Source organism: Streptomyces sp. NPDC104367 (assembly GCF_055583825.1).
In genome coordinates this window covers 54,837-110,530 of sequence record NZ_JBVJND010000002.1, presented here as the reverse complement: position 1 = coordinate 110,530, position 55,694 = coordinate 54,837, and the positions used below count along the sequence as shown (strand labels likewise).

At 73.2% G+C, this 55,694-nt stretch carries 56 protein-coding genes and 1 riboswitch (2 of these 57 cut by a window edge); of the genes, 25 read left to right on the top strand and 31 right to left on the bottom strand.

The window, feature by feature from the left end:
* Positions 1-126 carry the 5' end (the start) of a SigE family RNA polymerase sigma factor gene (locus tag ACZ619_RS03310; protein ID WP_469593494.1) on the bottom strand. 447 nt of this gene lie to the left of the window's left edge, so only the first 126 of its 573 coding nucleotides appear in the window; its start codon is at positions 124-126; the stop codon falls past the left edge of the window.
* A 186-nt stretch (positions 127-312) separates the two neighbouring features.
* On the opposite strand from ACZ619_RS03310, the gene ACZ619_RS03305 reads away from it, so the two are divergent.
* Complete coding sequence (locus ACZ619_RS03305; RefSeq protein ID WP_469593492.1) at positions 313-1,764, top strand: NCS2 family permease; 1,452 nt, start codon at positions 313-315, stop codon at positions 1,762-1,764.
* 58 nt (positions 1,765-1,822) lie between these two features.
* Here the strand turns inward: ACZ619_RS03305 and ACZ619_RS03300 are convergent, their stop codons facing one another.
* Together ACZ619_RS03300 and ACZ619_RS03295 are read right to left on the bottom strand one after the other, a co-directional pair.
* A complete protein-coding gene (locus ACZ619_RS03300; RefSeq protein WP_469593490.1) occupies positions 1,823-3,283 on the bottom strand; it encodes a peptidoglycan D,D-transpeptidase FtsI family protein in 1,461 nt (486 codons plus the stop codon).
* Positions 3,284-3,384: 101 nt separating this feature from the next.
* Entirely contained in the window at positions 3,385-4,158 is a 774-nt protein-coding gene (locus ACZ619_RS03295; RefSeq protein ID WP_469593488.1) for an IclR family transcriptional regulator, read from the bottom strand.
* 147 nt (positions 4,159-4,305) lie between these two features.
* Between ACZ619_RS03295 and ACZ619_RS03290 the strand changes: the two genes are divergently transcribed.
* From ACZ619_RS03290 to ACZ619_RS03270, 5 genes are all read left to right on the top strand, one after another.
* Positions 4,306-5,835, top strand: coding sequence for an aldehyde dehydrogenase (NADP(+)) (locus ACZ619_RS03290; RefSeq protein WP_469593486.1), 1,530 nt, complete (start codon positions 4,306-4,308; stop codon positions 5,833-5,835).
* A gap of 148 nt (positions 5,836-5,983) precedes the next feature.
* Positions 5,984-6,592: a DUF1349 domain-containing protein gene (locus ACZ619_RS03285; protein WP_469593484.1), complete on the top strand. Its 609-nt coding sequence runs from the start codon at positions 5,984-5,986 to the stop codon at positions 6,590-6,592.
* A 44-nt stretch (positions 6,593-6,636) separates the two neighbouring features.
* Positions 6,637-7,143: a GNAT family N-acetyltransferase gene (locus ACZ619_RS03280; RefSeq protein WP_469593482.1), complete on the top strand. Its 507-nt coding sequence runs from the start codon at positions 6,637-6,639 to the stop codon at positions 7,141-7,143.
* A 76-nt stretch (positions 7,144-7,219) separates the two neighbouring features.
* Positions 7,220-7,936, top strand: a complete 717-nt coding sequence (locus ACZ619_RS03275; protein WP_469593480.1) for a DsbA family oxidoreductase — start codon at positions 7,220-7,222, stop codon at positions 7,934-7,936.
* 97 nt (positions 7,937-8,033) lie between these two features.
* Positions 8,034-9,095 carry an aminotransferase class V-fold PLP-dependent enzyme gene (locus ACZ619_RS03270; RefSeq protein WP_469593478.1) on the top strand — a complete coding sequence of 354 codons (1,062 nt, stop codon included), beginning with the start codon at positions 8,034-8,036 and terminating at the stop codon, positions 9,093-9,095.
* Positions 9,096-9,162: 67 nt separating this feature from the next.
* On the opposite strand, the gene thpD is transcribed toward ACZ619_RS03270, so the two are convergent.
* The 5 genes from thpD to ACZ619_RS03245 form a co-directional block, all read right to left on the bottom strand.
* Positions 9,163-10,050 carry an ectoine hydroxylase gene (gene thpD / locus ACZ619_RS03265; protein WP_469593477.1) on the bottom strand — a complete coding sequence of 296 codons (888 nt, stop codon included), beginning with the start codon at positions 10,048-10,050 and terminating at the stop codon, positions 9,163-9,165.
* Between the two features lie 3 nt (positions 10,051-10,053).
* On the bottom strand, positions 10,054-10,452 hold the full coding sequence (locus ACZ619_RS03260) for an ectoine synthase (protein WP_384484205.1): 399 nt from the start codon (positions 10,450-10,452) through the stop codon (positions 10,054-10,056).
* Positions 10,453-10,483: 31 nt separating this feature from the next.
* Positions 10,484-11,755, bottom strand: a complete 1,272-nt coding sequence (ectB, locus tag ACZ619_RS03255; protein ID WP_469593475.1) for a diaminobutyrate--2-oxoglutarate transaminase — start codon at positions 11,753-11,755, stop codon at positions 10,484-10,486.
* Positions 11,756-11,767: 12 nt separating this feature from the next.
* Entirely contained in the window at positions 11,768-12,283 is a 516-nt protein-coding gene (gene ectA / locus ACZ619_RS03250) for a diaminobutyrate acetyltransferase (protein ID WP_469593473.1), read from the bottom strand.
* 239 nt (positions 12,284-12,522) lie between these two features.
* A complete protein-coding gene (locus ACZ619_RS03245; protein ID WP_469593471.1) occupies positions 12,523-13,629 on the bottom strand; it encodes a pyridoxal-phosphate-dependent aminotransferase family protein in 1,107 nt (368 codons plus the stop codon).
* A gap of 198 nt (positions 13,630-13,827) precedes the next feature.
* On the opposite strand from ACZ619_RS03245, the gene ACZ619_RS03240 reads away from it, so the two are divergent.
* From ACZ619_RS03240 to ACZ619_RS03215, 6 genes are all read left to right on the top strand, one after another.
* Positions 13,828-14,682, top strand: coding sequence for an ABC transporter substrate-binding protein (locus tag ACZ619_RS03240; protein ID WP_469593469.1), 855 nt, complete (start codon positions 13,828-13,830; stop codon positions 14,680-14,682).
* Complete coding sequence (locus tag ACZ619_RS03235) at positions 14,679-15,512, top strand: amino acid ABC transporter permease (protein ID WP_469593467.1); 834 nt, start codon at positions 14,679-14,681, stop codon at positions 15,510-15,512. The genes ACZ619_RS03240 and ACZ619_RS03235 overlap by 4 nt, the downstream gene beginning before the upstream one ends.
* Positions 15,509-16,297, top strand: a complete 789-nt coding sequence (locus tag ACZ619_RS03230; RefSeq protein WP_469593465.1) for an amino acid ABC transporter ATP-binding protein — start codon at positions 15,509-15,511, stop codon at positions 16,295-16,297. The genes ACZ619_RS03235 and ACZ619_RS03230 overlap by 4 nt, the downstream gene beginning before the upstream one ends.
* 46 nt (positions 16,298-16,343) lie before the next feature.
* A complete protein-coding gene (locus tag ACZ619_RS03225; protein WP_469593463.1) occupies positions 16,344-16,970 on the top strand; it encodes a hypothetical protein in 627 nt (208 codons plus the stop codon).
* 5 nt (positions 16,971-16,975) lie between these two features.
* The gene (locus tag ACZ619_RS03220; RefSeq protein ID WP_469593461.1) at positions 16,976-18,067 is read left to right on the top strand and encodes an amidohydrolase family protein; all 1,092 of its coding nucleotides are present in this window, start codon (positions 16,976-16,978) and stop codon (positions 18,065-18,067) included.
* A 142-nt stretch (positions 18,068-18,209) separates the two neighbouring features.
* Positions 18,210-19,142 (top strand): SCO1860 family LAETG-anchored protein, encoded by a 933-nt coding sequence (locus tag ACZ619_RS03215; RefSeq protein ID WP_469593459.1) that lies wholly within the window; start codon positions 18,210-18,212, stop codon positions 19,140-19,142.
* A 57-nt stretch (positions 19,143-19,199) separates the two neighbouring features.
* Here ACZ619_RS03215 and cobC read toward each other — a convergent pair whose 3' ends face one another.
* Genes cobC through cobM form a run of 6 tightly spaced genes read right to left on the bottom strand, consistent with a single transcriptional unit; the run spans position 19,200 to position 25,547 of the window.
* The gene (gene cobC / locus ACZ619_RS03210; protein WP_469593457.1) at positions 19,200-20,276 is read right to left on the bottom strand and encodes an Rv2231c family pyridoxal phosphate-dependent protein CobC; all 1,077 of its coding nucleotides are present in this window, start codon (positions 20,274-20,276) and stop codon (positions 19,200-19,202) included.
* Positions 20,266-21,192 (bottom strand): sirohydrochlorin chelatase, encoded by a 927-nt coding sequence (locus ACZ619_RS03205; RefSeq protein ID WP_469593455.1) that lies wholly within the window; start codon positions 21,190-21,192, stop codon positions 20,266-20,268. Before ACZ619_RS03205 ends, cobC begins: the two co-directional genes overlap by 11 nt.
* Positions 21,189-21,779: a precorrin-8X methylmutase gene (locus ACZ619_RS03200; RefSeq protein ID WP_469593453.1), complete on the bottom strand. Its 591-nt coding sequence runs from the start codon at positions 21,777-21,779 to the stop codon at positions 21,189-21,191. The genes ACZ619_RS03205 and ACZ619_RS03200 overlap by 4 nt, the downstream gene beginning before the upstream one ends.
* Positions 21,776-23,479, bottom strand: a complete 1,704-nt coding sequence (gene cobJ, locus ACZ619_RS03195; protein WP_469593451.1) for a precorrin-3B C(17)-methyltransferase — start codon at positions 23,477-23,479, stop codon at positions 21,776-21,778. The genes ACZ619_RS03200 and cobJ overlap by 4 nt, the downstream gene beginning before the upstream one ends.
* Positions 23,476-24,720, bottom strand: a complete 1,245-nt coding sequence (gene cbiE, locus ACZ619_RS03190) for a precorrin-6y C5,15-methyltransferase (decarboxylating) subunit CbiE (RefSeq protein WP_469593449.1) — start codon at positions 24,718-24,720, stop codon at positions 23,476-23,478. Before cbiE ends, cobJ begins: the two co-directional genes overlap by 4 nt.
* Positions 24,717-25,547 carry a precorrin-4 C(11)-methyltransferase gene (gene cobM / locus ACZ619_RS03185; RefSeq protein WP_469593447.1) on the bottom strand — a complete coding sequence of 277 codons (831 nt, stop codon included), beginning with the start codon at positions 25,545-25,547 and terminating at the stop codon, positions 24,717-24,719. Before cobM ends, cbiE begins: the two co-directional genes overlap by 4 nt.
* An 84-nt stretch (positions 25,548-25,631) precedes the next feature.
* Between cobM and ACZ619_RS03180 the strand changes: the two genes are divergently transcribed.
* Positions 25,632-26,360, top strand: a complete 729-nt coding sequence (locus tag ACZ619_RS03180; RefSeq protein ID WP_469593445.1) for a ZIP family metal transporter — start codon at positions 25,632-25,634, stop codon at positions 26,358-26,360.
* A gap of 11 nt (positions 26,361-26,371) precedes the next feature.
* On the opposite strand, the gene cobI is transcribed toward ACZ619_RS03180, so the two are convergent.
* The 9 genes from cobI to ACZ619_RS03135 form a co-directional block, all read right to left on the bottom strand.
* On the bottom strand, positions 26,372-27,118 hold the full coding sequence (gene cobI, locus ACZ619_RS03175) for a precorrin-2 C(20)-methyltransferase (protein ID WP_469593444.1): 747 nt from the start codon (positions 27,116-27,118) through the stop codon (positions 26,372-26,374).
* Complete coding sequence (locus tag ACZ619_RS03170; protein ID WP_469593442.1) at positions 27,103-28,551, bottom strand: cobyrinate a,c-diamide synthase; 1,449 nt, start codon at positions 28,549-28,551, stop codon at positions 27,103-27,105. The genes cobI and ACZ619_RS03170 overlap by 16 nt, the downstream gene beginning before the upstream one ends.
* Complete coding sequence (gene cobO, locus ACZ619_RS03165) at positions 28,551-29,150, bottom strand: cob(I)yrinic acid a,c-diamide adenosyltransferase (RefSeq protein ID WP_469593440.1); 600 nt, start codon at positions 29,148-29,150, stop codon at positions 28,551-28,553. Before cobO ends, ACZ619_RS03170 begins: the two co-directional genes overlap by 1 nt.
* The gene (locus ACZ619_RS03160; RefSeq protein WP_469593438.1) at positions 29,150-31,168 is read right to left on the bottom strand and encodes a putative cobaltochelatase; all 2,019 of its coding nucleotides are present in this window, start codon (positions 31,166-31,168) and stop codon (positions 29,150-29,152) included. Before ACZ619_RS03160 ends, cobO begins: the two co-directional genes overlap by 1 nt.
* On the bottom strand, positions 31,165-34,821 hold the full coding sequence (cobN, locus tag ACZ619_RS03155; protein ID WP_469593437.1) for a cobaltochelatase subunit CobN: 3,657 nt from the start codon (positions 34,819-34,821) through the stop codon (positions 31,165-31,167). Before cobN ends, ACZ619_RS03160 begins: the two co-directional genes overlap by 4 nt.
* Positions 34,818-36,329 (bottom strand): cobyric acid synthase, encoded by a 1,512-nt coding sequence (locus ACZ619_RS03150; RefSeq protein ID WP_469593435.1) that lies wholly within the window; start codon positions 36,327-36,329, stop codon positions 34,818-34,820. Before ACZ619_RS03150 ends, cobN begins: the two co-directional genes overlap by 4 nt.
* Positions 36,326-37,267 carry a cobalamin biosynthesis protein gene (locus tag ACZ619_RS03145; RefSeq protein WP_469593433.1) on the bottom strand — a complete coding sequence of 314 codons (942 nt, stop codon included), beginning with the start codon at positions 37,265-37,267 and terminating at the stop codon, positions 36,326-36,328. Before ACZ619_RS03145 ends, ACZ619_RS03150 begins: the two co-directional genes overlap by 4 nt.
* Positions 37,268-37,368: 101 nt before the next feature.
* A riboswitch (cobalamin riboswitch) is annotated at positions 37,369-37,508 on the bottom strand.
* Positions 37,509-37,662: 154 nt separating this feature from the next.
* Positions 37,663-37,890 carry a hypothetical protein gene (locus tag ACZ619_RS03140; RefSeq protein WP_469593431.1) on the bottom strand — a complete coding sequence of 76 codons (228 nt, stop codon included), beginning with the start codon at positions 37,888-37,890 and terminating at the stop codon, positions 37,663-37,665.
* Between the two features lie 18 nt (positions 37,891-37,908).
* Positions 37,909-39,153 carry an inorganic phosphate transporter gene (locus ACZ619_RS03135; protein ID WP_469593429.1) on the bottom strand — a complete coding sequence of 415 codons (1,245 nt, stop codon included), beginning with the start codon at positions 39,151-39,153 and terminating at the stop codon, positions 37,909-37,911.
* Positions 39,154-39,429: 276 nt separating this feature from the next.
* Here ACZ619_RS03135 and ACZ619_RS03130 point away from each other — a divergent pair, with 276 nt between their 5' ends.
* From ACZ619_RS03130 to ACZ619_RS03120, 3 genes are all read left to right on the top strand, one after another.
* Complete coding sequence (locus ACZ619_RS03130) at positions 39,430-40,101, top strand: class II aldolase/adducin family protein (protein ID WP_469593427.1); 672 nt, start codon at positions 39,430-39,432, stop codon at positions 40,099-40,101.
* Positions 40,102-40,353: 252 nt separating this feature from the next.
* The gene (locus tag ACZ619_RS03125; protein ID WP_469593425.1) at positions 40,354-41,481 is read left to right on the top strand and encodes an alpha/beta hydrolase; all 1,128 of its coding nucleotides are present in this window, start codon (positions 40,354-40,356) and stop codon (positions 41,479-41,481) included.
* A 335-nt stretch (positions 41,482-41,816) separates the two neighbouring features.
* The gene (locus tag ACZ619_RS03120) at positions 41,817-43,202 is read left to right on the top strand and encodes a hypothetical protein (protein ID WP_469593423.1); all 1,386 of its coding nucleotides are present in this window, start codon (positions 41,817-41,819) and stop codon (positions 43,200-43,202) included.
* A gap of 43 nt (positions 43,203-43,245) precedes the next feature.
* On the opposite strand, the gene ACZ619_RS03115 is transcribed toward ACZ619_RS03120, so the two are convergent.
* On the bottom strand, positions 43,246-43,659 hold the full coding sequence (locus ACZ619_RS03115; protein WP_469593421.1) for a VOC family protein: 414 nt from the start codon (positions 43,657-43,659) through the stop codon (positions 43,246-43,248).
* Positions 43,660-43,858: 199 nt separating this feature from the next.
* Positions 43,859-44,749, bottom strand: a complete 891-nt coding sequence (ypfJ, locus tag ACZ619_RS03110; RefSeq protein ID WP_469593419.1) for a KPN_02809 family neutral zinc metallopeptidase — start codon at positions 44,747-44,749, stop codon at positions 43,859-43,861.
* 69 nt (positions 44,750-44,818) lie between these two features.
* Between ypfJ and ACZ619_RS03105 the strand changes: the two genes are divergently transcribed.
* The 4 genes from ACZ619_RS03105 (at position 44,819) to ACZ619_RS03090 (ending at position 48,358) form a co-directional block, all read left to right on the top strand.
* The gene (locus tag ACZ619_RS03105; protein WP_469593417.1) at positions 44,819-45,154 is read left to right on the top strand and encodes a hypothetical protein; all 336 of its coding nucleotides are present in this window, start codon (positions 44,819-44,821) and stop codon (positions 45,152-45,154) included.
* 92 nt (positions 45,155-45,246) lie between these two features.
* Positions 45,247-46,845 (top strand): ABC-F family ATP-binding cassette domain-containing protein, encoded by a 1,599-nt coding sequence (locus ACZ619_RS03100; RefSeq protein ID WP_469593416.1) that lies wholly within the window; start codon positions 45,247-45,249, stop codon positions 46,843-46,845.
* A gap of 361 nt (positions 46,846-47,206) precedes the next feature.
* Entirely contained in the window at positions 47,207-47,425 is a 219-nt protein-coding gene (locus tag ACZ619_RS03095; protein ID WP_046727957.1) for a helix-turn-helix domain-containing protein, read from the top strand.
* A gap of 129 nt (positions 47,426-47,554) precedes the next feature.
* Positions 47,555-48,358 (top strand): enoyl-CoA hydratase/isomerase family protein, encoded by an 804-nt coding sequence (locus ACZ619_RS03090; protein ID WP_469593413.1) that lies wholly within the window; start codon positions 47,555-47,557, stop codon positions 48,356-48,358.
* A gap of 56 nt (positions 48,359-48,414) precedes the next feature.
* Here ACZ619_RS03090 and ACZ619_RS03085 read toward each other — a convergent pair whose 3' ends face one another.
* Positions 48,415-49,113 (bottom strand): nucleopolyhedrovirus P10 family protein, encoded by a 699-nt coding sequence (locus ACZ619_RS03085; RefSeq protein ID WP_469593411.1) that lies wholly within the window; start codon positions 49,111-49,113, stop codon positions 48,415-48,417.
* Between the two features lie 86 nt (positions 49,114-49,199).
* On the opposite strand from ACZ619_RS03085, the gene ACZ619_RS03080 reads away from it, so the two are divergent.
* The 5 genes from ACZ619_RS03080 to amaP all read left to right on the top strand — a co-directional run bounded on the left by ACZ619_RS03080 (position 49,200) and on the right by amaP (position 51,542).
* Complete coding sequence (locus ACZ619_RS03080; RefSeq protein WP_469593410.1) at positions 49,200-49,664, top strand: Asp23/Gls24 family envelope stress response protein; 465 nt, start codon at positions 49,200-49,202, stop codon at positions 49,662-49,664.
* 127 nt (positions 49,665-49,791) lie between these two features.
* Positions 49,792-49,986: a hypothetical protein gene (locus ACZ619_RS03075; RefSeq protein WP_469593408.1), complete on the top strand. Its 195-nt coding sequence runs from the start codon at positions 49,792-49,794 to the stop codon at positions 49,984-49,986.
* Positions 49,983-50,354, top strand: coding sequence for an Asp23/Gls24 family envelope stress response protein (locus ACZ619_RS03070; protein ID WP_469593406.1), 372 nt, complete (start codon positions 49,983-49,985; stop codon positions 50,352-50,354). Before ACZ619_RS03075 ends, ACZ619_RS03070 begins: the two co-directional genes overlap by 4 nt.
* Entirely contained in the window at positions 50,354-50,959 is a 606-nt protein-coding gene (locus tag ACZ619_RS03065; RefSeq protein WP_469593404.1) for a DUF6286 domain-containing protein, read from the top strand. The genes ACZ619_RS03070 and ACZ619_RS03065 overlap by 1 nt, the downstream gene beginning before the upstream one ends.
* A gap of 4 nt (positions 50,960-50,963) precedes the next feature.
* Positions 50,964-51,542, top strand: coding sequence for an alkaline shock response membrane anchor protein AmaP (amaP, locus tag ACZ619_RS03060; RefSeq protein ID WP_469593402.1), 579 nt, complete (start codon positions 50,964-50,966; stop codon positions 51,540-51,542).
* 67 nt (positions 51,543-51,609) lie between these two features.
* Here amaP and ACZ619_RS03055 read toward each other — a convergent pair whose 3' ends face one another.
* The 5 genes from ACZ619_RS03055 to ACZ619_RS03035 all read right to left on the bottom strand — a co-directional run.
* Entirely contained in the window at positions 51,610-52,365 is a 756-nt protein-coding gene (locus tag ACZ619_RS03055) for an SDR family oxidoreductase (protein WP_469593400.1), read from the bottom strand.
* Positions 52,366-52,370: 5 nt separating this feature from the next.
* Positions 52,371-54,155, bottom strand: a complete 1,785-nt coding sequence (locus ACZ619_RS03050) for a glycoside hydrolase family 15 protein (protein WP_469593398.1) — start codon at positions 54,153-54,155, stop codon at positions 52,371-52,373.
* A gap of 111 nt (positions 54,156-54,266) precedes the next feature.
* A complete protein-coding gene (locus ACZ619_RS03045; protein ID WP_469593396.1) occupies positions 54,267-55,064 on the bottom strand; it encodes an SURF1 family cytochrome oxidase biogenesis protein in 798 nt (265 codons plus the stop codon).
* A gap of 49 nt (positions 55,065-55,113) precedes the next feature.
* Positions 55,114-55,347, bottom strand: coding sequence for a hypothetical protein (locus ACZ619_RS03040; protein WP_469593395.1), 234 nt, complete (start codon positions 55,345-55,347; stop codon positions 55,114-55,116).
* Positions 55,348-55,439: 92 nt separating this feature from the next.
* Positions 55,440-55,694: the end of a DEDDh family exonuclease gene (locus tag ACZ619_RS03035; protein ID WP_469593393.1), read on the bottom strand. The gene runs 726 nt beyond the window's last position; 255 of the gene's 981 nt are visible here — the last part of the coding sequence; the start codon falls outside the window, past its right edge; the stop codon is at positions 55,440-55,442.

Here is a 55,694-nt window from a genome sequence, read left to right as displayed (position 1 = left end):
GGCCAGGTCGTCGGCGGCGTCGGGCTCGCCGGTCAACAGGTGGGCGAGACGCGAGAGTTCGGCGTAGTGGCGTTCGAAGAAGGCATGGAACTCCACGGAGGCGTCGTCATCGACGACTGTGCCCACGGGTGACCTCCGAAGGAACGTTTTGGCGAGATTCGGAGCGTAGCAGTGGTCGTTTCGTGTGCCCGGTACGGGGGTTCGGTGACCGAGTTCGATTCCGTAACACGGGGAAAACCTGAAACAGGTTCAACGCGGGAACAATCCAGCCAGCATCCGCACACGAACGTACAGGCGACGAGGAGTTCGAGCATGTCCGAAACCCAGAAGGCGGACCCGCCGCCGACCGCGGCGCCACCCGCCGGGAACGGCGTCGACCGGTTCTTCAGGATCTCCGAGCGGGGATCCACCTTCGGCCAGGAGATACGCGGCGGCTTCGCCACGTTCTTCACCATGGCCTACATCCTTGTCCTGAATCCCATCATCCTCGGCAGCGCCAAGGACAAGTTCGGGCACACCCTCGACACCGGCCAACTCGTCACCGCCACCGCGCTGGTGGCCTGTGTGATGACGATCATCATGGGTGTCGGCGGGAACCTGCCGCTGGCGATCGCGGCCGGCCTCGGCCTCAACGCCGTCGTCGCCTTCCAGCTGGCGCCGCTGATGAGCTGGTCCGACGCGATGGGCCTGGTCGTCCTCGAAGGCCTGCTGATCTGCGTGCTGGTCGTGACCGGTCTGCGCGAGGCGATCATGAACGCCATCCCGCAGCAGATGAAGCAGGCGATCGGCGTCGGCATCGGCCTGTTCATCGCGTTCATCGGCTTCGTCGACGCGGGCTTCGTCAGCCGGATCCCGGACGCCGCGGACACCACCGTGCCGGTGCAGCTGGGCGCGGTCGGCCGGCTGACGGGCTGGCCCGTACTCGTCTTCTGTCTTGGCGTGCTCCTGACCATCGCGCTGGTCGCCCGCAAGGTGAAGGGCGCGATCCTCATCAGCATCGTCACGATGACCCTGGTGGCGATCGTCATCGACTCGGTCGCCGACATCAAGAGCTGGGGCCTGACCACGCCCAAGATCCCCGACAAGATCGTGGCCGCGCCCGACTTCGGGCTCGTCGGTCACTTCAGCCTGTTCGGCGGCTTCGCCAAGGCCGGTGTCCTCACCGCGGTGCTGCTGGTCTTCACCCTGATCCTGTCCGACTTCTTCGACGCCATGGGCACGATCGTCGGCGTCAGCGCCGAGGCCGGGCTGCTCGACGACAAGGGGCAGGTGCCCGGCATCGGGCGGGTGCTGTTCATCGACGGCGCGGCGGCCGTGGCCGGCGGCATCGGCTCGGCCTCCTCCAACACGGCGTACATCGAGTCGGCGGCCGGCGTGGGGGAGGGGGCCCGCACCGGCTTCGCCAACCTGGTCACCGGCGGGCTCTTCGGACTGGCGCTCTTCCTCACGCCGCTGCTGACCATCGTCCCGCTCCAGGCGGCGGCGCCCGCGCTGATCGCCGTGGGCTTCCTGATGATGACCCACGTCAAGCACATCGACTGGGACAGGTACGAGATCGCCGTCCCGGCGTTCCTGACCATCGCCGCGATGCCGTTCACCTACTCGATCACGGACGGCATCGGGGCGGGCTTCCTCGCGTACGTCGTGATCAAGGCGGTGCTGGGGAAGGCGAAGGAGGTCAACTGGCTGCTGTGGGTCGTGTCCGCGCTGTTCCTGGTGTACTTCGCGATCGATCCGGTGGAGCAGGTGCTGGGCGTGAAGTAGGACGCCCCACGGACGCGACCGGCCACGACGGAGGCCGTGGCCGGTCGCGCCGGGAGCCTCAGCTCTTCAAGGCCGCCTGCATCATCGCCTTCGCCACCGGCGCCGCCAGACCGTTGCCGCTGACCTCCGACCTCGCCGCGTCCGACTGCTCGACGACCACCGCCACGGCGACCTCCTTGCCGGTGCTGTCCGACTTGCCGTACGACGTGAACCAGGCGTACGGCGTCTTGCTGTTGTTCTCGCCGTGCTGGGCCGTGCCCGTCTTGCCGCCCACCGTCACGCCGTCGATCAGCGCGTTCGTGCCCGTGCCGTCCTCGACGACCGTCTGCATCGCGGACTGGAGCTGCTCGGCGGTCGAGGAGCTGACGATCTCCTTGGTGTCCAACTCGTCGTCGTAGTTCTCCAGCACGTCACCGCCGCTGTCGGTGATCTGGGCGACCATGTGCGGCGAGACCAGCTTGCCGTCGTTGGCTATGGCGGCCGACACCATGGCCATCTGGAGCGGGGTCGCCGTGACGTCGAACTGGCCGATGCCGGAGAGGCCGGTCTGGGCCTTGTCCATGCCCGTGGGGTAGACGCTGGCGTAGGCGCGCACCGGCACGTCCAGCTTGTCGTCGTTGAAGCCGAACTTCTCGGCCATCGCCCGCACCTTGTCCTGGCCGAGGTCGACGGCCATCTTGCCGAAGACGTTGTTGCAGGAGTAGCGCAGGGCGGTGCGGATCGAGGCGTTCTCGCAGGGCGCCGAGGTGTTCTCGTTCCGCAGCGGGGTGGTCGTGCCGGGCAGGGTGTACGGGTCCGGGCTGACGGTCTTCGTGTCGACGTTCGGGTAGAGACCGTTCTCCAGGGCCGCCGCGGCGACCACCAGCTTGAACGTCGAGCCCGGCGGCAGCGGCTGGCGCAGGGCCCGGTTGGTGAGCGGCTTGTCGCTGTCGGCGGTCAGCTCCTTCCAGGCCGTGCCCGCGGTGTCGGCGTCGGTGAGCGAGGCGGGGTCGTACGACGGGGTCGACACCACGGCGAGGATCCTGCCGGTCTCGGGGTCGATGGCGACGGCCGCGCCCTTCTTGCCGCCCAGCGCCTTGTACGCGGCCTTCTGGACGGCCGGGTCGATCGTGGTGATCACGTCGCCCGGTTCGGCGCGCTCGTCGGTGACCGTGTTCATGACCGTCTTGAGCCGGGTGTCGGTGCCGTTGAGCAGGTCCTCGTAGATGCCCTCCAGCTGGGTCGGGGCATAGCTCTGCGAGGCATAGCCCGTCACCGCCGCGTACAGGCTGCCGTCCGTGTACGTGCGCCTGTACTTGAGGTCGCTGCCGTCCGAGGATCTCGCCGAGCCGGTGACCGACTCACCGGCCACGACGATGTTCCCGAGCGGCTGCGAGTACGTCTCGATGACGTTGCGCCGGTTGTCCGTGTCGTCCGCGAGGGCCTGGCCGTCGTAGAACTGCACCCATGTCGCCCTGACCAGCAGAGCGAGCACGAGCAGCAGCGCGAAGACGGACGCCCGCCTGATCGTCTTGTTCATCCCGCTCAGACAGACGACCGAAGGCGGGCGGTTCGTTCCCTACGGCCGGATTTCTCATCGTCCGTTCATCCAGGGCGTACGGGACCGGGCCGGCCCGGGGGTCAGAGCCGCCGGGTCGCCAGCGTCAGGCGGTCGCGCGCGTCGAACAGGGCGTCCTTGATCATCTGCTCGTGGGCGGGGGTGAGGCGGGCCACCGGGACCGAGCAGCTGATCGCGTCGCGGGCCGGGGTGCGGTAGGGGATGGCGACACCGAAGCAGCGCAGCCCGAGCGTGTTCTCCTCGTGGTCGACCGAGAAGCCCTGCTCGCGGATCCGGTGCAGTTCCTCGATGAGCTTCTCGCGGTCGGTGATGGTGTGCTCGGTCAGCGCCGGCAGGGTCTCCGGCAGCAGCTTGCGGACCTGCTCGTCGGTGTGGGTGGCGAGCAGCGCCTTGCCGAGGGAGGTGGAGTGCGCGGGCAGGCGGCGGCCGACCCGGGTGAAGGGGCGCAGGTAGTGCTGGGACTGGCGGGTGGCCAGGTAGACCACGTTGGTGCCGTCGAGACGCGCCAGGTGGATGGTCTCCGTGGTGTCGTCGGAGAGCCGGTCCAGGGTCGGCCGGGCCGCCGCGACCACCTCGTCGCCGTCGATGTAGGAGGTGCCGACCAGCAGCGCCCGCACCCCGATGCCGTACCGGGTGCCGGTCGCGTCCGTCTCCACCCAGCCCAGCTCCACCAGCGTGCGCAGCAGCATGTAGAGGCTGGACTTGGGATATCCGACGGCCTCCTGCACGGACGCGAGGGAGTGCATCCCGGGCCGGCCGGCGAAGTACTCCAGCAATTCCACGGTCCGCACCGCGGACTTGACCTGCGCCCCGCCGCCTGTCTCGCCTGCCGTCATCGCCCCTGACCCCTTCGTTGGACGAGAAACCGAAGATATAGTCTCCAACAGCGTATTCATCATCAGAGACAGCGTTCAGTATATCGAACGTCCCTGGTGAATCACCCGGATACTGCGGCAGAAACGCAACTCATGGAGGGACCCGCGGTGGCAGCAGCACCAGTCTGGAGTGTCGACCCGCGCACCGGGAAGCAGCGTGAGCAGGTTGCGGTGGAGGCCACAGCCGAAGAGGTGGACGCCGCCGTCACGGCCGCGCACGCCGCTCGCGGCTCCCTGGCCGACCGCACGGTCCGCGCCGCCTTCCTGCGCTCCGCCGCCGCCGGACTCGAAGCGGCCAAGGAGCAGCTGGTCGAGGCCGCCGACGCGGAGAGCGCGCTCGGCCCGGTCCGGCTGACCGGCGAACTCGCCCGTACCGCCTACCAGCTGCGGGCGTTCGCGGACATCGTCGACGAGGGCGCGTTCCTCGACGTCGTCATCAACCACCCCGACGCCACGGCCACCCCGCCCATCCCGGACCTGCGCCGCTACAAGGTCCCGCTGGGTGTCGTCGCCGTCTACTCGGCGTCAAACTTCCCCTTCGCCTTCTCGGTCGCCGGCGGTGACACCGCGAGCGCGCTGGCCGCGGGCAACCCGGTCGTCGTCAAGGCCCACCCCGACCACCCGGCCCTGTCCGAGCTGGTCGCCAAGGTGCTGCGGCGGGCCGCCGCGGAGCACGGCATCCCCGCGGAGGCCGTGGGTCTGGTGCACGGCCTCCAGGCCGGCATCGAGCTGATCAGGCACCCGCTGGTCGCCGCGGCCGGGTTCACCGGTTCCGTCCGGGGCGGCCGGGCGCTGTTCGACGCGGCCGCCGCGCGGCCGGTGCCGATCCCGTTCCACGGCGAGCTGGGCTCCCTGAACCCGGTCCTCGTCACGGAGGCCGCGGCCACCGAGCGGGGCGGGGAGATCGGCACCGGGCTCGCCGGGTCGATGACGCTGGGCGTCGGGCAGTTCTGCGTGAAGCCGGGCCTCGTCCTGGTGCCGGCCGGCGCGGGCGGCGACGGCCTGGTCAAGTCCCTCACGGACGCCGTCAGCGACACGGAAGCGGGTGTCCTGCTGGACCACCGGATGCGGGACAACTTCATCGCCGGGGTCGCCGAGCGCGCCGGACTCCCCGACGTGGACAGCCCGGTGACGCCGGGCGCGGGCGGTGAGCACACCGTCAGCGCGGGGTTCCTCACGGTGGCGGCGAGCCGGCTGGCCGAGGCGGGGGCGTACGACCTGCTCCTGGAGGAGTGCTTCGGGCCGGTGACCGTCGTGGTCCGCTACGAGGACCGGGGCGAGGCCACGGCGGTGCTGTCGCGGCTGCCGGGCAACCTCACGGCGACGGTGCACCTGTCGGCACAGGAGGCCGCCGGGGAGGGCGCCGGGGCGGAGGTGCTCGCGGAGCTGACGCCGCTGGCCGGGCGCGTGCTCGTGAACGGGTGGCCGACCGGGGTCGCCGTGGCGCCGGCCCAGCATCACGGCGGGCCGTACCCGGCGACCACCTCCACGTCCACGTCGGTGGGCGGTACGGCGATCGAGCGGTGGCTGCGGCCGGTGGCGTACCAGGGGGCGCCGGCCGCGTTGCTGCCGGCGGAGCTGCGGGACGAGAACCCGCTGGGGCTTCCCCGGCGGTTCAACGGGGTGCTGGAGCGGTAGGGCCGTCGGGGTGCGGGGTGCGGGGTGCGGGGTGCGGGGCGCGTCGCGGGGCGCCGGTTCGACGGGGTGACCCGCCCGGTTCCCCGCGCCCCTTCGGACGCGGCTGCCCCCGCGCATCCGGAGAGGTTTCTGCTGACACACTTCCGCCATGGACCTGGAACTTCCCGAACTCCCTTTCCCCCTCCGCACCTACGGCCCCGACGGGCACTGGTTCCACGAGGACGGTGTGCTCACCGGGTGGGCCGGGGCCCGGCAGGACCGGTTCGTGTCGCCGACCGGGGAGGCGTTGGATCCCGCGTCCGACGCGCCCCGGCTGCTGGGGGCGCCCGAGGGCGACTTCCAGCTGATAGCCCGCGTCACCGTCGGGTTCGGCGCGGCCTTCGACGCGGGGGTGCTCTACGTCCACGTCGGTGACCGGGCCTGGGCCAAGCTCTGCCTGGAGAACTCGCCGGACGTGCCCACCGTCTGCACGGTGGTCACCCGGGGACACTCCGACGACTCCAACGCCTTCACCGTGGAGGGGAGTTCGGTGTGGCTGCGGGTCAGCCGGACCGGGCGGGCGCTGGCCTTCCACGCCTCCCGCGACGGCAGGCGGTGGACCTTCGTGCGGCTGTTCACACTGGGCGGCGAGAAGGAGACGGCGGCCGCGCTGGTCGGCTTCATGACCCAGTCGCCGATCGGGGAGGGGTGCGTGGTGACCTACGACCACATCGAGTTCCGCGCGGACTGGCCGGCCGATCTGCGCGACGGCAGCTGACGGTCCGCAGGAACCGCCGCCGCTCCCGGCACGTCTTCCGTCGCATGATCGGTGAGAAACGAAGCGGCGGGCCACTGGTGATCCGGACCGTTGTGGCGGCGGAGGTCGACGCCGTCGTCGAGCTGCATCTGCGGGCCCGGTCGACCTACTACCCCGACGGCGTCCCGCAGGGCGACGTGGACTGGGCTCAGGCCTGGCGGGGCGTGATCCTGCGGCCCGACGCGCATGTGCTGGGCGCCGTCCGGCAGGGCGAGCTCGTCGGCATCGCCTCCTTCCGGACACCGCAGGACGCGCCCGCCGAAACGGTGAAGCTCTACCAGTTCCACGTCGACCCCGGCCACTGGCGGGCCGGGATCGGCACCGCCCTGCACGCCGCCTGCGTGGAGCAGTGGCGGGCCGACGGCAAGCGGACGGCGGTGCTCGACGTGCACACGGACAACCTGCGGGCGCGGGCCTTCTACGCCCGCCGGGGCTGGCAGCCGGACCCGCAGAGCCCGCCCGCCGACGGCGACCACCACCTGGGGCTGCGGTACGCCGTGCGCGGGGAATGAAAGCCGCTGCTTGAACGTTCACGTACGGAGCGGGGAAGGCCCCCGTGACCGTACGACCTGGAGAAGAGCCGAGAGCATGCGCGTCGAGATATGGACCGATATCGCCTGTCCCTGGTGCTACGTCGGCAAGGCCCGTTTCGACAAGGCACTGGCCGCCTTCCCGCACCGTGACGAGGTCGAGGTCGTGCACCGCTCCTTCGAGCTGGACCCCGGCCGCGCCAAGGGCGACGTCCAGCCGGTGCTCGCGATGCTCACCAAGAAGTACGGCATGAGCCGGGCGCAGGCCCAGGCGGGCGAGGACAACCTGGGCGCCCAGGCCGCCGCCGAGGGCCTGGAGTACCGCACCCGGGACCGGGACCACGGCAACACCTTCGACATGCACCGGCTGCTGCACCTCGCCGGGGAGCGGGGCCGCCAGGACGAGCTGATCCAGATCCTCTACCGGGCGAACTTCGCCGAGGAGCGGTCCGTCTTCAGCGAGGGCGACGAGCGGCTCGTCGAGCTGGCCGTGGCGGCCGGGCTGGACGCGGACGCGGTGCGCGCGGTGCTCGCCGACCCGGCCGCCTACGCCGACGAGGTCCGCGCCGACGAGCGCGAGGCCGCCGAGCTGGGCGCGAACGGGGTGCCCTTCTTCGTCCTCGACCGCAAGTACGGCGTCTCCGGCGCCCAGCCCACCGAGCTCTTCGCCCAGGCGCTCAGCCAGGCGTGGGACGCGCGCTCCCCGCTGAAGCTCATCGACGAGGGCGGTGCCGAGGCCTGTGGGCCGGACGGGTGCGCGGTGCCGCAGAACTGAGAAACGCCAGGTCGGCGCCGATGTATAAGCATCTCTGACAGGATCCCGGTAACAATCCGCGATGGACTGTCACTTCCGTGGGCCGCAGAGTGGAGCCATGGAGACCACGGAGACGTTCGACAGCCTCGTCCGCGCCGAGTTCGCCCCCAGGACCACCTTCCTGAACACCGCCGGCAACGGCCTGCTGCCCGCCCGCACGGTGGCCGCCCTGCACGAGGCGGCACTGCTGCGCGCCGAGGGCCGGCCGCTCACCCCGCTGTACGAGGACGTGGAGGCCGGCCGGGCCGGTTACGCCCGGCTGGTGGGCGTCCCGGCGACCCGGGTCGCGGCCGGCGCCTCGGTCGCCGCGCACTCCGGGGTGATCGCCGCCTCGCTGCCGGCCGGTGCCGAAGTCCTCACCGCCGAGGACGACTTCACCTCCGTCCTCAACCCGTTCCACGTCCGCGGCGACCTCAAGGTCCGCTCGGTGCCGCTGGAGCGGATCGCCGAGGCCGTCCGCCCGGGCACCGCGCTGGTCGCGGTCAGCGCCGCCCAGTCCGCCGACGGACGCCTCGCCGACCTGGCCGCCGTGCGGGAGGCCGCCCGCACGCACGGGGCCCGCACCTACGTGGACTTCTCGCAGGCCGTCGGCTGGCTGCCGGTGGACGCGGACGCCTACGACTACACCGCGACGGTCACCTTCAAGTGGCTGCTCGGCCCGCACGGCGCGGCCTTCCTCACGGTCCCCGAGGACTTCGGCGGGCTGACCCCGCTGCTCGCGGGCTGGGTCGCGGGCGAGCGGCCCTGGGACAGCTGCTACGGCCCGGTCGCCGAACTCGCCCACTCCGCACGGAGGTTCGACCTGACGCACGCGCTGTTCACGTTCGCGGGCCTGCGCCGCTCGCTGGAACTGATCGAGGAACTCGGCCTGCCCGCCGTCCACGCCCACGACGTGGCCCTCGCCGACCGCTTCCGCGACGGGCTCGCCTCGCTCGGTCACCTGCCCCTGTCCGCCCCCGGCTCGGCGATCGTCTCGGTGCCCGGGCTCGGCCGCCGCCAGCCCGACCTCAGCCGGGCCGGCATCGAGGTCTCCGACCGCGCGGGCAACCTGCGCGCGGCCTTCCACCTGTTCAACACGCCCGCCGACGTCGACCGCCTGCTGAACGCCCTGGCCGGCTGACCCGCGACACGGCCGGGCCGGGACCCCCCGTCCCACACGAGGAGGTCCCGGCCCGGTGCCCGAGGGGTCACTTCACCGGCGTGAAGTCCCTGGCCCCGATGAACTCCGGCCGCCGTACCGGTGCCGCGAACGGCTCCACCGCCGCGTTCTCCACGCTGTTGAACACGATGAAGACGTTGGAGCGCGGGAACGGCGTGATGTTGTCGCCGGAGCCGTGCATGCAGTTGCAGTCGAACCAGGTCGCCGAACCGGCCCGGCCCGTGAACAGCTTGATGCCGTACTCGCCCGCCATCGCGGTGAGCGCCTCGTCGGACGGCGTGCCCGCGTCCTGCATCTGGAGGGACTTCCTGTAGTTGTCCCTGGGCGTGGCGCCGGCGCAGCCCAGGAACGTCCGGTGCGAGCCCGGCATGATCATCAGGCCGCCGTTGGTGTCGTGGTTCTCGGTCAGCGCGATCGAGACCGACACGGTCCGCATGTTCGGCAGCCCGTCCTCGGCGTGCCAGGTCTCGAAGTCCGAGTGCCAGTAGAAGCCGCTGGCCCCGAAGCCGGGCTTGACGTTGATCCGCGACTGGTGGACGTAGACGTCCGAGCCGAGGATCTGCCGGGCCCGGCCGACCACCCGCTCGTCGCGCACCAGGTCCGCGAACACCTCGCTGAGCCGGTGGACTTCGAAGACGGAGCGGATCTCCTTGGACTGCGGCTCGATGACCGAGCGCTCGTCGGCGCGGATCGCCGGGTCGGCGATCAGCCGCTCCAGCTCCCGCCGGTACCCGGCGATCTCGTCCTCGCCGATCAGCTGCTCGACGGCGAGGAAGCCGTCGCGCTCGAACGCCGCCAGCTCGGCCGTGGCGATCGGCCCGGGAGCGTCCGGCCCCGACCAGACCACGGGGTCCTTGCGGGGGACGGCGACCTCGGCGGGGCCGCGGCTCGGGTAGAGGTCGGTGAGCGTGGTCATGGGTCAGCCCTCCTCCGTCAGCAGGGGATAGACGCCGTTCTCGTCGTGGTCCTCCCGGCCGGTGACCGGCGGGTTGAACACGCAGATGCAGCGGAAGTCCTCCTTGACGCGCAGCGTGTGCCGCTCGTGGCCGTCGAGGAGGTACATGGTCCCGGGCGTGATCGTGTACGACGTCCCGGTCTCGCGGTCGGTCAGCTCGGCCTCGCCCTCGACGCAGACCACCGCCTCGATGTGGTGGGCGTACCACATCGACGTCTCGGTGCCCGCGTACAGGATCGTCTCGTGGACCGAGAAGCCGACCCGCTCCTTGGCGAGGACGATGCGTTTGCTCTCCCAGGTCCCGGACGCGGCCTTCACATGGCGGTCGGTGCCTTCGATTTCCTTGAACGATCGGACGATCACGGTGGGGTACAGCCTCCTTGTTCGATCCAGGTCAGACGGTTTCCCGGACGGCCCGGGCGAGGACGCTGAGGCCCTCGTCCAGTTCGTCGGGGGTGACGGTCAGCGCGGGGAGCAGCTTGACGACCTCGCTCTCAGGCCCCGACGTCTCGATGAGCAGCCCGAGTTCGAAGGCGCGCGCCGCGATCCGCCCGGCACGCTCCTTGTCGTGGAACTCCAGGCCCCACACCAGGCCCCGCCCCCGGTACTCCTTCACGTCGGCGAGGTTCTCCTCGACGATCGCGATGAGCCCCTGCTCGATCTGCTCGCCCTTGGTCCGGGTCTGCTTCTCCATCGCCGGGCCGTCGGTCCAGTAGGTCTCCAGGGCGGCGGTCGCGGTGACGAAGGCGGGGTTGTTGCCGCGGAAGGTGCCGTTGTGCTCGCCCGGCTCCCAGACGTCCAGCTCGGGCCGGAACAGGCACAGCGACATGGGCAGCCCGTAGCCGCTGATGGACTTCGAGACGGTGACGATGTCCGGGGTGATGCCCGACTCCTCGAAGGAGAAGAAGGCGCCGGTCCGTCCGCAGCCCATCTGGATGTCGTCGACGATCAGCAGCATGTCCTGCCGTTCGCACAACTCCTTCAGGGCGCGCAGCCATTCGGGCCGGGCGACGTTGATGCCGCCCTCGCCCTGCACGGTCTCCACGATCACCGCGGCGGGCTTGTTGAGCCCCGACCCCTGGTCCTCCAGGAGCCGCTCGAACCACAGGAAGTCCGGGACCGTGCCCTCGAAGTAGTTGTCGAACGGCATCGGGGTGCCGTGCACCAGCGGGATGCCGGCCCCGGCCCGCTTGAAGGCGTTGCCGGTGACCGCGAGCGAGCCGAGGGACATCCCGTGGAAGGCGTTGGTGAACGACACGATCGCCTCGCGCCCCTTCACCTTCCGGGCGAGCTTGAGCGCCGACTCGACGGCGTTCGTGCCCGTCGGCCCCGGGAACATCACCTTGTACGGCAGGTCGCGCGGGCGCAGCACCAGGTCCTGGAAGGTCTGGAGGAACGACCGCTTGGCGGTGGTCGACATGTCCAGGCCGTGGGTGACCCCGTCGCGCTCCAGGTAGTCGAGCAACGCCCGTTTCAGCACGGGGTTGTTGTGGCCGTAGTTGAGAGACCCGGCGCCGGCGAAGAAGTCCAGGTACCCGTGTCCGTCCTCGTCGTACATCCGGCTGCCCCGGGCGCGGTCGAAGACGGTCGGCCAGCCGCGGCAGTAGCTGCGGACCTCGGACTCCAGGGTCTCGAAGACGCTCAGGTCAGGCTGGGTGATGGTCACGGCAAGGGCTCCTCAGTGGGATGTGGGGGTCAACGGGCCGATGCGGTACAGGACTTCGGGGTCGTGCGGGCCGTCCTGGAACTCGTCGGCCTGGAACAGCACCGAGCGTTCGACGGCGGCGCCGTGCCGGGCGGCGAACGAGGTGAACAGCCGCTCCGAGGCGGTGTTGCCGGGCGTGATGGTGGTCTCGACCGCGGTGAGCTCCCGCTCGGCCGCGACCTGTGCGGTCAGTCCGTCGAGGAGCCGGGCGGCGACGCCGCGTCCGCGCTGCGCGGCGTCCACGGCCACCTGCCAGACGAGCAGGGTGTCCGGGCGGTCCGGGCGGGTGTACCCGGTCACGAAGCCCACGGGCTCACCGTCCGCACCACGTGCCACCACCGACGTGCCGGCGAAATCCCGACACCACAGCAGATAGCTGTACGACGAGTTCAGGTCGAGGTTTCCGGAATCCCTTGCGATACGCCAGAGAGCGGCGCCGTCGGTCACCGTCGGGCGTTCGACGGTCAGGTCTGCCTGTGGTGCGGTCATGCGGATTGAATTTAGCGAGGCAAATGCAAAAGTGCACGGAGGGAGGTGTCGCCACCTTGACCGGCCGTGCACTTATGTGCCGATATGACCCACCCCAAAGCGGGTAAATAGCCCAGTTATGTGGGGTGTGTCACATGGCTGAAACCTGGATGAAATTCGCCCTGTTTAGCTCCGCAAAAAGCGGGCAGAAGAACTCGGGTAAGCCATCCTCCGGAAATGAATTCGGAATTGCCTTGAATTTATTCCTGCCGCCAGGCGGACTCGGCCGCGCGGCGGGCTCGCTCCAGGTCGACCGCGAGGCCCCGCTTCGCGAGGCCCGCGCCGATCGCGGCCAGGCTCGACTGGACCGCGCCCACCGTGGCGTCGACCCCGTAGTGGTTGACCCGGATCATCTCCCGGGCGAGCGCGCCTCCGCCCGCGGCCAGCGGCAGCGTGCCGTCGGCCGCCAGGGCCTCGGCGACCAGCTCCGCGGCCACCACGTCCGACGGCACCCGCAGCGTGGTGGCGACCGGCGCCGCGTCGGCCTCCGCGTACACGTACGGCTCCAGACCGCCGCCCAGCGCCGCCGCCCCGGCCCGGGTGGCCAGCGCGGCCGTACGGTGCCGGGCCATCACGGTCTCCAGGCCGTCCGCCTCGATCCGCTCCACGCACGCCTGCAGCGCCAGCATCTCCAGCTGCGCCGGCGCGTGCAGCAGCGCCTTGCGGCCGCCGTCGACCCAGCGCTCCTTCCAGTCCAGCAGCGAGAGGTAGGAACGGCGCGGGGCCTGCGGGTTCGCCGCCATCCGGGCCCAGGCCCGCTCGCTCACCGACACCGCCGAGACCCCCGCGGGGCCGCCCATCGCCTTCTGCGCCCCGATCACGCACAGGTCCACGCCCCACGCGTCCGGCAGCACCGGCTCGGCGCCGACCGAGGCGACCGCGTCCAGGTAGAAGAGGGCGCCCTGCTCCCGCACCGCCTCGCCGATCTCCGCGACCGGGTTGGTGTTTCCGGTCGCCGCCTCGGCGTGCACCAGGGACACGAAGTCGATCTCCGGGTGCGCGGCGAACGCCTCCCGGATCTGCGTGGCCGTCACCGCCGTGTGGAACGGCACGGCGAGGTCGATCACGGTCGCGCCGCAGTCCCGCAGCCAGTTCCCGAAGGTCTGCCCGTACGGGCCGGTGATCACGTTCAGCGCGGTCGTGCCGGGCCCGGCCGTCGCCCTGATCGCGCCCTCCAGCGGCAGCAGCGCCTCGCCCTGCATGATCACGACGTCCTGCCGGGTGTCGAGCAGCCGGGCCACGCGGTCCTCGATCGCGGCGAAGTGTGCGGCGCTCAGCGGAGGCAGGTCGAGGAAGGGGTGGGTCACGGCGGTGCTCTCTTCGGTCTCGGAAGGGTGGATCCAGATGAGCGTAACCGGCAGGTAGCTCACCGGCTCCGACCGGCGACTTCTTAGGCCGGACGGCCCTGTGGCCATCGGTTTTATTTGAGAGACCCAAACATCTCCTTATGATCGGAACCCGCAGAAACGGAATTCAAAGCTTCCTCGCAGACTTCCGGAGGTCTCGTGACCACGCTCCCCGGGCACCGCCGGCCCCGCGCGCTGGCCGCCGCCACCGCCGCGGCCGGGCTGGCCCTCGTGGCCGCCTGCACGTCGAGCGGCAACGGCTCCAGCGCCTCCAGGACCGCCGCGGGCGGCGTCGAACTGGTCAAGGCCGGGCAGCTCACCACCTGCACCCACCTGCCCTACCCGCCGTTCCAGTCGGAGATCGACGGCAAGGTGCAGGGCTTCGACGTGTCGATGATCGACCTGGTCGCCGCCGGCCTCGGCGTGAAGCAGCGGATCCTCGACACGCCCTTCGAGAACTTCAAGACCGGCGCCTTCCTCGACTCCGGCGAGTGCGACGTGGCCGCGGCCGGCATGACCATCACCGCCGAACGCAAGAAGAACGTCGACTTCTCCGCCCCGTACTTCGACGCCACCCAGGCCCTGCTCGTGACGGCGGACAGCGGCGTCACCTCGCTCGCCGGCGCCAGGGCCGCGAAGGTCAGGCTCGGCGCCCAGGCGCAGACCACCGGCGAGGACTACGTGCGCGAGCACGGCTTCGACCCGGTCTCCTTCGAGTCCTCCGACGCCGTCCTGAACGGCCTGCGCACCGGCCAGGTCAAGGCCGTCGTCATCGACTACCCCGTGGTCCAGGGCTGGCTGGGGAACAAGGCCGACGCCGACGCCTTCCGGGTCGCCGACGACATCGACACCGGTGAGCAGTACGGCTTCACGGTGAAGAAGGGCAACACGAGACTGCTCGCCGCCGTCGACAGGGCGATCGCCGACGCCAAGGCCGACGGCACCTACAGGAAGCTCTACGAGAAGTGGATCGGCCCCTACGACGCGGCGGCCGCCTTCCCGTCCGCCTCATGACCGCCGCCGACACGGAACTCCAGCCCCGCAGGAAGGGCCTGACCCGGCGTCGGAAACGCCGCCTGTCACGCGGCGCGCAGTACGTCGTCTTCGTCGCCGCCGTGGCCGCCTTCGCGGCCGGCGCCGACTGGGGGCGGCTCCACAACCAGTTCGCCCAGTGGGACATCGCCCGGCGGATGTTCCCGGACGTCATCACGCCGGCCCTGAAGAACACCGTGCTCTACACCCTGTCCGGCTTCGCCGTCGGACTGGCCCTCGGCATGGTGATCGCCCTGATGCGCCTGTCGTCGGTCGGCCCGTACCGCTGGCTGGCCGGCGTCTACATCGAGATCTTCCGGGGCCTGCCCGCCCTGCTGATCTTCATCTTCATCGGCGTCGCCGTCCCGCTCGCCTTCCCCGGCACGGAGATCGTCGGCGGCACCTACGGCAAGGTGGCCCTCGCGCTCGGCCTGGTCGCCGCCGCCTACATGGCCGAGACGATCCGCGCGGGCATCCAGGCGGTCCCCAGGGGCCAGCTGGAGGCGGCCCGTTCACTGGGCTTCTCGCCGGCACGCGCGATGGCCTCGATCGTCGTCCCGCAGGCGTTCCGCATCATCCTCCCGCCGCTGACCAACGAACTGGTCCTGCTCTTCAAGGACTCCTCCCTGGTGCTCTTCCTCGGCGTCACCCTGGAGGAGCGCGAACTGTCCAAGTACGGCCGTGACCTGGCCAGCACCACCGCCAACTCCACGCCGATCCTCGTCGCCGGCCTGTGCTACCTGCTGGTCACGATCCCGCTCGGCCTCGTCGTGCGCCGCATGGAGGCCAAGGCCCGGGAGGCCGTCACATGAGCCGACCCGAGATCGAGGTCAGGGGCCTGCACAAGTCGTTCGGCGGCAACGAGGTGCTGCGCGGCATCGACCTGGAGATCGCACAGGGCGAGGTCGTCTGCGTCATCGGCCCCTCCGGCTCCGGCAAGTCGACCCTCCTGCGCTGCCTCAACCTGCTGGAGGAGCCCACCCGGGGCCAGGTGTTCGTCGGCGGCACCGAGCTGACCGACCCCGACGTCGACATCGACGCCGTACGCCGCCGTATCGGCATGGTCTTCCAGCAGTTCAACCTCTTCCCGCACCTCACGGTCACCGAGAACCTCACGCTGCCCCAGCGCCGGGTCCTGCGGCGGGACAGGGGGACCGCGGCGAAGGTGGCCGCCGAGAACCTCCGGCGGGTCGGCCTCTCCGAGAAGGCCGGCGCCTACCCCGCCTCCCTCTCCGGCGGCCAGCAGCAGCGCGTGGCCATCGCCCGCGCCCTGTCGATGGGCCCCGAGGTGATGCTCTTCGACGAGCCGACCTCGGCCCTCGACCCCGAACTGGTCGGGGACGTCCTCGCGGTCATGCGGATGCTGGCCCGGGAGGGCATGACCATGATGGTCGTCACCCACGAGATGACCTTCGCGAAGGAGGCCGCCGACCGGGTCGTCTTCATGGACGCCGGGGTCGTGGTCGAGGACGGCACCCCCGGCCGGGTCATCGGCGACCCCGCCCACGACCGCACCCGCCACTTCCTCTCCCGGCTCCTCGACCCGGCCATGGCCCGGATGGAGGAGGAGACCCCGGACCGGCCGGACGGGCACTGACCGCCCGACGGACCCCGGTGTCGGTGCCGTGTGCGAGGGTTCCGCCATGAACACACAGCACCTGGAGCAGGGTTGGGACGACGCCGTCGCCCTGTTCGAGCGGCGCGGGCTGCCCGGGTCGTCGTACGAGAACCTCTACGAGGAGCCCTACGACGTGCTCCCCGGACCGCACACGATCACCGGCGAGCTGGACCTGGACGCCGCCGAGACGTCCGGGACCGGGATCGTGGTCGACGGCGACCTCACCGTCGAGGGCAACATCGTCAACCTCGACGACGGCTGCCCGGCCCTGGTCGTCCTGGGCGACCTGCGCGCCGCCAACGTCTACCTGGAGGGCGACGCCAAGCTGCTGGTGCTGGGCAGCGTCACCGTGGACGCCTTCATCGGCAACATGACCGACAAGCTCGTCATGATCGAGCGCGATCTGCGGGCCAGGGCGACCGTCCTGTCCGGCGGGTTCTGCCCCGACCTCGTCGGCGGCACCCTGCACGGCCCCGTCGTCGCGCCCCGCTACCTCGACCTCGCCCAGGACGTCGACCCGGCCGCCGTCCTCGTCCCGGAGGTGCTCCGCGCCGACGGCGAGGACGACCCGCGCCCCTTCGACGCCCCCGGCGTGCACGGCGGCCGGCTGCTGAGCCGCATCGATCGGGGACTTCCCGTCGTCCTAGGCTGACCCCCATGAGCGATCGAGCGGTGCTGCACGTGAAGGGCCGGATCCTCGCGGGGCCCGAGGACGTCCGCGACGAACTGTGGGTGGTGGGCGGCCGGATCTCCTACGACCGCCCCGCCGGCGTCCGTGACGTCCGGACCGTCGAGGGCTGGACCCTCCCCGGCCTCGTCGACGCCCACTGCCACGTAGGCCTCGGCCCGCACGGCCCGGTCGACGCGGCGACGGCCGAGAAGCAGGCGCTCACCGACCGTGAGGCCGGCACCCTCCTCATCCGGGACGCCGGTTCGCCCTCGGACACCCGCTGGGTCGACGATCGCGACGACCTCCCGAAGATCGTCCGGGCCGGCCGGCACATCGCCCGCACCCGCCGCTACATAAGGAACTACGCCCACGAGATCGAGCCGGAGGAGCTGGTCGCCCACGTCGCCCGGGAGGCCCGGCGCGGCGACGGCTGGGTCAAGCTGGTCGGCGACTGGATCGACCGCGACCTCGGCGACCTGGCACCCAGCTGGCCCCGCGACGCGGCCGAGGCGGCCATCGCCGAGGCCCACCGGCTCGGCGCCCGGGTCACCGCCCACTGCTTCGCCGAGAACTCCCTGCGGGACCTGGTCGAGGCGGGCATCGACTGCATCGAGCACGCGACGGGACTGACGGCGGACCTGATCCCGCTCTTCGCCGAACGCGGGGTCGCGATCGTCCCCACCCTCGTCAACATCGCCACCTTCCCCGACCTGGCGGCGGGCGGCGAGGCCAAGTTCCCGCGCTGGTCGGCCCATATGCGCAGGCTCCACGAACGCCGCTACGACACCGTCCGCGACGCCTACGACGCCGGCATCCCGGTGTACGTCGGCACGGACGCCGGCGGCTCCCTCGCCCACGGTCTGGTCGCCGCCGAGGTCGCCGAGCTGGTGACCGCCGGAATCCCGCCGGCCGACGCGCTCGCCGCGACCAGCTGGGCGGCCCGCGCCTGGCTCGGCAGGCCCGGCCTGGAGGAGGGCGCACCGGCGGACCTGGTGGTGTACGAGAGCGACCCGCGCGCCGACGTGCGCGTCCTCGCGTCCCCCCGACGGGTGGTGCTGAACGGGCGGGTCGTCGAGTAAAGGAACTGCTGTGCATGCCGGTTCGAATAGATTCACGGAAAGTCCACTAATGAGTGAAGTCACGCGGGATCGCTGACCCTTCACTCTCGGTGCGTAATTCTTGGCGGGTCCCGAGCAAGTTTCCTCTGGGGGTCCCACCACCTTGAACAGCCATACCTTCCGCATGCCCGCACGCCGTCTCGCGACCGTCGCGGCGGCCACGGTCCTGGCCGCAGGTCCCGCGGTCCTGGCCGGCGCGGGCGCCGCGCACGCGACCACCGGACAGGGCCGCGCGAGCGCCGTCGTACTGCGCACCGCCCTGGACGTGTCGCTCCTGGACAAGACCGTGAACGTCCCGCTCGCGGTCTCCCTGAACGAGGTCCAGGCACCGCGCAGCGCCGACCGCACCGGGCTCACCGCCACCCTCGACGGAGTCGACGACGGCAAGCCGTTCAGCGTCCTCGGCGCCGACGTGGCCGCCGCGAAGGCGACGGTCTCCGACGGACGCGCCGAGGGCTCGGTGCACCTCTCCCACGCCCGGCTGCACCTGCCCGGCCTGCCCCTGCTGTCCCTCGTCGAACTCGACGCGGTCACGTCCAGGGCCACCTGCGAGACCGGCAGGCGGCCGGAGGCCACGGCCGACGTGCTCGGCGCCGTCACCGTGCTGGGCAGGCGGGTGACGCTGAGCGCGGGCGGCCCCACCGACGTCAGGGTCCCCGGCGTCGGCGAGGTCCGCCTCGACCTGTCCAAGCGCGAGACGACGTCCACCACGGCCGCCGCCAGCGCCCTCGAACTCAAGGTCTCCGTCGACCCGCTCAAGCTGAACGTCGCGGACGTCGAGGGGACGCTGACCCTGGCCAAGGCGACCTGCGAGACCCCGAAGGCACCGGCCGACCCGGCGAAACCGGCCGACCCGGCGAAACCGGCCGACCCGGCGAAACCGGTGACCGACGTCAGGGCGCAAGGGGCCCCGGTCAAGGAGACCAAGCTGGCCGAGACGGGCGGGAGTCCGGTGACGCCGTACCTGGTGGGCGGGGCGCTGGCGCTGCTGGTGGGCGGCGGCGGAGCGCTGACCCTGGCCCGACGGCGCCGATAGCACCCCGCGGGGTGCCCGGGGCGGCAGCCGGTGTGCGGCTGCCGCCGCGCGGCTCCCTCAGCCGCGCACCAGCGTCAGCGCCTGGTCGAACGCCTGTAGGAACCCGTTCACCGTCACCCGGTCGCGCACGGCGATCCGCACCCACTCCCCGTCGAGGCCGGGAAACGTGTCCCCCCGCCGCACCGCGTACCCCAGCGCCCGCAGCTGCCGCCGCACGGCCTCGGCCCCCGCCACCCGCACCAGCACGAACGGCCCCTCCGCGGGACCCGCCACCCGCACCCCCTCCGGCGCGAACTCCTCCAGCCCCGCCACGAGATGGGCCCGGTCGGCCGCCATCCGGTGCGCCGCGTGCGCCGCCTCCGCCAGCGCGCGGGGCGCCACACACGCCTCGGCCGCCGCCAGCGCCGGCGTCGACACCGGCCACAGCGGCTGCGCCCGCTCCAGCCCGGCGACGACGTCCGGCGCGGCGAGCACATAGCCGATCCGCAGCCCGGCCAGCCCCCACGTCTTCGTCAGACTGCGCAGCACCACGAGCCCCGGTACGTCGGTCCGCCCGGCCAGCGCCTCCCGCTCACCCGGCACCGCGTCCATGAACGCCTCGTCCACCACCAGGGTCCGCCCGGGCCGGGCGAGCCGGGCCAGCGCGCCGGCGGGATGCAGCACGGACGTCGGGTTGGTCGGGTTGCCGATCACCACCAGGTCGGCGTCCTCGGGGACAGCGGCCGGATCGAGCCGGAAGCCGTCGGCCTCCCGCAGCAGCACCCGGTCCACCGAGTGCCCGGCGTCCCGCAGCGCCGCCTCCGGCTCGGTGAACTGCGGGTGCACGACCACCGGCCGGCGCACCTCCAGCGCCCGCGCCAGCAGGACGAACGCCTCCGCCGCGCCCGCCGTCAGCAGCACCCGCTCCACCGGCAGCCCGTGCCGGGCCGCCACCGCCGCCCGCGCGGCCCGCCCGTCGGGGTAGGCCGCGAGAGAGCCCAGCGACCCGGCGATCCGCTCCCGCAGCCAGACCGGGGGAGTCCCGCCGCGCACGTTGACCGCGAGGTCGACGAGCGCGGAGCCGTCGTCACGGACCTCGGCGTCGCCGTGGTGCCGCAGATCGTGGGTCTGTCTGGAGCCCCCGTCAGTGTGCATGGGCGTGTCCGCCGTGGTGATGGTGCCCGTGATGGTGACCGTCGTCGTCCGGGTGGAAGTGCGGCTGCTGCGGCAGACCGACCTTGTCCTCGAACCCGGGCAGCGCGATCCGGTACACGCACGAGTCGCAGTTCATCCGCAGATCGCCCTCGACCGCCTCCCGGTAGCGCTCCATCACCAGGTCGAGCAGCTCCGGCTCGGGCCCGATGACGTCCGCCGTACGCACCTCGGCCTCCGGGTGCGCGGCCGCCCAGCCCTCGGCCTGCTGCCGCACCCGCTCCGGCAGGATCCCGGTGAACAGGAAGTACGGCAGGACCACGATCCGGCGCGCCCCCAGCTTCAGGCACCGGTCGAGCCCGCCGGGCACGTCCGGCGCCGCCAGCGACACGAACGCCGTCTCCACACCGGCGTACCCGCGCCCCTCCCACAGCAGCCGGGCCGCCTTGTGCACCTCGGCGTTGGCGTCGGGGTCGGTCGAACCGCGCCCGACCAGCAGCACGGTCACGTCCTCCCGGTCCAGCGGGGTACGCCCCCCGTCGGCACCCAGCGCCTCGTCCAGCCGCCGCTCCAGGACCGCCAGCAGCGAGGGGTGCGGACCCAGCGGACGGCCGTAGGTGTACGACAGCCCCGGGTGCCGCTCCTTCTCGCGGGCGAGCGCGGCCGGGATGTCGCCCTTGGCGTGCCCGGCGGACACCAGCATCAGCGGTACGGCGGCGAACCGGCGCACCCCCTTCTCCACCAGCTCGGTGACGGCCTCGCCCAGCGGCGGCGGGGACAGCTCGATGAAGCCTCCCGCGACGGGCAGTTCGGGGTGGCGGCGCCCCAGCTCCCTGACGAAGTCACGGAACGCCTCGGCCCCGGCGTCGTCCCGGGTGCCGTGGCCGGCGATGAGCAGGGCGGGCGGCGGGGTGGTCACGATTTCTCCTCGGTATGCGAAACAGGGTGGTACAGCAGGGCGTTGAGCGCGGCGGCGGCGACCGCCGAACCGCCCTTCTCGGACACGTTGCTCACGGCGGGCAGTCCGCTCTCCCGCAACGCGGCCTTGGACTCGGCCGCGCCGACGAAACCTACCGGCAGACCGATCACGAGCGCGGGGGCGGCGTCCAGCGTCAGCAGCTCCTCCAGGGCGGTCGGCGCACAGCCGATCACCCAGAGGGCGCCCGGCCCGACCTGCTCGTACGCCAGCCGGACCGCGTGTGCCGAACGGGTCAGCCCCGGCCCGGCCACGGCGTCCCGCAGCCGGCAGACCGTCTCCCGGCGGGTGATGCCGGCGGCGACCATCTCCACGTCCACGACGACCGGCGCCCCGGCGTGCAGCGCCGCGTGGGCCTTCTCCAGGGCGCCCTCGTCGGTCACGAGGTCGGCCGCGTACTCCAGGTCGGCGGCGGAGTGGATGACCCGCTCCACCACCGCCCGGGTCAGCGGCGGGAAGTGCGAGGTGTCCAGGCGGGCGCGCAGCCGCCGGAAGGACTCCTGCTCGATGGGGTGCACGACCCGGTTCACTCGGCCTCCTCCTGAGAGCCTTCCTGCCAGCGGTAGCCGCGCGGGGTGACCATACGCCCGGCGATGTCCCGGGTCGCGGTGTTGCCCACGGTCACGACGGTCATCATGTCGACCCACGCCGGGTCGAGCGCGCCCAGGGTGGTCAGCCGGCTCGACTCGTCGGGGCGCGAGGCGTTGCGCACGACACCGACCGGCGTCGACGGCTCGCGGTGCCCGGCGAGGATCGCGAGCGCCTTCGGCAGCTGCCAGTCACGGCCGCGGGAGCGCGGGTTGTAGAACGTCACGACGATGTCCGCCTCGGCGGCCGCCCGCACCCGCCGCTCGATGACCTCCCACGGCGTGTGCAGGTCGGAGAGGCTGATGGAGACGTGGTCGTGGCCCAGCGGCGCGCCCAGGATCGCCCCGGCGGCGAGCGCTGCGGTGACACCGGGCACACCGATCACGTCGATGTCGTCCGAGGCCTCGGCCAGCGCGGGCGAGGCCATCGCGTACACGCCCGCGTCCCCGCTGCCGATCAGCGCGACGGCCTGCCCGGCCCGCGCCTCGGCGACGGCCGTCCGGGCCCGCTCCTCCTCGGCGCCGAGCCCCGACTCCAGGATCCGGGTCCCGGGCCGCAGCAGGTCGCGGATCTGGTCGACGTACTGGTCGAGCCCGACCAGTACGGAGGCGCGCCGCAGTTCGGCCCTGGCGCGCGGGGTGAGCAGGTCGCGGGCGCCCGGCCCGAGCCCGACCACCGCGAGCCGGCCGCGCCCGGGACGCCGTACGACGGCACAGGTCGCCATGGCGGGCCGGCCGTCCTCGCGCACCGACTTCCGCTTGGGGACGAGGAGTTCACCGCCGCCCACCAGCGCGGCGGCCTCGGCGACGGACGGGGTGCCGACGGCGGCGAGGGGGGCGTCCGAGGGGTTGGGCACCCGGACCCCGGCCAGCTCCTCGGCGGAGTGGGTCACCACGGGCACCCCGAGCCGCGCGGCCGCCTCGACGATCCCCGGCTCCCCGGCCTTGGCGTCGACGGTGGCCAGTTCGGCGATGCTGCGGGGGGACAGCCCCGCCTCCCGCAGGGCCGCGCCGACCAGGTCGAGCACCTCGTCCGCGGGGGCGCCCCTGGAGGCGCCGACACCGACGACGAGGGACGGCGGGCGCAACAGCACCTCGTTCTCGGCTGGTTCGACCGCGCGGTCGGTCAGGCGGACCGTGTAGGCACCCTCCTCGGCCAGCGGCAGCGGAGGCAGCGGCCAGGGCGACTCGGCGCGCAGCGCGACCGGTTCGCCGTCCAGCAGCGCCCGCGACACGGCCGCCACCGAACCCTCCACGGGCAGGCCGAGGGTGTCGAGCCCCGCCAGTCCGACGGAGTCGGTGGCCGTCGTCACCACCGGCTGAGCGGCCAGCAACTCACCGACCTCGTGGGCGAGTTCGTTCGCGCCGCCGCCGTGACCGCCGAGCAGCGACACGGCGAACCGGCCGCCCTCGTCGACGCACACCACCCCAGGGTCGGCCGACTTGCCGTCCAGCAGCGGGGCGATCAGCCGCACCACCGCACCCGTGGCCAGGAAACACACCAGCTGCTCGCACTCCGCGAACGCGGACCGCACGGCGTCCCCGACGGGACCGTCGTACACCCGGGCACGGTCCGGCCACGCCGCGGCCAGCCGGTCGCGCGCCGCCGCCCCCGCCGCGGTGGCGGAAATGAGGCCGATCACAGAGCAACTCCTTCTTCAGGGACGGGGATCCGGGACCCCCACAGCAGGAACACGGGATTGGTCGCCGCCAGCCGGGTCACATCACCCGGCAGGGGCGCGAGGCGCGAGGACTGCAACAGCACCCCGTCGCAGGTGAACCCGGCACCGGTCAGCGCCGCGCGGGCCGCCGGCACCCGGTCCAGGGCGGCCATCGCGACCACCACCGTCCGCCGGGCCCGCTGCGCGCACGCGGTGACGACGGCGGGCAGACAGGCCCCGCCCCCGCCGACGAACACGGCGTCGGGGTCGGGGAGCGCGGCCAGCGCGTCCGGCGCCGATCCGTGCACCACGTCCACGTACACGCCGTGCGCCCGCGCGTTGGCGGTGATCCGGCCGACCCCGTCCGCCGCCCGCTCCACGGCGACGGCGGCGGCGCCGAGCCGGGCGCACTCCACCGCCACGGACCCGGAGCCCGCGCCGACGTCCCAGACCAGGTCGCCCGGCCGGGGCCCGAGCCGGGCCAGCGCCAGCGCCCGTACCTCGAACTTGGTGATCATCGAGTCGCGGTGGGCGAACTCGCCCTCGTCCAGGGCCCATCCGGCGGGCGCGGCAAGGGCTCCGGCGACCGTACGGACGCCACCGAGCGCCCGGGTCCCGTCCAGGCACAGCACCACGCTGACGTCCGGTCCCCAGTCCCGGGCGGCGGCCTCGGCCGGGGTGACCCGCTCCAGCCGCTCCCGCGCGGAACCGAGCGCCGAGGCGACGACCAGGCAACGCGCGCCGGAGCCCGGCGCCTGCCGCAGCGCCGCGCCCAGCTCCGCCGGACCCGCCCCCGGTCCGGTCAGCACCGCCACCTTCGGGTGCGCCCGGCAGACGTTCACCGCCGTCCGCGGGTCCCGTCCGTGCGCGCTCACCACGACCGCGTCGTCCCAGGGCAGCCCGATCCGCGCGAACGCGGTCGCCACGGAGGACACACCGGGCCGCACGTCCAGCGCGTCCGCCCCGAACCGCTCCGCCAGCGCCCGCACGATCCCGAAGAACCCGGGGTCGCCGGAGGCCAGCACGGCCACGGAGCGGTCCTTGCGGACGTACTCCTCGACGGTGTCGAGCGCGGGGGCCAGCGGCCCGAGGACGACCCGTTCGGAGCCCGGGGGCAGCCGTACCGCCTCCAGGTGCCGCAGCCCGCCGACCACCAGCTCGGCCCCGGCCAGCGCCTCGGGCGGGACCGGCGTGCCCGTCCCCGTACCGACGACCGTGATCACGTACTCGCTCCCCGCTCGCGCAGCGCCCGCCGGGCCTCGGGGTCGGCCTTGCGGAAGCCGTGGAAGTGGCCGGGGTGGTAGAGGTGCGAGCGGGTGCCCCGGGCGTCCAGGGCCGGGCCGACCAGGAAGAGGGTGTGCTTCCAGAGCTTGTGCTCCTTCACCGTCTCCTCCAGCGTCTCGATCGTGCACCGCACGATCAGCTCCTCCGGCCAGGTCGCCTGGTAGGCGACGACGACGGGCGTGTTCGTCGGGTAGCCGCCCTCCAGCAGCTCCCGGACCAGCTGCCCGCTGCGGGCGGCGGACAGGAAGACCGCCATGGTGGTGCCGTGCCGGGCGAACTCCCGGACCTCCTCGCCGGGCGGCATCGGGGTCTTGCCGCCGCCGAGCCGGGTCAGCACGACGGACTGGGCGACCTCGGGAATGGTCAGCTCGCGCCGGGCGAGCGCGGCGACGGCCGAGAAGGAGGAGACGCCGGGCACGATCTCGACCTCGACGCCGATCGCGGCACACCGGTCCACCTGCTCCTGGGTGCCGCCCCAGAGCGCCGGGTCCCCGGAGTGGATCCTGGCGACCCGCAGCCCGTCGGCGCGGGCCCGCTCGTAGACGGCGACGACGTCCTCCAGCGACATCGTCGCGGAGTCGAGGATCTCCGCGTCCTCGCGCGCGTGCCGGAGGACCTCCTCCTGGACCAGGCTCGCGGCCCAGATCACGACATCGGCCTCGGCGATCGCGCGCGCGGCCCGGAAGGTCAGCAGATCGGCGGCGCCGGGGCCGGCGCCGACGAAGGTCACCTTGCCGGCGGGGGCGGCGGCTGCGGCATCGGCCATGAAATTTCGGTCCTCTCTGGACAAAGGGTGTTACGGGTGCTGCTGGATGTGCGCTGAGGCGGGTCCATCGGATACCAAGGGCAGATGGCGGTCTTCGTCGCGCTCGGCGCGTTCCTGATGACGCTGGCCGGCGGCTGGACGGCACAGCGCGTGACCGACCGTCGCCATCTGGTCCTGGGCCTGGCCGGCGGACTGATGCTCGGGGTGGTCGGCCTCGACCTGCTGCCGGAGGCGCTGCGCGCGGCCGACCGCGAGATCTTCGGCGTACCGGCGGCCCTGCTCCTGTTCGTGGCCGGTTTCCTGCTGGCCCATCTGGTGGAGCGGACCCTCGCCGCCCGCCAGGCCGCGCACGGCGGCGACGAGCACGGTCACCGGGCGCCCGAGGTGGGCCTGACGGCGGCCGCCGCGATGGTCGGCCACAGCGCGATGGACGGCGTGGCCATCGGCGCGGCCTTCCAGGTGGGCGGCGGCATGGGCACGGCCGTCGCGCTGGCGGTCATCGCCCACGACTTCGCGGACGGCTTCAACACCTTCACCATCACGAGCCTGTACGGCAACGCCCGCCGCCGGGCGGTGGCGATGCTGTTCGCCGACGCCTGCGCACCGGTCGTCGGCGCCCTCTCCACGATCTTCCTGACCATCCCGGAGGAGGTGCTGGGCGGCTATCTCGGCCTCTTCGGCGGTGTCCTGCTCTACCTCGCCGCCGCCGAGATCCTGCCCGAGGCCCACCACGAGCACCCGGCCCGCTCGACGCTGCTGTGCACGGTGGCGGGCGCGGCGTTCATCTGGCTGGTCGTGGGCATCTCGGGCTGACGGCCGATCGCTCACAGTTTCCCGCCTCTGCCGCCGTCCCGGCGCGGGGGCGCGATGAGCGTGGAGAGGTACGGCAGCGGGGCGCCGTCGAGCTCGGCGGCGGGCCGGATGGACTCCTCGTCCAGGCCCAGCGCCGACCCCCACACCGCGTCCTCGACCCGCCCGGTCTCCCGCAGCGCCTCGGCCACCTCGCCGGCCTGCCGCCCGAACTTGTACGCGACGACCGTCCCCGGCCCGCTCAGCGCCTCCTTGAGCACCGCCGCGCCCGCCGTCACCGGCACCAGCGTCAGCGGTTCGGTGCCCTCGGTGAGCACGGCGCCGGAGCGGGCGGCGAGGTCCTGCATGGCGGTGATCCCGGGCACGGTCCCGACGGTCACGTCCGGGACCAGCTCGGCGATGGTCTGCGCGAGATAGGTGAATGTCGAATACACGTTCGGGTCGCCGATGGTGGCGAAGGCGACGGACCCGTGCTCGCGCAGCAGCTCCGCGACCTTGGCGCCCGCCGCGTCCCAGGCGGCCTCCCGCCGCTCCCGGTCACTGCGCTCGTTCAGCGCGAAGACGACCCGTACGACCTTGTCGGCGCCCACGTAGTGCAGCACCGTGGCCTCCGCCCGCCCCCGCTCACCGGTGTCCATCACCGGTACGACGACGACGGCGGCCGCGCGCAGGGCGTTGACCCCCTTGACCGTCACCAGCTCGGGGTCGCCGGGTCCCACACCGACTCCGACCAGCCTGCTGTTGCTCATGACGTCCGGCACCTCTCCACGAACCTCCGGGCCACACCGGGCTCGGACGCCCAGTGCGTGTGCAGATAACTCGCGTGCACACTCCGCTGTACGAAACCTTCGACGTGCGGCCGGGGGGTACGCACCCCCCAGGCGGGCGCCGCACCGGCCCCCGGCTCGACCACGGTCCGGTGGAACTCGTGCCCCCGCATCCGCGTTCCCGCGGCGGCCAGCACACTGTCGCTCACCGCGACGGCGTCCCGGTACCCCAGGGTGAGCCGTTCCGACATCCGCGCGCTCGCGTCCAGCACCCCGCACATGGGCAGCCCGTCCAGCTCCCGGCACAGGTACAGCAGACCGGCGCACTCGGCGGCGACCGGAGCGCCCCGGTCCGCGAGCGCGGCGATGTCCTTGCGCAGCGACTCGTTCGCCGACAGCTCACCGCCGTACACCTCGGGGAACCCGCCCCCGATCACCAGCCCGTCCGTTCCCTCTGGCAGCCGCTCGTCCCGCAGCGGGTCGAACACCACCACCTCGGCACCGGCGGCGACGAGCAGCTCGGCGTGCTCGGCGTAGGAGAACGTGAAGGCCTGCCCCCCGGCGACGGCGACCCGCACAGCCGTCCCCTCCGGCCCGTCCGGCGCCTGGGGACGAGGCAGGCCGGGCCGGGCCGGGGACCCGGAGGCCGCCGACGGGGCGGCGGCGCCCTGGGCCGGGACAGGCAGGGACGCCAGCGCCTCGGCCGCGTCCCAGGCCGTGCCCGGCACCGTCCCCGCACCCCGCGCCAGCTCCAGCAGCCCCTCCAGATCGCACCCCTGAGAGACCTGCGCGGCCATCGCCGCCACCGCCTCGACGGCGTCCGCCCGCCGCTCCGCCACCGGCACCAGCCCCAGATGCCGCGACGGCGTGTCCACCCGCGCCACCCGCCGCAGCACCCCGAGCACCGGCACCCCGGCGGCCTCCAGCGCCTCCCGCAGCAGCTCCTCGTGCCGGTCCGACCCCACCTTGTTCAGGATCACGCCCCCGATCCGCACCTGCGGATCCCACGACGCGAACCCGTGCACCAGCGCCGCCACCGACCGCGACTGCGAGGACGCGTCCACGACCAGCACCACCGGCGCCCGCAGCAGCTTCGCCACCTGCGCCGTGGACGCCAGCTCCCCCTCCCCGGCGGCCCCGTCGTACAGCCCCATCACGCCCTCGACGACGGCCAGATCGCACCCCCGCGCGCCGTGCGCGAACAGCGGGCCGACCAGCTCCGGCCCGCACAGGTACGCGTCCAGGTTCCGCCCCGCCCGCCCGGTGGCGAGCGAGTGGTACCCGGGGTCGATGTAGTCCGGTCCGACCTTGTGCGCGGACACGGCGAGCCCCCGCGCGGCGAACGCGGCCATCAGCCCCGTGGCGACGGTGGTCTTGCCGCTGCCGGACGACGGCGCGGCGACGACCAGCCGGGGGACGCAGGACATCACCACTCGATGCCCCTCTGCCCCTTCTGCCCCGCGTCCATCGGGTGCTTGACCTTGGACATGTCGGTGACGAGGTCGGCGAGGGCGACGAGCTTCTCCGGCGCGTTCCGGCCGGTGATCACGACGTGCTGGGTCCCGGGCCGGTTCCGCAGCACCTCCACCACCTCGTCGGTGTCCACCCAGCCCCAGTGCATCGGGTACGCGAACTCGTCCAGCACGTACAGCCGGTACGTCTCGGCGGCCAGGTCCCGCTTGACCTGCTCCCAGCCCTCCCGGGCCTTCTCCTCGTTGTCCATCTGCGCGTCGCGCTGGACCCAGGACCAGCCCTCGCCCATCTTGTGCCAGTCGACGGACCCGCCCTCGCCGGAGGCGCCCAGCACCCGCAGCGCGTTCTCCTCGCCGACCTTCCACTTCGCCGACTTGACGAACTGGAACACCCCGATCGGCCACCCCTGGTTCCAGGCCCGCAGCGCGAGCCCGAAGGCGGCGGTGGACTTCCCCTTGCCGATCCCGGTGTGCACCACGACGAGCGGCCGGTTGCGCCGCTGGCGGGTCGTCAGGCCGTCGTCGGGCACGACACTCGGCTGTCCCTGCGGCATTACGCGGCCCTCCTCTGTACGTCCTTCACCAGTCCGGCGATCGAGTCCGCCCGCAGTTCGTCGAGCGTCACCGCCGTCGCGCCCAGTTCACCGGCGAGCTGGGCGGCGAGCCCGAGCCGCACCGGCCCCGACTCGCAGTCCACGACCACCGAGGCGACCCCCTCGGCCGCGAACAGCCGGGCCGCCCGCCCGGCGAGCGCCACCGGCTCCGGGCCTCCGGTGGCCCGTCCGTCGGTCACGACCACGACCAGCGCCCGCCGCGCGGGATCCCGCAGCCGTTCCACCCGCAGCACGTCGTGCGCCTTGAGCAGCCCGGCCGCCAGCGGCGTACGCCCGCCCGTCGGCAGCGACTCCAGCCGGGCCGCCGCCGCGTCCACGGACGAGGTCGGCGGCAGCGCCACCTCGGCCGCCGAGCCCCGGAACGTCACCAGCCCCACCTTGTCCCGCCGCTGGTAGGCGTCGAGCAGCAGCGACAGCACGGCCCCCTTCACGGCGCTCATCCGCTGCCGGGCCGCCATCGACCCGGACGCGTCCACCACGAACAGGACGAGATTGCCCTCGCGCCCCTCCCGGGTCGCCTGCCGCAGATCGTCCCGCCGGACCACGAGCCCCGGCCCGGACCGCCCGCGCGCCCGCTGGTGCGGCGCGGCGGCCTGCACGGTCGCCGCCAGGTGCAGCTTGGTCAGGGAGCCGCGCGGCCGGCGCGCGCCCGTGGTGCGCCCGTGCTCGGTGCGCGCCCGGGACCGCCGCCCGGCGGCCCCCTCGCCGAGCCCCGGCACGCTCAGCACCTTGGTGCGAAAGGGCTCGGCGGCCCGCACCGGAGCCTGCTCGCCGCCCCCCGCCTGCCCCGGCACGTCGTCGCCCTCGCCGGCCTCCGGCCGGGCGGCGCCGTCCGGGCCGCCGTCGTCCTGCGGCCCCTCGTCGGGCCCCGGCCGCCCGCCGCCCCCACCGGGACCGTCGGGACCGTCAGGACCGTCGGGGTCCGGATCGTCGTCGCTGCCGTCCTGCCCGGCGAACTCCTCCAGCGTCCGGTCCAGCTTGTCCTCGTCGAGTCCCGGCGCGTCGAAGGGGTTGCGGCGCCTGCGGTGCGGCAGCGCGAGCAGCGCGGCCTGCCGCACGTCCTCGGCCAGCACGTCCGTCCGCCCGGCCCACGCGGCCAGCGCGGTCGCCGTACGCGCCATCACGATGTCGGCGCGCATCCCGTCGACCTCGAAGGCCGCGCAGGTCGCCGCGATCTGCCGCAGCGCCCCGTCGCCCAGCCGCACCGACGGCAGCAACTCCCGTGCCGCCACGATCCGCTGCCGTACGGCGCTCTCCTCGCCGGCCCAGCGCGTCGCGAAGCCCGCGGGGTCGTCGTCGTAGGCGAGCCGCCGCCGTACCACCTCCACCCGCTGGTCGGGTTCGCGGGAGGCGGCCACCTCGACGGTCAGCCCGAACCGGTCGAGCAACTGCGGCCGCAGTTCGCCCTCCTCGGGGTTCATGGTGCCGACGAGCAGGAAACGCGCGGCGTGCCGTACGGACACCCCCTCGCGCTCCACGTACGACGCGCCCATCGCGGCCGCGTCCAGCAGCAGGTCGACCAGGTGGTCGTGGAGGAGGTTGACCTCGTCCACGTAGAGGATGCCCCGGTGCGCGTCGGCCAGCAGGCCCGGCTCGAAGGCCTTCACGCCCTCGGCGAGGGCCCGTTCGATGTCGAGGGCGCCGACCAGCCGGTCCTCCGAGGCGCCCACCGGCAGCTCGACCATCCGCGCCGGCCGGGACTCGAAGGCGCCGGGCTCGTGCGGGCCGTCCGGGCAGGCCGGGTCCGGGGCGTCCGGGTCGCAGGAGAAACGGCAGTCCGAGACGACGTCCACGGCCGGCAGCAGTGCCGAGAGGGCCCGCACCGCCGTCGACTTGGCGGTGCCCTTCTCACCACGCACCAGCACGCCGCCGACCGCCGGGGAGACGGCGTTCAGCAGCAGAGCCAGCCGCAGGTCGTCCTGACCGACGACGGCGGTAAAGGGGAAGGGGGTGCTCACTGTTCGTCGCCCTCCAAGTCGCCTTCCAGTTCCAGGTAGGTGGCGCGCAGCCGCTCCAGGGTCTCCGCGTCCGGTTCGGCCCACAGGCCCCGGTCGGCGGCCTCCAGGAGCCGTTCGGTGATCCCGCGCAGCGCCCACGGGTTGGACTTCTTCATGAAGTCGCGGTTCTCCGCGTCGAAGACGTACTCCGCGCTGAGCTTCTCGTACATCCAGTCGTCCACCACGCCCGCCGTGGCGTCGTAGCCGAAGAGGTAGTCGACGGTGGCCGCCATCTCGAAGGCGCCCTTGTAGCCGTGCCGGCGCATGGCCGCCATCCAGCGGGGGTTGACCACCCGCGCCCGGAAGACCCGGTGCGTCTCCTCGCCGAGGGTACGGGTCCGCACCTGGTCGGGCGTGGCCGAATCACCCACGTACGCCTCGGGGTTGGCACCCGTCAGATGGCGCACCATGGCGACCATGCCGCCGTGGTACTGGAAGTAGTCGTCGGCGTCGACGAGGTCGTGCTCGCGGGTGTCGACGTTCTTCGCGGCGACGGCGATCCGCTTGAACGCGGTCTCCATGTCGCCGCGTGCCGCCCGGCCGTCGAGGCCGCGTCCGTAGGCGTAGCCGCCCCACACCGCGTACACCTCGGCGAGGTCGGCGTCCGAGCGCCAGTTGCGGGCGTCGATCAGCGGCAGCAGCCCGGCGCCGTACGCGCCCGGCTTGGAGCCGAAGATGCGGGCGGTCGCGCGCCGCCGGTCGCCGTGCTCGGCGGTGTCCTCGTCGGCGTGGGCCTTCACGTGGTTCCGCGACGCGGGTTCGGCCAGCTCGGCGACGGTGCGCACCGCGTCGTCGATCAGCCCGACCACGTGCGGGAAGGCGTCCCGGAAGAAGCCCGAGATACGCACCGTGACGTCGATGCGCGGCCGGCCCAGCTCGTCGAGCGGGACCACCTCGAAGCCGGTCACCCGGCGCGACGCGTCGTCCCACACCGGGCGGCAGCCCAGCAGCGCCAGGATCTCGGCGATGTCGTCGCCCTGGGTGCGCATCGCGGACGTGCCCCACACCGTCAGGCCGACCGACTTCGGGTACTCGCCGGTGTCCTGGAGGTAGCGCTGCACGAGCGAGTCGGCGAGCGACTGGCCGACCTCCCAGCTGAGCCGGGAGGGAATGGCCTTGGGGTCGACCGAGTAGAAGTTGCGGCCGGTGGGCAGGACGTTGACCAGGCCCCGGGTGGGCGAGCCGGACGGGCCGGCCGGCACGTAACCGCCGTCCAGGGCACGCAGGATGTGCGTGATCTCGTCCGTGGTGCGCGCGAGCCGCGGCACGACCTCCCGGCAGGCGAACTCCAGCACCGCGACGGCGTCCGGCAGTTCGGTGCCGAGCACCTCCCGCACCAGCGCCCGGCTGTCGTCGGCGGCCCAGCCCCGCAGCTCCATGCCCTCCGCGACCCGGCGGCACAGCTGCTCCAGCAGGTCGATCGCGTCGGCCGCGGACCGCGACGGACCCTCGACCAGGTCCGACAGCTCGGCCGGCACCTTCAGCGGCGCCCCCGGCTCGGCGAGCAACTCCTTCTCGCTGAGCCCGAAATGGGCGGCGAAGGCGGCCCTGAGCCCGGGCAGCGCGTTGGCCTGCCCGCCCCACACCTGCGAGGCGCGCAGCACGGCGAGCACCAGGTTGACCCGCGGTTCGCCGACCGGGCCGCCGCCGAGCACATGCAGACCGTCGCGGATCTGCACGTCCTTGATCTCGCACAGATAGCCGTCGATGTGCATCACGAACTCGTCGAAGTCGCCGTCCTGTGGCTGCTCGTCGACATGCAGGTCGTGGTGGAGCTCGGCGGCCTTGACCAGCGTCCAGATCTGCGCCCGCACGGCCGGTGCCTTCGTCGGGTCCAGGTCGGAGACGAGCGCGTACTCGTCGAGCAGCTGCTCCAGCTTGGCCAGGTCGCCGTAGGTGTCGGCGCGGGCCATCGGCGGCACCAGGTGGTCGACGACGGTCGCGTGCCCGCGCCGCTTGGCCTGGGTGCCCTCGCCCGGGTCGTTGACGATGAACGGGTAGATCAGCGGCAGGTCCCCGAGGACCGCGTCCGGGGCGCAGCCGGCGCTCAGGCCGAGGCCCTTGCCCGGCAGCCACTCCATCGTGCCGTGCTTGCCCATGTGCACGACCGCGTCCGCGCCGAATCCGTGCTCCAGCCAGCGGTAGGCGGCCATGTAGTGGTGCGACGGCGGCATGTCCGGGTCGTGGTAGATCGCGATCGGGTTCTCGCCGAAGCCGCGCGGCGGCTGGATCATGACGACGACGTTCCCGAACCGCAGGGAGGCGAGCACGATGTCCTCGCCGTCGACGTACAGGTTGCCCGGCGGTTCGCCCCACGCCTCGGTCATCGCGTCCCGCAGCGCGGGGTCGAGCTGCGCGAACCACTCCCGGTAGTCCGCCAGCGGCACCCGCGCGGGCGCGGCGGCCAGCTGCTCCTCGGTCAGCCACTCCACGTCGTGGCCGCCGGCCTCGATGAGGCGGTGGATCAGCTCGTCGCCCTCGGAGGGGTACTCGGTGAGGTCGTAACCGGCCGCCCGGAGCGCGTCCAGCACCCGCACCGCCGACGCGGGCGTGTCCAGGCCGACCGCGTTGCCGACCCGCGAGTGCTTGGTCGGGTAGGCGGTGAAGACCAGGGCGACGCGCTTGTCGGCGTTCGGCTTGTACCCCAGCCGTGCGTGCCGCACGGCGATCCCGGCGACCCGCCCGGCCCGCTCGGGGTCGGCGACGTACACCGGGACGTCGTCGGGGCCCTGCTCCTTGAAGGAGAACGGGACCGTGATCAGGCGCCCGTCGAACTCCGGGATCGCGACCTGCATCGCCGCGTCCATGGGGGACAGGGCGGCGTCCGACCCCTCCCAGGCCGCGTGCGAGGAGGTGAGGCAGAGCCCCTGAAGCACCGGGATGTCGAGGTCGGCGAGGGCCCCGATGTCCCAGGCCTCCTCGTCGCCGCCGGCCGAGGCCTCGGAGGCGTGCGTGCCGCCGGCGGCCAGGACGGTGGCGACCAGCGCGTCCGCCCCGGCGAGGATCTCGTACAGCCCGGCGTCCGCGCCGCGCAGCGAACCGCAGTACACCGGCAGGGCGTTGGCGCCGTGCGCCTCGATGGCGTCGCACAGGGTGTCCACGAAGCCGGTGTTGCCGCTCAGTTCGTGGGCCCGGTAGAAGAGCACGCCGACGGTCGGGCGGCCGTCCTCGCGGACCCGCGAGCCGTGCACCCCGTACTCGGGCATCTGCCGCGGCCCGTCGAACCCCTCGCCGGTCAGCAGCACGGTGTCGGACAGGAACCGGGTCAGCTCCAGCAGGTTGGCGGGCCCGCCCTCGACGAGGTACCTGAGGGCCTCGGCCACCACCCCGGCGGGCACCGACGACTCGGCCATCAGCTCCGCGTCCGGCACGGCCTCGCCGCCGAGCAGCACGGTCGGGATCCCGGCGGCCCGCAGCGCGGCGAGCCCGTCCTCCCAGGCCCGCTTGCCGCCGAGCAGCCGTACGACGGCGATGTCCGCCCCGTCGATCAGGGCGGGCAGCTCCTGGGCCACGTCGATGCGCGTCGGATTGCCGATCCGGTAGCCGGCGCCGGAGGCGGCCCGGGCCGCCAGCAGATCGGTGTCGGCGGTCGACAACAACAACACTGTGCTCATGCGGGCGCTCCCGGTGGAATGAAAGGCAGTCCTTGTGGCGCGCCCGACTCGATGAGCCGCCAGAGCGCGTCCGTGTCCGCGTGCTGTTCGATCAGGTCGCCGAGCCGGTCGAGCTGCTCCTCGCGCAGCCCGGCGAACGAGGTGTCGGGGGCCGGCACGAACCGGCGGCCCGCGGCGGCCGCCACCTCGCGCAGGAAGGCCCGCCGGAAACCGTCCGACTCCAGTGAGCCGTGCCAGTGGGTGCCCCAGGTCTGTCCGACCCGGCAGCCGTCCAGGAAGGCGTCTCCGCCGGTCACCTCGGCGACCCCGTGATGGATCTCGTACCCCTCGACCCGCTCGCCGAGGGCCTCCCCGACGGGCCGGGTGAGGGTCTTCTCGCGGGCGAAGCGGACGCGGACGGGCAGCACGCCCAGCCCGTCCACCAGGCCCCGCCGGCTCTCCACCTCGTCCTCGATCCGCTCGCCGAGCATCTGGAAGCCGCCGCAGATGCCGAGGACGGGCCGCTGCTCGGCGGCCCGGCGCCGCAGCGCGTCCGCGAGCCCCCGCTCGTGCAGCCACTCCAGGGCCCGGACCGTCCCCCGGGTCCCCGGGATCACGACGAGGTCGGCGTCGGCGAGTTCCTCCGGCCGGTCCACGAACCGCACCAGGACGCCGGGTTCGGCGGCGAGCGCGTCCACGTCGGTGAAGTTGGACATCAGCGGGACGGCGCAGACGGCGACCCGCAGCACGTCCTCCCCGACGGGCGGGGCGGTGCTGGACTCGCGTACGGTGCCGCGCAGCGAGACCCTGAGCCCGTCCTCCTCGTCGATGCCGAGGCCGTGCCGGAAGGGCAGGACGCCGTAGGTGTGCCGCCCGGTGAGCCCGTGCAGCATGTCGAGGCCGGGCTCCAGCAGGGAGACGTCACCCCGGAACTTGTTGACCAGGAACCCGGCGACGAGCGCCTGGTCCTCGGGCGAGAGCAGGGCGACGGTGCCGAAGAAGGAGGCGAACACGCCCCCGCGGTCGATGTCGCCGACCACGAGCACGGGCAGCCCGGCGTTGCGGGCGATCCCCATGTTCACGATGTCGGTCCGGCGCAGGTTGATCTCCGCCGGACTGCCGGCCCCCTCGCAGATCACCGCGTCATACGTGCCCCGCAACTCGGCGAGACAGTCGAGCACGGTCCCGAGCAGCTTCTGCTGCCGCCCGCCGTGGTAGCCCCGCGCGCTCAGCTCGCCGACCGGCTTGCCGAGCAGCACGACCTGGCTGCTCTGCTCACCGCCGGGCTTGAGCAGCACCGGGTTCATCAGCGCGGTCGGCTCGATGCGGCAGGCCTGCGCCTGCATGGCCTGCGCCCGCCCGATCTCGGCGCCCTCGCGGGTGACGAAGGAGTTGAGCGACATGTTCTGCGCCTTGAACGGCGCGACCTTCACGCCCTGCCGCACCAGCCACCGGCAGATCCCGGCGGTGACGACGCTCTTGCCGGCGTCGGAGGTGGTGCCGGCCACCAGGAGACCCCCGCCGTTCATGCCGTCCGTCCCTTCGCGACGAGGCGCGCGGCGACCGTCACGCCGAGCGCGAGCAGGCCGACGCGGCGCGAGAGCCGCACCGCCCGACCGATGTCCGTGACCGCCACCGCGCGTCCCTCCCCGTTCAGCACGGGCCGATGCTCGATCCGCCCCCCGTACGACAGCGTCCCCCCGAGCCGTACCCCCAGCGCCCCCGCGAACGAGGCCTCCACGGGCCCGGCGTTGGGGCTCGGGTGCCCGGCCGCGTCGGCCCGCCAGGCGCGTACGGCGCCACGGGCGTCGCCGCCGGCGACCGTCGCCAGCACGGCGGTCAGCCGTGCCCCCGGCCAGCCGGCCACGTCGTCCAGGCGGGCGGAGGCCCACCCGTACCGCCGGTAACGGGCCGACCTGTGGCCCACCATGGCGTCCAGGGTGTTGACGGCCCGAAACCCCACCAGTCCCGGCACGCCGGCCACGGCCCCCCACACCAGCGCGCCGACGACGGCGTCGCTGGTGTTCTCGGCGACGGACTCCACGACCGCGCGGGCGATCCCGTCGGCGTCCAGGGCCTGCGGGTCACGTCCGCACAGATGCGGCAGCCGGGCGCGGGCGGCCTCGACGTCCCCCGCCTCCAGGGCGCGTCCGACGGCTCGGGCCTCCCGGGCGAGCGAGGTCCCGCCGACGACGGCCCAGGTGGCGGTGGCGGTGAGCAGCGCGGAGGCGGTGGCGGACGGCCGTACGGCCCGCTGGGCCAGCGCCCCCAGGGCCACGGCGCCGCCGGCGCACACGGCGGTGTGCAGCGCGCCCCACCCGCGGTGGTCCCGCCACAGCACCCGCTCCACGGCCCCGGCCGCCCGTCCGAACGCGGCGACCGGATGCCCGCGGCGCGGATCGCCGAGCAGCAGATCCCCGAGGAGGCCGGCGGCGGCGCCGTACGCGAAGACGCGATCGGCACCCATCGGCTCAGCCGGCCGTGGGGTCGGTGGCCGGGCTGGTGGTGAACCTCGAACGGCAGCCGCGCATGGCGTTGTGTCCTCACTCAGGGTGTCCACGCCCTGGTTCGACGAGACCGGCGGTGAGAGTTCCTGGCTCCCGGGGCTACCTACCCCGGTGACAGTGGCGGGACCGCGCCGGATTCACACCGGCTTCCTCTCTTGCCGCCGTACATGGCCTCGGCAGTCCACCACGCCCCCGGAAGACCCGTCAACTTGCCGTTGACCTGCGCGGGGAGAGTGTGCGAAGGCCCACATCGGGGGGCCGGTGGGGCTGCCGTGGCACGCCGAAGGCTCCTCCCCGAACCGGTCGGGGAGGAGCCTTCCGGGCTCTGGTCGGCCCGTGGTCGCGGCGGCCCGGGTCAGGCCTTGGCCACGATCAGGTGGATGCCGTAGGCCACGGCGGCCGCGCAGGCCGCGAAGCAGAGGTAGGCGGCGGTGACGGCGAGGACCGCGGAGCCGCCCTGGGCCGTGGCCCGTTCGCGGGCGGAGAGACCCTTGATGCCGAGGGTGAAGAGGGTCACCAGACCCACGGTGGCCACGAGGCTGACGCCGAAGACGGAGCCGATGGCTGCCCAGTCGATTGTCATGTCGGTTCTTCCTCGGGGTCAGACGGTGGTGGCCGGGCCGGCCGCGGGGGCGGCGGGGGAGGCGGGGGAGGGGATCGTGGCCGTCAGGCCGTCGGTGACGGAGACGGTGCCGGCGGGCGGCGGGGTCACGGCGGCGATCGCGGTGGTCACCACACCGGCCGGCTCCTCGGCGACGACGTTGCTGCTGTCCACGACCTCGCGGCGGGACAGCTTCCAGATGGTGGCGCTGGCGGCCACCAGGAAGACGGCCACGAGGGCCGTGCCCCAGTCGCCGAGGTCCGTCACGGACTCGGCGAGGGCGCCGACCAGTGCGGCGGCCGGCAGCGTGAGCACCCAGGCCACCATCATGCGGGTCGCGGTGGACCAGCGGACCGTGCCGCCCTTGCGGCCGAGGCCCGCGCCCATCACCGAGCCGGAGACGACGTGCGTGGTGGAGAGGGAGAAGCCGAGGTGGGAGGAGGCCAGGATGGCGGTGGCCGCGCTGGTCTGGGCGGCGAAGCCCTGCTGCGGCTGGAGGTCGGTCAGGCCGGTGCCCATGGTGCGGATGATGCGCCAGCCGCCGATGTAGGTGCCCAGCGCGATGGCGAGGCCGGCGGAGAGGATCACCCAGGTGGGAGGGTTCGAGCCGGGGGCGATGGAACCGCCCGCGATCAGCGCGAGGGTGATGATGCCCATCGTCTTCTGCGCGTCGTTGGTGCCGTGCGCGAGCGAGACCAGGCCGGCGGAGGCGATCTGGCCCGCGCGGTAGCCCTTGCGGGTCGCCTCGCCCTCGGCGTTCTTCGAGAGCGTGTAGGAGAATCGGGTGGCGAGCATCGCCGCGAGGCCCGCGACCACGGGCGCGGCGACGGCCGGGAGCAGGACCTTGGTGACGAGCACGTCGCCGTGGACCGCGCCGACGCCGGCCGAGGCGACGGTGGCGCCTATCAGACCGCCCATGAGGGCGTGCGACGAGCTGGAGGGCAGGCCCACCAGCCAGGTCACGAGGTTCCAGAGGATGGCGCCGACCAGGGCGGCGAAGATGACCTCGGGACGTATGCCGTTCTCGTCGACGAGGCCCTTGGAGATCGTGTTGGCGACCTCCACGGAGAGGAAGGCGCCCACCAGATTGAGCGCGGCGGACATCGTCACCGCGATCTTGGGCTTGAGCGCGCCGGTCGAGATGGTCGTGGCCATCGCGTTGGCGGTGTCGTGGAAACCGTTCGTGAAATCGAACGCGAGTGCGGTGATGACCACAATCGCGAGGATCAGCGAGAAGCTTTCCATTTACCCAGACAATCTTTAGAGGTCATCAGCTGTTGGACCGTAGGCAACCTGGGTGAACGGAAGGTGAACTGGGGTGGGCATGGTGGTGTCAATGAGGGAGGGTCGGCATTCCGCTTACGGCCCTGCGCCCCGTGGCCCCTTGACCGGCTGCCCGCCGTGAACGCTCTCGGCCGGCGCCCGGGGCCACGGACGAGATCCTGGTCACCCGGTCTCCGGTCGACCCGGTCTCCGGCCACCCGGCGCGATCGACGGCGGGACGGCTGGCAGGATCGGGGCATGGGTGAGCAGCAGCGGGACGTACGCACGGCGGAGGCCGAGGCCTGGCGGGACCTCGTCGACACGGCCCGCCGCACGGTGGCCGACGGACTGGTCGTCGGCACCTCCGGCAACGTCTCGGTCCGGGTCGGCGACACCGTGCTGGTCACGCCCTCGGGCGTGCCCTACGACCGCCTCACCCCGGACGACGTGACGGGCGTCGACCTCACCGGCCGCCAGGTCCTCGGCACCCTCGTCCCGACCAGCGAACTCCCCATGCACCTGGCGGTCTACGGCGCCACCGACGCCGTCGCGGTCGTCCACACCCACGCCGTCCACGCCACCGCCGTCTCGACCCTCGTCCCCGAGCTGCCCGCGGTCCACTACATGTCCGCCGCCCTCGGCGGCACCGTCCGGGTCGCCCCGTACGCGACGTACGGCACCGAGGAGCTGGCCCGGAACATGCTCCGCGCCCTGGCCGGCCGCGCCGGCTGCCTCCTCCGGAACCACGGCACGATCACCTACGGCACGTCCCTGGCCCAGGCCTACGACCGCACCGCCCAGCTGGAGTGGATGTGCCACCTGTGGCTGACGGCGTCCTCGGTGCCCGGCCTGACCCCCAGCCTGCTGTCGGACGAGCAGCTCACCGAGGCCGGGGACCGCCTGCGGGGCTACGGGCAGCGCCGGGACTGAGCCCGCCGCGCGTCCCCGGGCTCCGGCGGCGTCCGGCCCTCCCGGACCCCTCGCGGACCCTCTCCCGCACCGCTTGCGGAACCTCTTCCGCACTGCTTGCGGAACCTCTTCCGCACTGCTCGCGGAACCTCTTCCGCACCCCTCGCGGACCCTCTTGCGGACCCCTCCCGCTCCCGCTCGCGTACCCCTGCGCGCCTCGGGTGCTCCCGTGCTCCGCTGGCCGCCGCCGAAGTCCGAGCCGACACTGGACAGGTGCGCCCAGTCAAAGTCACGGCCGCCGCAGTCGGCGCCGTACTCGCCGCAGGGGCGGCCGGTGTGGCCGCCGGCCGGTTCGCCAGTGACGCCGCGCTGAAGGCGCCGCCCGGCCGGCCCCTGCCCACCGAACCCCGGCTCACCGTGCACGGCACCGCGGCCGGCCGCATCACCCTCACCCGGGATCTCGCCTCGCTGCGCCCCGGCACCTACGGCCTGGCCGGCGACGGCTCGCACGCGGTGGTCGGCGCCGTCCTGGAGTCCGCCGCCGACACCGCCGACACCGTCGTACGACGGCTGGTGCGGGTGACGCACGGCAGCCTGGAGAGCGGCGACAAGGTCTGGCTCACCCCCAACGTCCACATCGGCGACCCGGGCGCGGCCCTCGGCCTGGAGTGCGCCGACATCGACATACCCGGCGAACTCGGCCCGCTGCCCGCCTGGTTCGTGCCCGGCTACCGGGACACCTGGGTGATCGCGGTGCACGGCCTCGGCGCCACCCGCGAACTCGCCATGAACGTCATGGGCTTCCTGCACGCCAGGCGCCTGCCCGTGCTCGCCCTCGCCTACCGCGGCGACCTCGGCGCCCCCCGCCCCCAGGACGGCCTGAGCCACCTCGGCGAGAGCGAGTGGCGCGACCTCGACGCGGCGATCCGCTACGCCGTCCGCTACGGCGCCCGCCGCGTCGTCCTGCACGGCTGGTCCACCGGCGCCACCATGGCGCTGCGCGCCGCCACCCACTCCGCGTTGCGCGAGCGCGTCAGCGGCCTGGTCCTGGACTCCCCGGTGCTCGACTGGGAGGCCACCCTGCGCGCCCTCGCCCAGGCCCGCCACACCCCCGAGCCCCTGCTGCCGCTCGCGGTGCGCGCCGCCCAGGGCCGTGCCGGACTCCACGCCGACCACGGCGCCGACCACGCCGACCCGGCCCGGCTCGCCGTGCCCACCCTGATCGTGCACGGCCCGGACGACACGGTGGCCCCCTGGGTGTACTCCCGCCGGCTGGCCGCCCTGCGTCCCGACCTGGTCGCGCTGCACACGGTGCCGGACGCCCCGCACGGCGCGATGTGGAACGCCGACCCGAAGCAGTACGAGGAGCGCCTGCGCCGGTTCCTCACCCCCCTGATGTGACCCCGCACCCCTTGATGCGACCCCTCGCCCCCTCGTACGACCCCTCGCCCCCCTGATGTGATTCTTCCCGCACCCCGGCCCCGCACCGATCCGGGCCGGAAGCCCCGATTCCATCCGGTTCCGGAGGTTCCGTTTAAGGCCGTACCACTGGCCTGAACATGTCTCCTCGCCTCCCGTCGGACCCCGTGCGTTGGCCAGCCCCGTAGCCCGCCGTGACATTCCGTTTGGGTTTTCGGACCGTCAACCGGAAGACTGCACCCGTGACGTCCCGTATCCCGCGCGACTCAAGGCTTCGACTCGTCCGAACGCGACCCCTGGCCGCCGCCCCCCGAGCGATGAACCAGCGGCCCGCGCGCCGCCCCGCCCCCCGCCCGCCCGAGGGCACCCCGGCCCCCTCCGAGCTGGCCAGAATGGCACGCTCCGGGCTGGCCGGCGCGGCCCGCGTCGCACACTGGGCCGACACCGCCCTCGGCCCCGGCAGCGACGGAGCCACCGCCGACGGCAAGGCCACCCTCTCCGAAGCGACCGCCGAACGCGCGGCCGACGAACTGGGCCTGACCACCGCTCAGGTCCGCGCCGACTGGGACACCGCCCGGCTCGCCGGCCTGGTCGAGGTACACGGCGACAGCGCGCGCCCCGGCTGGCGCCTGCGCGCCTGGGACCGCGACGACAGCGCCGTGCTGCGCGGCTGGGTCGCCCTCTTCGACGCCTGGTCGCTCGCCCATCCTGAGCCCACGGACGTCGAGGCCGGCGCCGTCGCCGAGGTCGTCTCGGCCATGCCCCAGGTGCTCTCCTTCCTCCAGCTGTCCGCCGGGCCCGTCCCTGTCGAGCAGCTCCTGGACCTGCTGCGGCAGCGGGTCACCGAACTGCGCACCGAGCGCTGCGAGGTGCCCTACGAGACCGGGCCCGCCGGACCTGCCGCCCCCCTCGCCGCCCTGCGCTCCGCCGACGCCGACCCGGCGGAGCACGCACCGGCCGAGGACCCCGCCCCCGCCGAGGACGCCGAGCTCGCCCCGCTCCTCGACTGGTCCCTGCACGCCCTCGCCTCCGTCGGCGCGCTGACCTACGGCGCCGACCAGGCCACCCTCACCCCGCTGGGCAGCTGGGCGGTCTGGGTCAAGCTGGAGCAGATCTGCGTGGCCGCCCAGAGCCCCGCCGGCAACATCGAGGTCGCCGCCGAGGAGATGCTGCGCGGCTGCGCCCAACTCCGCCCCAACGCGGCCCGCGCCGAGTACCGCGCCTGGCTCGCCGCCCGGCCCGTCGGCAGCGCCGTCGTCGAACTGGTCGACGCCGCCCGCGGCGAGGACGCCCTGCTGCGCGGCCTCGCCTTCGAGGCGCTGCGGGTCGTCGGCGCCCCCGCCGAACCCGACGTCCGCTCGGTCGTCGACGAGCCCACCCTGCGGCCGTACGCCCTGCTCTGGCTGGCCGAGCACGACGGGGTCGACCCCGAGGACGCCCACGAGGTGCTCACCCGCGAGGAGGCCACCTGGCTCTGGGTCGACACCGCCGCCGCGGTCGCCGACCACGGCGAGGCCCCGCTGCTGGTGCGCCATCTGGAGTCGGCGCTCCAGCCCACCGTGCCCGCGCTGCTCGACGAGGTGCGCGCCGTCGGGCACCCGCGCACCGTGCAGGTCCTGGTCGCGCTCGCCGCCGCCCACCCCGACCCGGCCCTGGCCAAAGCCGTCCGCCGGGCCGCCTTCCAGGTGCACACCGGCGGCTGACGACGTGAGGGAAGAGGGCGGTGGCGGCGGAGGGGCCGGCGGGTCAGGCCCCTGTCTCCGGGGCGTAGGTCCCGAAGCTCCAGACATTGCCCTCGACGTCCCGGGCCATGTAGTCCCGCGAGCCGTAGTCCTGGTCCGTCGGGGGCATCAGGATCTCGGCGCCGTGGTCGACGGCCCGCTGGTGGTGTGCGTCGACGTCGTCCACGACGATGTACACCCCGGTCGGGCCCGCGCCCTCCATCGCCGCGTCGAAGCGGCCGCCGCGGCCCCGGGAACCCAGCATGACCGCGCCGTTGCCCTGCACCAGCTCGGCGTGGAGCACCATGTTGTCCTCGCCCTCGTACACCGACAGCTCGGTGAAGCCGAAGGCCTCCGTCAGCTGCTTGATCGCCGCCTTGGCGTCGGTGTACAGCAGCGACGGATAGATGCTCGGCCGCCCGCCACTCGTGCCTGCCATCCCGATCACTCCCTCGTGCGTCGGTCCCCCCGAAGCGGCCGCAGGTCCGGCCCGCCGTCCAGTCTGGCACCCGGCACCGACAACGCCCCGGGGCCATGCGGCCACCGCGGGCCATCGCCTCAACGATTCACCGCCTCATCGATTCATCGGCGCATCGGCGCAACGGCGCAACGGTTCATCGGCGCGGCGGCTCATCGGCTCACCGGAAGGTGTTGCACTGCGCCATGTCCCCGGTCCGGTAGCCCTGGTAGAACCACTGCTGCCGCTGGCGCGCCGACCCGTGCGTCCAGGTCTCCGGCGTCACCCGCCCCTGGTACCGCTCCTGGATCCGGTCGTCGCCCACGGCCGCCGCCGCGTCCATCCCGTCCCTGATGTCCTCGTCCGTCAGGCTGGTGATCAGCGGGCGGCCGGTCGACTCGTCCTTCGTGGTCGTCGCGTGCCGCGCCCACACCCCGGCGTAGCAGTCGGCCTGGAGCTCGACCCGCACCGCGTTGCTGTTCATGCCGGTCATGCTGTCCTGCGACCTGCTCAGCGTCCCCATCAGGTCCTGCACGTGGTGCCCGTACTCGTGCGCCACGACGTACGCCTGCGCGAACGGGCCGCCGCTCGCCCCGAACTTGGACCGCAGCTCGTCGAAGAAGCCGAGGTCCAGGTAGACCTTGCGGTCGCCCGGGCAGTAGAACGGGCCCACCGCCGAGGTCGCCGTCCCGCACGCGGTGGCCACCCGGCCGGTGAAGAACACCGTGGGAGCGCTGGTGTAGGTGCCCCGGCGCTGCCGGAACTCCTGCGTCCAGAAGTCCTGCACGCTGTTGACCACCGCCACGATCCGGCAGTCGTCCTTGGTGTTCGCGTCCTGTCCGGTACGGCAGGTCCGCTGCACCTGCGCCAGCGAGGAGGACGCCGGCGCGGGGGAACTGTCACCGGAGGAGAGGCCCAGCTGGTCGGGGCCGACGCCCAGGAACAGGGCGAGGATCAGCGCGATCAGGCCGGCCAGGCCGCCGCCGATGGTCGCCTTCCCGCCCGGGATCCGGCTGCCCCGCACGTCCTGCACCTCGGAGGTGTCCAGGTTCGCGTCGTCGTCGAACTGCATGGGGCACCGCCTTCCGCTCGCACCGTCCCCTCCACCACCTTGCGCCATTCCGGCCGCCACTTCCCGCCGGTGCCCCCACCGCCCCCCGATCGGGCGACGCCCGATCCGGATGCCACGTCCCCTCGGCCGCGGGACGCCCGCCCCGTCACCCCCGCCCGCACCGCCGCGTACCGCACCGCCGAGGGCGACCTCCGCCGGCTGCTGCGCGCCCGCGCGGGCCGCGCGTTCGGTCCCGCGCATGCCGTGCGTCACGGTGCCGTCCTGCTCGTCGCCCAGCCGTGCGCGCACGGCGCCCGGACCGCGCAGCTCGTGGCCGTGGACGACCTCGGACCCGTCGCCCCGCACCGCACGCGGCCGGGCGACGAACACCCGCGCACAGGAAAAGTGCTTGCGCCGCCCCGTTAGACTTGGCCCATGGCCATTCTCCTCGCGCAATAGACGGCGGGAACGTCCTCAGCCGCCCACCCGTCAAATCCCGTACGCCCTGGAGTCTGTCCGTGATCTCCGCCTCCGGTATCGAGCTGCGCGCCGGTGCCCGCATCCTCATCGAGAGCGCCACCTTCCGCGTCGCCAAGGGCGACCGCATCGGCCTGGTCGGCCGCAACGGCGCCGGCAAGACCACGCTCACCAAGGTCCTGGCCGGTGAGGGCATCCCGGCCGGCGGCACCGTCACCCGCTCCGGCGAGGTCGGCTACCTCCCGCAGGACCCCCGCACCGGCGACCTGGACATCCTCGCCCGCGACCGCATCCTCTCGGCGCGCGGCCTCGACGTGCTGATCCGCAAGATGCGCGAGAACGAGCAGCGCATCGCCAACGGCCAGGGCGCCACCCGCGAGAAGGCGCTCAGGCAGTACGAGCGCCAGGAGACCGAGTTCCTCACCAAGGGCGGGTACTCCGCCGAGGCCGAGGCCGCCACCATCGCCGCCGCGCTCAACCTGCCCGACCGGGTGCTCGGCCAGCCCCTGCACACGCTCTCCGGCGGTCAGCGCCGCCGTATCGAGCTGGCCCGGATCCTGTTCTCGGACGCCGACACCCTGCTGCTCGACGAGCCCACCAACCACCTCGACGCGGACTCGATCGTCTGGCTGCGCGACTACCTGAAGACCTACCGCGGCGGCTTCATCGTGATCTCCCACGACGTCGACCTGGTCGAGACGGTCGTCAACAAGGTCTTCTACCTGGACGCCAACCGCGCCCAGATCGACGTCTACAACATGGGCTGGAAGCTCTACCAGCAGCAGCGCGAGGCCGACGAGAAGCGCCGCAAGCGCGAGCGCGCCAACGCCGAGAAGAAGGCCGCCGCGCTGCACTCCCAGGCGGACAAGATGCGCGCCAAGGCCACCAAGACGGTCGCCGCGCAGAACATGGCCCGCCGCGCCGACAAGCTGCTGGCCGGCCTGGACGCCGTCCGCGTCTCCGACAAGGTCGCCAAGCTCCGCTTCCCGGAGCCCTCGCCCTGCGGCAGGACCCCGCTGACCGCCGAGGGCCTGTCGAAGTCGTACGGCTCGCTGGAGATCTTCACCGACGTCGACCTGGCCATCGACAAGGGGTCGAGGGTGGTCATCCTCGGGCTCAACGGCGCCGGCAAGACCACGCTGCTGCGGCTGCTCGGCGGGGTGGAGCGGCCGGACACCGGCGAGGTGATCGAGGGCCACGGCCTCAAGCTCGGCTACTACGCCCAGGAGCACGAGACCCTGGACCCGGAGCGCACGGTCCTGGAGAACATGCGCTCGGCCGCCCCCGACATGGACCTCGTCGAGGTCCGCAAGGTGCTGGGCTCGTTCCTGTTCTCCGGCGACGACGTCGACAAGCCGGCCGGGGTCCTCTCCGGCGGCGAGAAGACCCGCCTCGCCCTCGCGACCCTGGTCGTCTCCTCGGCGAACGTCCTGCTCCTCGACGAGCCGACCAACAACCTCGACCCGGCCAGCCGCGAGGAGATCCTCGGTGCCCTGCGCACCTACAAGGGCGCCGTCGTCCTCGTCACCCACGACGAGGGCGCCGTCGAGGCGCTCCAGCCGGAGCGGATCATCCTGCTGCCCGACGGCGTCGAGGACCTGTGGGGCGCCGACTACGCGGACCTGGTGGCCCTGGCCTGACGGGTGATCCCGTCGTCCTGGCTTGATCGAATGCCTGATCCACTGGCTATGGATCATTCGGCCTATCGGTGATCCATCATCTGTGTGAGATCTCCTCGTATCGAGGTGTGTCATACATCGATTTCGCGGCCGATCCCTTTGTCGACAAGGGGTCGGCCGCTTCGCGTGTCTGACCTGGCACTTCGGGCAAGAACCCGTTCGGCCCTACGGACGATCCTCACCGGAATCACAGATTCCACTCGTGGGGATGTGCTCCTGTCGTCACAACGATGTCTCACGGACCTTGCCGAATGGGTGGCCATCACGCCCCGGAGGGGTGATCATGAGGGGACCAGAGCGCACTTCCCATGAGGAGGCACGGGTGGCCGAGACTCTGAAGAAGGGCAGCCGGGTGACCGGCGCCGCGCGCGACAAGCTCGCGGCAGACCTGAAGAAGAAGTACGACTCCGGTGCGAGCATTCGGGCACTGGCCGAGGAAACCGGCCGCTCGTATGGCTTCGTCCACCGGATGCTCAGCGAGTCGGGTGTCACGCTGCGTGGGCGTGGCGGGGCGACGCGGGGCAAGAAAGCCGCGTCGTAGACCCCGGGCGGCCCATCGGCTTCGATGGTGGCCACCCGGTCGTTCGGCTGAGCGGCCGGGTGGTTACTGTGCAGTCACTTAGCATGCCGTACGGCACTGCGTGATGACCGCACACATCGGAGGCGTCCCATGGCTTCGCCCGACCAGGACCTCGCTCCTGTTATCGACAAGGACGGCGTACGGCTCACCGTCGACGACGCGCTCGCCACGGTGACGCTGACCAACCCGGCCAAGCGCAACGCCCAGAGCCCCGCTCTGTGGCGGGCGTTGGCCGAGGCCGGGCGGTCGCTGCCGGGGTCGGTCCGGGTCGTCGTGCTGCGCGGTGAGGGACAGTCCTTCTCCGCGGGCCTCGACCGGCAGATGTTCTCGCCGGAGGGGATCCCGGGCGAGCCGACCTTCATCGAGCTCGCGCGCCGTGACGACGCCGGGCTGGACGCGGCCATCGCCGAATACCAGGAGGCGTTCACCTGGTGGCGGCAGAGCGACATCGTGTCGATCGCCGCTGTGCAGGGACACGCCATCGGGGCCGGCTTCCAGCTGGCCCTCGCCTGTGACCTGCGCGTCGTCGCGGACGACGTGCAGTTCGCCATGCGTGAGACCAGCCTGGGCCTGGTGCCGGACCTGACCGGTACCCACCCGCTCGTCTCCCTGGTGGGCTACGCCCGGGCGCTGGAGATCTGCGCGACCGGACGCTACGTCCAGGCCGCGGAGGCGGTGGCCTCCGGGCTGGCCAGCGTGTCGGTGCCCGTGGGTGAACTCGACGCCGCGGCACGGGACCTGGCCGGGGCGCTGCTGGCCGCGCCGCGGGACGCGGTGGTGGAGACCAAGGCGCTGCTGCGGGGCGCGGGCGGTCGTACGTACGACGAGCAGCGGGCCGCGGAGCGGCAGGCGCAGGCCCGGCGGCTGCGCGACCTGGCGGGCGTGGGCGAGTAACGCGCGGACCGGCGGGGCCGGGCGCGCCGCTGCCCGTGCCCCCGAGGGGACGCGCCTCAGCCGACGCCCGTCACCAGCACGGCCACCGTCGGGTGGTCGTCCAGCGCCGCGCCGACCGCCGTACGGACCTGGCGGGCCACCTCCGCGGCGGTCCGCGGACCGCCGGCGACGGCCACCTCCACCCGTACGTGCCGGCGCGGCAGGGCGGCGTCGAAGTGGACCTGGTGGCTCAGCGCGCCCGTCACCCGGGCCACCCCCGGCACCGCAAGCGCCGCCGCGGTCACCCGCGCCGCGTCCGGATCGCCGCCCTCCCGGACCGACGGCGGCCGGGGCGCGCGCACGGCCGCGGGCCCGGCCTGATCCGTCTCCAGCAGGTCGGTCACCCGCAGGTCCACCTCGGTCACCGTCAGCCCGAGCCGGGCGGTGGCCGCCGCCAGGGCCCGGCGCAGCCCGGCCGCCGTGGCCGGCAGCGGCTCGGCCGCCGTCGCTCCGAAGTCCGCCGACACGAGCAGCGGACCCGGCGGCACGGCACCGGGCGGGGAGGGCACGACGGCCTCCCGCACCTCCTCCGGATCCACCGGCGCGATCCGCACCGCCCCCAGCCGTACCCCGGGCACCCCGGCGGCCGCCCGCCGCAGCACCGCGTCCGCCGCCTCCTCCGTGAGCCACGCCCCGTCCTGCGCCCCGCCCAGCGGGAGCAGCCTGCCGAAGCCGAGGGGGTGCCGTACCGCGTCTGTCCATCGGTCCGCCGTCATTCCTCCAGCCTGCCGCATCACCCGGGCATGACAGGGCATTCGCACTTACGGTGGTCGAAGGACGACGACCGGAAGGACGTACGGCGATGAGCGAGACGGCGGCGGAACCCGAGAAGGACCCGACGGTACAGACCCGGAAGACCGTCAGACGCGGGGGCGGCGACCCCTCCACCCGGGGCCGGACGACGATCGCCGACGGTGTCGTGGAGAAGATCGCCGGAATGGCCGCCCGGGACGTGCTCGGCGTCCACGCGATGGGCAGCGGACTCAGCCGCACCTTCGGCGCGGTGCGCGACCGGGTGCCCGGCGGCTCGAAGTCGGTGACGCGCGGGGTCAAGGCCGAGGTCGGCGAGGTGCAGACCGCGCTCGACCTGGAGATCGTCGTGGACTACGGCGTGTCGATCGCCGACGTGGCCCGCGCGGTGCGGGAGAACGTGATCGCGGCCGTGGAGCGCATGACCGGACTCGAAGTGGTCGAGGTCAACATCGCGGTGAGCGATGTGAAGCTGCCGGACGAAGAGGACGAAGAGCCGGAGTCCCGGCTCCAGTGACCGCCGAAGCGACCGCTGAAGTGACGGCCGAAGCGACGGCCGAAGCGACGGCCGAAGTGACGGCTGGAGTGACGGCTGGAGTGACGGCTGAAGTGAGCGCCGGAGTGAGCGTCGATGGGAGCGCACCATGAGCATGGCCGTGGTCGGCATGATCGCCGGCATGGCGTTGGGCTTCGCCGGGTACTTCGGCGGATTCGGCGCCTTCCTGCTGGTGGCGGCGCTGGGCGCCATCGGGTTCGTCGTCGGCAGGTTCGCCGAGGGCGACCTGGAACTCGGCGAGTTCTTCCGCGGCCGCGACGACCGGCGTGACCGGCGGCGATGAGCTCCGCGAGCACCTCCCCGAGCAGCGGGACCCGCGGGCCCGCGACGGTCGTGGCGCCCGGGGACCGCGGCGCCACCAGGATCGCCGACCGGGTGGTGGCGAAGATCGCCGCACAGGCCGCGCGTGAGGCGGTCGGCCCTCTGCCCAAGGACGCCGTGCCCCCGCACGCCACGGTCGCGGTCCACCACGACACGGCACGCGTCCGGGTCCACCTGGAACTCGGCTACCCGGCCGACATCGCGGCCCGGTGCGCGGCCGTGCGTCGGCAGGTGGTCGAGCGGGTAGGCGCGTTGGTGGACATGGAGGTGCCCGAGGTCGCCGTCCACGTCGAACGGCTGCACCCGGCCCAGACCCAGGGGAGGGCGTGATGAGCGCCGAACAGGCACAGGTCATCGAGAAGCCGCCGCCACCGGCGGCGCCCGAGCGCACCCACGAGGCCCGCTTCTGGTCCCCGCGGCGCGCCCCCGCGGCCCTGGTCGCCCTGCTCACCCTGCTCGTCTCGGCCGCGTTCCTCTACGACATCGTGGCCGTACGCGCCCACCACCCCGCGATGCGGTGGCGCCGCGAACTGGCCCGGCAGCTCGCCGGGCGGCCCCTGGACGACACCTGGGTCCTGGCCGGGGCGGGCGTCGCCGCCGTCCTCGGCCTGTGGCTGCTGGTCCTGGCCGTGACGCCCGGCCTGCGGGACCTGCTGCCCATGCGGCGCACCCACCCCGAGGTCCGCGCCGGGCTGCACCGCGACGCCGCCGCGACGGTGCTGCGCGACCGGGCCATGGAGATCTCGGGCGTACGCCGGGTACGGGTACGGCTGCGCCGCTCCCGGGCGCGCGTCCTCGCCGTCTCCCACTTCCGCGAACTCGACGAGGTACGGGCCGACCTGGACACGGCGCTGGCCGACGCGGTCCGCGCCCTGGGACTCGCGCGGCCGCCCCGGCTGACCCTGCGCGTGGTCCGACCCGGCCGGAAGGGATGACGTCATGCTCCGCACGGTCAACCGCGTACTGACCGGCCTGGCGGGCCTCCTGCTCCTCGCCCTCGGCGGCTCGGTCCTGGCCGTCGGCCTCGGCGCCCCGTCCCCGTCCTGGTGGATCCACCAGAGCCGCCACGACGTCCTGCTCACCACCGCCGAGCGCACCCACTGGCGCAGCGCCGGCTGGTGGTGGCCGGCGGTGCTGGCCGCACTGGCCGTCCTGGTGCTCCTGTCCCTGTGGTGGCTGACCGCGCAGCTGCGCCGGCGCCGCCTCACCGAGATCCGGGTGGACACCGGCGACGGGGAGCACGCCCTGCTGCGCGGCCGCGCCCTGGAGACGGTCCTGGCGACGGACGCGGCCCACCAGGACGGTGTGGCCCACGCCCAGGCGGTCCTGGTGGGCTCACGGACGGCCCCCGGGGTCCGGGTCCGGCTCCAGCTGGAGCCGGACGTCTCCCCGGGCGACGCCCTGGACGAACTGACGGACCGGGCCCTGACCCACGCCCGGGACTCGGCGGCGCTGAAGAAGCTCCCCGCCGAGGTCCGGCTGACGTCGGTCAGACACCGCGCGGAGCGGGTCACCTGACACCCCGGGCGGGGCGCCCCGCGACCGGCCCGGCGGAGGCCGGCCGGGCCGGCCGTGCGACCGGTCGTCAGAACCCGTGCCGCACGCCCCCGTCGACGGGCACCATGATCCCCGTCAGATAGGAGGCCGCGGGGGACAGCAGGAACGCCGCCACCCGGCCGAACTCCGCCGGAGTCCCGTACCGGCGCAGCGGGATCCGGGCCTCGTGCTCGGCCCGGGTGGCGTCCGGGTCCGCCGACAGGGAGTCCAGCTCCCGCACCCGGTCCGTGTCGATCCGCGCCGGCAGCACCCCCACCACCCGGATCCCGCGCGGCCCCAGCTCGTCCGCCAGCGACTTGGCGAACCCGGCCAGCCCCGGCCGCAGGCCGTTCGAGATGGTCAGCGCCGGGATCGGCTCGTACACCGACCCGGACAGCACGAACCCGATGACACCCCCGTCCGCCAGCTCGGCCGCCGCGGCGCGGGCGAGCCGTACGGCACCCAGGAACACCGACTCGAAGGCGGCCCGCCACTGCTCGTCCGTGTTGTCGGCGGCGAACCCGGCCGGCGGCCCGCCCACGCTCACGAGGATGCCGTGGAACGCCCCGAAGTGCTCACGCGCCGCCGCGATCAGCCGCTCCGGCGCGTCCGCGTCCGCGTTGTCCACGGCGACCCCGACCGCGTTCGGCCCCAGTTCGGCCGCCGCGTCGGCGACCCGCTTCTCGTCACGTCCGGTCAGGACGACCTTCGCGCCGTCGGCGACCAGCTCGCGCGCGGTCGCGTTGCCCAGCCCGCGGGTCGCCCCGGTGACGACGTACACCCGGTCCTTCAGTCCAAGATCCATGATCCCTATCCTGCCTGGTCGCCCCCGAACAGCGTGAGGGCGGTGTTCACCAGCCCGATGTGGCTGAACGCCTGCGGGAAGTTGCCCAGCTGGCGGGCGAGCTCCGGGTCGTACTCCTCGGACAGCAGCCCCACGTCGTTGGCGAGCCCCACCAGCCGTTCGAACAGTTCCCTCGCCTCGTCGGTGCGGCCGGTCATGTGCAGCGCGTCGGCGAGCCAGAACGAGCAGGCGAGGAACGCGCCCTCGCCGCCCGGCATCCCGTCCACGCCCACCGCGTCGGTGTCGTAACGGCGGACGAAACCGCCGTGGCCCAGGTCGTCGCGGATCGCGTCCACCGTGCCGATCACCCGGGGGTCGTCCGGCGGCAGGAAGCCCAGGCGCGGGATCAGCAGCAGCGCGGCGTCCAGTTCGCGCGAGCCGTAGTACTGCGTGAACGTGTTGCGCTTCGGGTCGAACCCCTTCTCGCACACCTCCCGGTGCACCTCGTCGCGCATCGCGCGCCAGCGCTCCAGCTCGCCGCTGAGCTCGGCGTGGTCCTCCAGGGTGCGCACGGCCCGGTCGGCGGCCACCCAGACCAGCACCTTGGAGTGCACGAAGTGGCGGCGGCCGCCGCGCACCTCCCACAGCCCCTCGTCCGGCTGGCGCCAGGCCTTCTCCAGGAACGACATCAGCGCGCACTGGATGGACCACAGGTGCGGCTTGGTGGACATCCCGGCGGAGCGGCCCAGCGACAGCGAGTCCATGACCTCGCCGTACACGTCCAGCTGGAGCTGGTCGACGGCGCCGTTGCCGACGCGCACGGGGGCCGAGCCGGCGAAGCCGGGCAGCCAGTCCAGCTCGAACTCGGGGAGCCGGCGTTCACCCGAGAGGCCGTACATGATCTGGAGGTCGGCCGGGTCGCCGGCGACCGCGCGGACCAGCCAGTCGCGCCAGGACTCGGCCTCCTTGTGGTAGCCGGCCGAGAGCAGGGCGCCGAGGGTGAGGGTGGAGTCGCGCAGCCAGCAGAACCGGTAGTCCCAGTTGCGCACCCCGCCCAGCTCCTCGGGCAGCGAGCTGGTGGCGGCGGCGACGATCCCGCCGGTCGGCCGGTAGGTCAGCGCCTTCAGGGTGATCAGGGAACGCACGACCGCGTCCCGGTGGGGACCGTCGTAGGTGCAGCGGGCGGTCCAGCGCCGCCAGTCGGTGACGCTGGACCGCAGCGCCTCGTACGGGTCCAGGAGCGCCGGCCGGGGCTCGTGCGAGGGGTGCCAGGTGAGGACGAAGGCGACCCGCTCGCCCTCCGCGACGGTGAACTCCGAGTGCGTGCCGAAGTCCTCGCCCCAGGTCCGTACGGACGGCTCGCTGCGCAGCCACACCGAGTCGGGTCCCGCGACGGCGACCCGGTGCGCGCCGGAGCGCCGCATCCAGGGGACGACCGAGCCGTAGTCGAAGCGCAGCCGGAGCGAGCTGTGCACGGTGACCCGGCCGCTGACGCCCTCGACGATCCGGACCACGTCGGGGGCGCGCTCGCGCTGGGGCATCAGGTCGGTGACCCGGACCGTGCCCTCGGCGGTCTCCCACTCGGTGTCCAGGACGAGGGTGTCGGGGCGGTAGGCGCGCCGGGTGCAGACGGTGGCGTCCCTCGGGGCGATCCGCCAGTGGCCGTGGTTCTCGTCGCCCAGGAGTCTGGCGAAGCAGGCGGCCGAGTCGAACCGCGGCAGGCACAGCCAGTCGATGGAGCCGTCCCGCCCGACCAGGGCGGCGGTCTGCTCGTCGCCGATGAGCGCGTAGTCCTCGATGCGTCGGTCCACGGGGACCGGTTTCCCGGCCGGGCGGTGGGCCAATCAGGGGATGGGCCGCCGGAGTGACACGACGCGTGGCGCCGGGCGACGGCCGGCCCGGGGGTTCGGACGGCCGCCTGCTCAGACGGCCGCCGGCTCCGCCTGTTCCGTGCTCTCCTTCGCCGCCGCCGCCTCCGCACGCGCGCGTGCCTCGCGGCGCACGAGCACGAAGAAGCCGTACGGCACGCCCGCGGCGAACAGCCACCACTGGATCATGTACGCGTAGTTCAGCGGGGCGTCTTCCTTGCCCGGGTCGGAGATCTGCTCCGGGGTGTCGCCCTTGGGCGCGGGCGCGGTCTGCTGGATGTAGCCGCCCAGCACCTGCCTGCCGAGCCGGCGGGCCTGCTCCTCGCTGTTGATCAGCATGATCTGCCGGTCGGGCAGGCCCTTGATGTCCTTGATGCCGCTCGCCGCGGTGGTCTCGTCGGGCATCAGCCGGCCCTGGACGGTGACCCGGCCGGACGGCGGTGCGGGGATCTCGGGGAACGCGGTCTGGCTCGGGCCGTCCGAGGGGATCCAGCCCCGGTTGACCAGCAGCACCTCGCCGTCGGCCAGCACGAACGGGGTGAGCACGTGGTAGCCGACCTCGTCGTCGGAGTTGGTGCGGCGGCGCACGACGACCTCGTCGGCGGTGTCGAAGGTGCCGGTCGCGGTCACCGTGTGGTACCGCTCCTTGCGGGTCACCGCGTGCCCCGGCTCGGTCACCTGCTCGACGGGCACCGGCTTCGCCCCGAGCGCCTCGGCGACCAGCTGGTTGCGGGCGCTGCGCTCCTCGTACCGGTGCTTCTGCCAGAACCCCAGCCGGACCATCGTGGGGATGAGGAGCAGCGAGATCAGGGTGAGGATCACCCACTGCCGGGTCAACAGGAAGCGGTACACCCCACGACCGTACAACTCGGTCGTGGGGCGCGAGCGGGCGGGTACCGGGTCAGACGCGGTCGACGATCCCCGCCTTCCCCGCCGCACGGGCGCAGTGGGCGCCGCAGTACCACTGCTGTTCGGCCTCGACGCCCTGGCCGATGATCGACACCTTGCAGTGCTCGCAGACGGGGGCCATGCGGTGGATCGCGCAGGAGAAGCAGTCGAAGACGTGGACCGCGCCCTGGGCGTGCACCTCGAAGGTCATTCCGTAGTCATTGCCGCAGACTTCGCATTTCGCCATGCGCCACAGGGTGGGCGGTCGTCCTCGCGCGGGCGAGCGGGCGCCGGGCGAGTCGCACGGCAATCACCCGTCCGTACGGTCCTGCCGCGCGGTCACTTCCCGGACGCCGGGGCCACGTCCCGCAGCAGCTGCCCGAAGGCCGCCTCGTCGAGGACCGGGGTGCCGAACTGGCGGGCCTTGACGACCTTCGACGTACCCGAGTCCGGGTCGTTGGTGACGAGCAGGCTGGTCAGCCGCGAGATGCTCGTCGAGACGTGCAGCCCGGCCTCCACGGCCCGGTCCTCCAGCAGGTCCCGCTCGATCGAGGTGTCGCCGGAGAACGCCACCCGCATGCCCTGCCGGAGCGG

Bases quoted from the DNA above. Each gene is read 5' to 3' on its own strand.
- ACZ619_RS03305 (WP_469593492.1), top strand. From the start codon at position 313: ATGTCCGAAACCCAGAAGGCGGACCCGCCGCCGACCGCGGCGCCACCC.
- ACZ619_RS03300 (WP_469593490.1), bottom strand. From the start codon at position 3,283: ATGAACAAGACGATCAGGCGGGCGTCCGTCTTCGCGCTGCTGCTCGTG.
- ACZ619_RS03295 (WP_469593488.1), bottom strand. From the start codon at position 4,158: ATGACGGCAGGCGAGACAGGCGGCGGGGCGCAGGTCAAGTCCGCGGTG.
- ACZ619_RS03285 (WP_469593484.1), top strand. From the start codon at position 5,984: ATGGACCTGGAACTTCCCGAACTCCCTTTCCCCCTCCGCACCTACGGC.
- ACZ619_RS03280 (WP_469593482.1), top strand. From the start codon at position 6,637: ATGATCGGTGAGAAACGAAGCGGCGGGCCACTGGTGATCCGGACCGTT.
- ACZ619_RS03275 (WP_469593480.1), top strand. From the start codon at position 7,220: ATGCGCGTCGAGATATGGACCGATATCGCCTGTCCCTGGTGCTACGTC.
- ACZ619_RS03270 (WP_469593478.1), top strand. From the start codon at position 8,034: ATGGAGACCACGGAGACGTTCGACAGCCTCGTCCGCGCCGAGTTCGCC.
- thpD (WP_469593477.1), bottom strand. From the start codon at position 10,050: ATGACCACGCTCACCGACCTCTACCCGAGCCGCGGCCCCGCCGAGGTC.
- ectA (WP_469593473.1), bottom strand. From the start codon at position 12,283: ATGACCGCACCACAGGCAGACCTGACCGTCGAACGCCCGACGGTGACC.
- ACZ619_RS03235 (WP_469593467.1), top strand. From the start codon at position 14,679: ATGACCGCCGCCGACACGGAACTCCAGCCCCGCAGGAAGGGCCTGACC.
- ACZ619_RS03230 (WP_469593465.1), top strand. From the start codon at position 15,509: ATGAGCCGACCCGAGATCGAGGTCAGGGGCCTGCACAAGTCGTTCGGC.
- ACZ619_RS03225 (WP_469593463.1), top strand. From the start codon at position 16,344: ATGAACACACAGCACCTGGAGCAGGGTTGGGACGACGCCGTCGCCCTG.
- ACZ619_RS03220 (WP_469593461.1), top strand. From the start codon at position 16,976: ATGAGCGATCGAGCGGTGCTGCACGTGAAGGGCCGGATCCTCGCGGGG.
- cobC (WP_469593457.1), bottom strand. From the start codon at position 20,276: ATGCACACTGACGGGGGCTCCAGACAGACCCACGATCTGCGGCACCAC.
- cobM (WP_469593447.1), bottom strand. From the start codon at position 25,547: ATGGCCGATGCCGCAGCCGCCGCCCCCGCCGGCAAGGTGACCTTCGTC.
- ACZ619_RS03180 (WP_469593445.1), top strand. From the start codon at position 25,632: ATGGCGGTCTTCGTCGCGCTCGGCGCGTTCCTGATGACGCTGGCCGGC.
- ACZ619_RS03170 (WP_469593442.1), bottom strand. From the start codon at position 28,551: ATGTCCTGCGTCCCCCGGCTGGTCGTCGCCGCGCCGTCGTCCGGCAGC.
- cobO (WP_469593440.1), bottom strand. From the start codon at position 29,150: ATGCCGCAGGGACAGCCGAGTGTCGTGCCCGACGACGGCCTGACGACC.
- cobN (WP_469593437.1), bottom strand. From the start codon at position 34,821: ATGAGCACAGTGTTGTTGTTGTCGACCGCCGACACCGATCTGCTGGCG.
- ACZ619_RS03150 (WP_469593435.1), bottom strand. From the start codon at position 36,329: ATGAACGGCGGGGGTCTCCTGGTGGCCGGCACCACCTCCGACGCCGGC.
- ACZ619_RS03145 (WP_469593433.1), bottom strand. From the start codon at position 37,267: ATGGGTGCCGATCGCGTCTTCGCGTACGGCGCCGCCGCCGGCCTCCTC.
- ACZ619_RS03140 (WP_469593431.1), bottom strand. From the start codon at position 37,890: ATGACAATCGACTGGGCAGCCATCGGCTCCGTCTTCGGCGTCAGCCTC.
- ACZ619_RS03135 (WP_469593429.1), bottom strand. From the start codon at position 39,153: ATGGAAAGCTTCTCGCTGATCCTCGCGATTGTGGTCATCACCGCACTC.
- ACZ619_RS03130 (WP_469593427.1), top strand. From the start codon at position 39,430: ATGGGTGAGCAGCAGCGGGACGTACGCACGGCGGAGGCCGAGGCCTGG.
- ACZ619_RS03120 (WP_469593423.1), top strand. From the start codon at position 41,817: ATGAACCAGCGGCCCGCGCGCCGCCCCGCCCCCCGCCCGCCCGAGGGC.
- ACZ619_RS03115 (WP_469593421.1), bottom strand. From the start codon at position 43,659: ATGGCAGGCACGAGTGGCGGGCGGCCGAGCATCTATCCGTCGCTGCTG.
- ypfJ (WP_469593419.1), bottom strand. From the start codon at position 44,749: ATGCAGTTCGACGACGACGCGAACCTGGACACCTCCGAGGTGCAGGAC.
- ACZ619_RS03090 (WP_469593413.1), top strand. From the start codon at position 47,555: ATGGCTTCGCCCGACCAGGACCTCGCTCCTGTTATCGACAAGGACGGC.
- ACZ619_RS03085 (WP_469593411.1), bottom strand. From the start codon at position 49,113: ATGACGGCGGACCGATGGACAGACGCGGTACGGCACCCCCTCGGCTTC.
- ACZ619_RS03080 (WP_469593410.1), top strand. From the start codon at position 49,200: ATGAGCGAGACGGCGGCGGAACCCGAGAAGGACCCGACGGTACAGACC.
- ACZ619_RS03075 (WP_469593408.1), top strand. From the start codon at position 49,792: ATGAGCATGGCCGTGGTCGGCATGATCGCCGGCATGGCGTTGGGCTTC.
- ACZ619_RS03070 (WP_469593406.1), top strand. From the start codon at position 49,983: ATGAGCTCCGCGAGCACCTCCCCGAGCAGCGGGACCCGCGGGCCCGCG.
- ACZ619_RS03065 (WP_469593404.1), top strand. From the start codon at position 50,354: ATGAGCGCCGAACAGGCACAGGTCATCGAGAAGCCGCCGCCACCGGCG.
- amaP (WP_469593402.1), top strand. From the start codon at position 50,964: ATGCTCCGCACGGTCAACCGCGTACTGACCGGCCTGGCGGGCCTCCTG.
- ACZ619_RS03055 (WP_469593400.1), bottom strand. From the start codon at position 52,365: ATGGATCTTGGACTGAAGGACCGGGTGTACGTCGTCACCGGGGCGACC.
- ACZ619_RS03040 (WP_469593395.1), bottom strand. From the start codon at position 55,347: ATGGCGAAATGCGAAGTCTGCGGCAATGACTACGGAATGACCTTCGAG.